This is a genomic window from Pelagicoccus sp. SDUM812002, assembly GCF_031127835.1.
In the GTDB taxonomy this organism is placed as follows: domain Bacteria; phylum Verrucomicrobiota; class Verrucomicrobiia; order Opitutales; family Opitutaceae; genus Pelagicoccus.
Window position 1 is genome coordinate 57672 of the sequence record NZ_JARXHX010000009.1, and the last position, 57015, is coordinate 114686.

Here is a 57015-nt window from a genome sequence, read left to right on the forward strand (position 1 = left end):
CTGGCGGAATCGAGATAACCCATTTCCTGAGAGTAGAGGGTGTCGATAGCGATGCCGATAGCTACAGCTTCTCCATGCGATATGCGGAAGTCGGAGAGTTGCTCGAGTTTGTGGGCAGCCCAGTGTCCGAAATCTAGGGGACGAACGGAACCCATCTCGAAGGGGTCCCCGGAGGTCGCGATGTGGGTGACGTGGTGCTGGGCTGAGCGGTGCACGAGCTCGCGGACTGCGGACGGCTCAAAGGCGTTGAGGGCGTCCGCTTGGCTTTCGATCCAGTCGAAGAAGGTGGCGTCGCGGATGAGGGCGACCTTGATGGCCTCGATGTAGCCGTTTCGCAGGTGCTGCTCGGGTAAGGTTTCGAGGAAAGAGAAATCATTCACGACTGCGTAGGGTGGCGCGAATGTACCGACGAAGTTTTTCTTTCTATGGAAGTTGAAGCCGTTTTTGACGCCTACTCCTGCGTCGCCTTGACCGAGAGTAGTAGTGGGAAAACGGATATGGCGGATTCCGCGGTGAGCGGTTGCGGCGGCGAAGCCGACAGTGTCTAGAAGAGCCCCTCCGCCGATGGCGATGAGATAGGAGTGGCGGCAGATCTTTTGGTCCTCGATCTGGGCGTAGATCTTTTTGAGGTAGTCAGTCTCGTTCTTGATAGGCTCTCCCGCGGGAAGAAGGTGAATGCCGCGCAGGTTGAGGTCTTCGTCGTGGTGCTGGAAGTAGGATTCGATCTGAGGAACTAGGGAAGGATTGGCGGCGGCGACACCTTCGTCGAGATAGAAAATGGCTTTGCGGCGGGATCCAGATTCCTTGGAACAGAGCAGGTTGAATAGGAGCGAATTGTCGATCGCAAAGGCATGCTCGGTGAAGAGGACCCGTAGTTGATACGGTATAGCGATGGAGTGCTCGATGTGTGGAAAGTTAATCATTTGCTTTTGCCCTAGAATGACACGAGTGGGCACGGATTGGGATTTCGAATCTTTGTCAACTTGCTGGAATGAAGCGTTGAGCGGCAGTGGTGATCGCGAAAAGGGTGGCGAAGAGGATGAAGTGAGTCTGGCCTGCTAAGCCAAGGGTGGCGAGGATGAGTACGTCGAGCAAGGGAATGGAGGCGAGGAGAGGGCCGATTGTCTTGCCGATGATGAGTTGGTTGTGGACGCGGGCACGAAGGAAGGAGCGGACGTTCCAAGCAACGAAGAGAGCGAGAGCCGCGGTTTGGTAGGTGTCGAATCCGTGGCGATTATAATAGAATGCGCCGAGAACGGGGGCGGCGATCATAGCTAGGGCGGGGTAGTCTATGGCGTTGGAGGTGGCCTCGGTACGGGCGAGAAAGGTGACTCCCATCACGAAAACGAATACTGTACTGGCGGCGATGAGATGGTTGGTATCGATGCCGTTGGCGAATGCGGAGGCAACCGCGAGGTAAAGCAAGCCGCGACAGGCTCCCATGAAGATGGGGGCTATCGGGTTGCCTTTGTGGTTGTAGTCGTAGAGGAGGATGCTGGTGACGACGCCAGCGGCGAATACGGCGGGGAGCCATTGTGTGGCACCTTCGTCGTTGAGGAGGCCGGTCCAAGCGATGGCAGCGAAGCCGATCGCGATGAATGCGAAGGCTAAGTTACGTACGCAGGCCGCGGATATTTTTCCTGCTGGGATGGGTCGTTCGGCTCGTTGTTCGGCGTCTATCTCACGGTCGCAATAGTCATTCAAATACATGCCTCCGATGTAGAGGAGGCTGGCTCCGACGAGGTAGCTGGCGAGTTGGAGATTGTTGTATCCACCAACGATTATCCACGCGCAGAGGACGTTGGACCAGATGGTGGGAAGATTAGAGATGCGGCCTAAGGTGAGATGAGTGCGCATGGGACCGGTGAGTGGTGAATTAGACGATGAGGCTTCTCTGTTTCAGCTGCGGGAGGAGCCACTTGTATTCTGAGGTGACCTGGTCGACTGCGGATCTGCTGTGTAGTGAACCTGGCATGACAGCCCAAGTGTAAGTCTCCATCTCGAAGTGTTGACAGGTGTTGGGATGAGCAGCGACGTAGTCGAGAGCATCCAAGAGATGATCACTGGTAGAGAGCAGTGGAGATGATGGATCCGTGTGCAAGGGAATGTGGAAATGGATACGCCATTCCGAGGCGTTGTCCTGGCCGGAGCGACGAGCTTCGAGGGCCTCTGGGAGGTCAAGGTAGCGGTAGAGAGGATCGTGCGTACTTTCGGCCAATACTTGGTGTAGGTAGGTGGGTTCGCAGAAGGAGTCGAGTTGCGAGAGGGTTTTGGGGCTAAAGTCGCGAATTTTCAGGGCGGAGGAGAGGTGGAGCTTGGAGATGCGAATACCAGCGCTGGTGAAAGCGTCGAGAGACTTAGCAGCGTCCTCGTATTGGAGAGCGAGGTGGCAGGTGTCGTAGTTGACTCCAATGCGGCGTCGAATGGCGTCGGCGTCGGGTCGTTGATCTAGGAATTGTTCGAAAAATGCGATCGTCTCCGGGGTGGTTTCGAAGAGGCAGAGCGGCTCGGGTTCGAGCCCTAGGTGTAGGTCAGTATCATGTCTCTCGGAGAGACGTTCGATGTGCTGAAAAACCTGATACAGGTTTTCGTGCATGCCAGTGAGCTGTTCGGGAGTGGTATTAAAAGGTTTGAAGGAGCCAGGGACGGTGGATACGGAGCCGGAGACTCCTGAGGGTAGGAGCTGGACTAGCAGATCGAATAGTTGCTGGGTGTAGGCGAGGCGGTCTGGGGAGGTCCAATCGGGCAGGTAGACGTTTTCTTTTACGCGAGTATTGTGGAAGTCCCCGTAGGGAAAGCCGTTAATGGTGAAGACGTAACAATTTTCTTTATCCAGCCAACGCTGGAAGGCGAGGAGCGTTTGGGGCTGCTCGAGGTCGCGTGCAGCTGTTGCGGATAGGCGCAGCCCTATCGCGTATTCGCTGTCTGGACACACCGATCGGCGAACGGAAAGAACTTCGTTTTGGAGAGAATGGAAGGTTTGCTCCCAGTCTTTTCCAGGATGTACGTTGGTGCAGTAGGCGAGGTGAGCTTGGTGCTGAAGGCGCATTTGGATTTTCGGTTCGGGTTGCATAACCGAAGGCGTAGGGGCTCACATTGTCGAGGTAATGCTGAGTATTTTCAGCTCCAGTCCAGGGGCCAAGGGGGGCTGGACTGTAAATTTGGCTGAAAATCGCAATGAGCCTCGCGAACGATCCGAAACGGGTAGGTGCGGTGCGACTAGCCTAGCTTAAACTTGGGGCATTGGCTCAAGAAAGAATGTGGAGTTTTGTAGAAGACTTGGTCGATGGTCTCGTCGTCGTAGCCGCGTCTTCTCATTTCCATGGCGGCATAGGGGACGGCGAGGGGTACTGAGACGCCCCAGTCGCAAGCAGAATTCATCCACAGGCGTTCCGCTCCATAGGTTTCTATCATGTCGATAGCGCGAGGAGATGTGGCTTTGGATTCCGGGTAGAGCGTGATGCCGCCCCACATGCCTGCGTCCATGACGTACTTGACGGTGTGTTCCTCCACGTGGTCTATGAGTACGCGGGACGGGTCGATGCGAGAGTCAGACTTGATGAGGTCGACGATGAGTTGGGTGCCCTTGAGCTTGTCTTCGAGATGAGGGGTATGGACGAGGATGAGCTGTTGGTGCTGGGCGGCGAGGTCCACGTGGCGCTCGAGGATTGTCATCTCGTTGCGGCTGTTTTTGTTGAGGCCGATTTCGCCGATACCGAGGACGTTGGGCTTTTCGAGAAATTCAGGGATGAGGTCGATCACCTCATTGGCGAGAACGAGGTCCTCGGATTCTTTTGGGTTGATGCAGAGCCAGGAAAAGTGGGGCAGGTGAAACTTGGCGGCGCGGGCGGGCTCGTATTCGGTCAATTGGCGGAAATAGTCGAAGAAGCCCTTCGAGGAGCTGCGGTCGAACCCTGCCCAGAAAGCGGGTTCGCATACGGCTTTGCATCCGGCTGTGACCATGGATAGGTAGTCGTCCGTGGTTCTGCTTACCATGTGTGCGTGAGGCTCGATATAGCGCATGCTTCGATTGCTAACCGAGCGAGATGTCTTGGCAAACCGGAAAGCGAGAAGGTGTCGTTTCAACAATTGGCCTGGTCAATGAACTTGGTTGACCAAGCGCATATTTGCCGGGAGCTCTCGGAAAGTTTCGTGGTTTGCGCTGGGTTGGACAGATCGTGACCATCCCCCTTTTTCGCATTTTCTCGAGGCCAAAGCCGTGCTTAACAAACGTTCAACAATTTTGGGAAGAGTAACTTGCAGTATTTGGTTTTTCAGCGTCGGCTCGTTGATCATTAACGCATGAGGTCGCTATAACGCCATGAGGCGTTCTGTCATGTTCAACCTAGTTGTATTCAGCTGCTTGGACGACCTGCCATTGGTATGCTCGAGTTAAAACCCCTTTAATCTCTAAGAGTCTTGCGGGTTTCGCCACAGAACTACGTCGAAGATCATCGATTCTGCTGCAGCAACCCCTTCCTCGCCGTTTTCTGCAGTTCCCGCTGTATAGCCGAGCTTCTTCAGGAATCTGAGAAGAATCTTGGTGTTGGTTGGATTGTCCTCGACCACGATAATGCGAGTGGGAATTCGTCGGCAAAAGCACTGTCGGCGCCACTATCCGGGTTAGCGGGTGTTGCGAGCTCCTCATTCTTTGCCTCTGGAGGTGTCGCAGGAACTTTGTGGTTCGCTCAGCGTTTTCGATACCGACCCATTCTTTCTTGAAGACGCGAGCCGGTTTTGCGGTGGCGGAATTAATCAACCGGTTGAGTTTTCTCAGCGAAATAGGACGCGCGGTCGATTTACAGGTTTCGCTATGGACGAGTTCGCTATCGAGATCCGACGATACGAAGCGAATGATCTGAGGGAGGTTTTCCTGCATCTCCGCCCGGGCATCGATTATTGTGCGAATGGTATCTGGACGGGCTGCGGATGGGGCGACCAAAAGAAGCTCGTAGTTGCCGGAAGCGAGAGTTTTACCGATGGGTACGGGTTTGGAGTTTCTGCAGTCAAGCGAGATTCCCCATTCTCCAAGTTGACGTTGGAGGGCGCTTTGGGCGATTGGCTCGTCTACGAGCAGTAGCGTGTGTAGGCTGGGCTGATTCTCGAAAGGAGGATCCGTTTCGAGCCTCTGAGCCGTCAAGGTAATCGTGAATTCGGACCCTTGTCCCTCCTCACTGGATACGGCTAGGGAACCGTCGAGCAAGCGTAGTAGGTTTCGTGAGATTGCTAGTCCAAGGCCTGTTCCGCCGAATTCACGTGAAGCGGACGACTCGACTTGGTAGAAGGGGACGAATAGCTTGTCCTGCTTCTCTTTGGGGATGCCGATACCGGTATCCATGACAGCGATACTGAGCCTTGACGTATTCCTGTCATAGTCGACGGTCGCGGTGACGCCGCCTTGGTGAGTGAATTTTATAGCGTTGCCGACAACATTTGCGACCACCTGACGGAGTCTATTCGGGTCGTTGACGACACAAACGGGCACATTGTTCGTGACTACGAGGTGAAGTCCGAGCGCCTTCTTTTCGCAGTCTTCTTGGAAAAGCGAAATAGCGTCCTCGATGGTTTTAATCAGATTGGTTGCCGTGGTGGAGACTGTACAACGCTTTCGGAATTTTCATTGCTGCTTGATAGGAAAGTAGCGGCTTTCTTTTGGTTTAGCGAACTGGCGAGTATCTGGGATTCGATTGAGAGGTTGGTTTCGCTGTGGGTAAGCGACTTCAGTTCGGCAATTGCTTGGTCCCTAAATTCAATTGCGATACTCAAGCATCCCGTCGGATAACCCGCGTTAGTGAGGAAGCCGGGAAGGGGGAACAGTATTGTATTCGAAAACCGAATACACAGAAAGCGTTGTGTTGAGCTCTCCCAAAATGGCGGCTTCGGTATTCGGAGCGATCGCTTTCTCGAAGGTAGCAAGTCCGAAACGAGAGCTGCGTCGCACTGAGCTACTTGGACTGCCGTTCATAGGAGTGTACAGCAGAGCCTCCATTCTGCACCGAATTCCTCAAGCGTATCGCGCAGGTAGGCCCGTATGGTGTCGGCGTCGTTTAGCTGGGAAACGGCCTTGAAGCGAGGTTCGTTAACGGCATTCTTGAACTGCTCTTGATGGGACCGCTCGCGAATATCTAGCGAGTTGAGCAACACCGCCTCGGCCGCAGAGAGACGTTCTTGAGCAGCGAGAAGAGTGCGATGCTCGACCTGATCCATCGACTAGGGAGATAGTGATGATCGGGGGGAGCCGCCAGAATGACCAGGACCGGCAGGAGGACCTTGGTATGGAATGGAAGGTGACTGATGCGGGAACTGATCACAGGGGTTAAATCTTAGGGAGATCGGCGAGCCCCATTTCGATGTCTATCTCGAGGTCGCCCTCGGCGGGTACCTCGATATCCATGAATTTGCTGGGGAGACGCTCATCGACCTCGATCGCCTCGTCCCCTGATTCGCGACGGAAGAGTTCGAGGGTGGTGACGAGGTAAGCGTTGCGGTGAATCTGGGCCTCGACGGTGAGACGTGCGTCGTCCACACGAAATTCTTCGTTGGGAAATTCGTTGTTTGCTTCGCCAGTGAAAAAGGCGAACCCAGCCTCGCCAGAAATGATGACACGATCCATCCCGCGGCTGGGGGCAGCAGGGCTTCCGGCGAAGCTCGATTCTTGAAGGTCCGCGATTGCCTCCTCTTGATCGGCTACTTCGGAGGCTTGGGCGTCGAGGCGAGCTTTGAGCTCGGCGATCTGAGCTTGTTGCTGCTGGGCAAGTTTAAGGAGCGTTTCATTTTGTTCGGCCAAGGCCACGAGCCGCTCTTCGAGATCGTCGGCGAGTGGGTTGGGAATCAAGCAAAGAACGAACGCAGCGGAAGCTGCGAGCCTATGTCTGGGCGTAGCGTGGAGATGGAACTGTGCGAGCAATACCCCTCTATTAACGGTTTGGGCCTTCGCTTTTAGGGAAAAGCCAATTCGACCAGACCGATTAGAACTACTTCTAACCCTCGGTTGAGGGTTGGCCGTCTCCTGGCCAAGCGCCGCTGGCCGCTTTTGTGGTGGCCCTGGGGATGAGTTCCTTCGTGGGGTCGCTGAGCGAGAGCAGCACAGAGGTTGCCCGCTCTTCTGTACCGAGTTCCTTGAGCGCTTTTAGGAATGCTTGGTAGCGGAAGTCGTCTGTGGCTGCTTCGCGCTCCACGCGATCCATGAACGCGGCGATGTCGATCAGCTTGGAACGGGCGTCCATGAAGTAAAGATCGACGGGGTTTTGCGGCTTGGCTGGCTTCATAGTGCCGAATCTGCGCAGGTGATCGGCTGTTGCAAGCCGCGGACGACGTCGGCCAGGATTCGAATTCCTTCTTCCATCTTTTCTGGAGAAACGAGGGAGAAATTGATCCGCATACAGCAACCAGCTTGCTTGGACTCCGCGAAGAAAGGAGCCCCTGGCATGAACGCTACTCCACGGGCTAAGGCATCGCTCAAGGCGGCGGAGAGATCGAAGTCATTTTTAAAATTCAGCCAGAAGAACATGCCGCCGCTAGGAATATCCCAGACAGCGATTTCGGAGAATGAGCTTTTCAGGCAATTCTGCATGAGGTCGCGCTTTTTGCGGTAGTGCTCGCAAAGGTGGGCGACGCGTTTGTAATTCGTTTGGGGATCCGCCAACATCTGCGAGGCTATGAATTGGGCAGGGCGGTTACTGTGCAGGTCTGCAGCCTGCTTGAGCTTGAGCAACGGATCGAATAGCTCGGGGCTGCACGTCAGGCTACCGAGGCGAAGACCGGGGATGAGGGTTTTGGAAACGCTGGTGAGGTATATCCAGGGGCATCGCTTCAAGAAACTGGCGATCGGCGGCGCTGGAGGGGCGCCGTAGGCGATGTCGCGGTAAGGATCGTCTTCGAGTAGGATGGTATCGTGACGATCCAGTACGGCGGCTATTTGTTGGCGCCGTTCGAGGCTGTAGCTAGTGCCAGAGGGGTTTTGGAAGGTTGGATTGAGGTAGATGACGGGAGCCTGCGTCTCTTCGAGAAGCTGGTCGAGGGCCTGGGGGCAAATACCTTCGCTGTCGAGAGCGAGGCTGTGCAGTTCCGCTTGGAACAGTTTAAATACCTGAATGGCGGCCAAGTAGGACGGCGCTTCCAGAATGATGGGCGAGCCAGGCTCAAGAATTAGTTTCGCGGCTAGGTCCAGCCCTTGTTGGGAGCCGGATGTTACAAGGGTGGTGTCAGCGGACGCATCCAATCCGAGGGATTGGCTGCGGGCGGCGAGGATACTTCGCAACGATCGCTCACCCTCGGAGGGCCCATATTGATAGGCGGCGGGGGGGACCTCTGGAAGCTTGAGGTCCTGCCAAAGGCTCGCATCAGGCAGCCCGCCAGCGAATGAAATGATGTCTTTGTCTCGGGTGCGGGAAAGGATGTCGCGAGCGACGGAGCCAGTGAGCTTTTCAATTCGCTTGGCAAGCCGTGGTGCAGATCGGTGCTGGGTTTTCATCGCTCCATGATAGCAAAGTTCTTTAAATAACGGAAATATTCACTAAATGATAAATGCATAACGAAAATGTTATGAATATCCCCACCCACAAGCAGGTCGTGTTTTTCTTGGAGTTGTGCCGCGACTTTCATTTTTCGCAGGCGGCGGGGCGTTTGGGCGTGGCTCAGCCTCAGTTGAGCCGTAGTATTCGGGAGCTTGAAGCGATCGTGGGCGAACGTCTTTTTTCCAGAGAGGGACGGCGGGTGGGGCTGACCTCGTCAGGCGAGGTGTTTTTGAAAGAGGTGTATCGTTTGCCGGCTATCTTGAGCCGTGCGATCCAGGGAGCTCGCCGGGCAGCGGCTGGGGAGGAGGCGATTTTGCGACTTGGGTTTTTAGGCGCTTTGATGGGGGAGGATCTGCTGGGCGTGTTCGACCGTTTTCGTAGGGAGCATCCGAATACGCAGTTGTCCTTGGTGGACTTGCCACCTGTGGAGTTGGCGCGGCAGGTGGAAGTGGGCGAGTTGGACGGTGCGTTTCTGGGGGTGCGGCCGAGCACGTTGCCAGCGGGACTTGCGTATCTGGAGTGGAAGGAGGAACCATTGCTGGCCTGCTTGCCGAAGGGGCACGCTCTTGAGGGGCGGAAACGATTGCAGGTGAAGGATCTGAAGGGGGAAACGCTCGTTGTGCTGGCGACGCGGCTTGCGCCATCCTATCGTGAATTTCTCGATGATTTGTTTTCGGCTGCTGGCGAGCGGATCGAAGAAGTGAGGGAGACAAATGGATCCGATGCGATGTTGAGCATGGTGGTGGCGGGCTGTGGGGTCGCTTTGCTGCCGCGATCGGCGCTGCGTGGCGCTGCGGAGCGTTTGTCGGTGGTGCCGTTGCAGGGAAAGGGGACGCGTTTGCGCGAGGTGTTTTTGTATCGTCCTGAGGCGCGGGACGAGGTAAGCGGCTTGCTGAAGCTATTGTCGAGGCGTTCTATTGTTTGAGCGTTGCGCTCGGAGGAGTGGGTTGCGCAGGTTGGGCGCTTCGGTGGTAGTCGGGCATGGGCAAGGTCTTGGTTCTTTACTACTCTGGTTCCGGAAACACGGGTAAGGTCGCGGATTTCGTCGCTGAAGGTGCGGCCGAAGTTCCGGCTACAAAAGTTACGGTTAAGTCAGTATCCGAAGTCTCCGCTGCGGATGTGCTTTGGTGCGATGGCATCGCTCTAGGCGCTCCGACGCACATGGGCTCGATCCCTTGGCAAATGAAGCGATTTTGGGATGTGGAGATGCAACCGCATTGGGGAAAAATCGATGGAAAGATCGGCTGCGCGTTTGCGACTCAGGGTGGCTGGGGCGGTGGGGCCGAGCTGAATTGCCAGGCGTTAATGACCGTGATGATGATTTACGGGTTCTTGGTTTTCGGAGTGACTGACTACGTCGCCCAGCAGTTTACCCTGCACTACGGAACGACCATAGCGGGGGAGCCGCGTAGCGAGCGCGAGATGGATTCGCCTAGGCGACTGGGTAGGCGGTTGTCCGAGTGGGTAGCGACCTATGTCGAAGGTCGAAGGGAGGAGCATCCTCTTGTGAATGGACGAACGCGGTTTCCTTGGAGTTTGGATTAGTTGCTCGCGGAAACCGGGCGGCCTGTTAACATTTGCACGAAGGCTTTCCGTTCTGACTGGGAAATGTCGCGACGTGTCTCGAAAACTGCGTGTCCACTCGCGTTTGTATTAGAAATATCGATACCCCAAAGGGGAGCAATGGAGTTGGGAATAGCCGAGTATCGCAAATCGGTAATGAAACTCGGCTCATCAGGCAGGGCAGCGAGATAGCCTTCTGAAAAGTGTTCGAACCGCTGAAGATCGTCGGCGATTGGCGACGAGGGTTTGACTGAATCGAGAGCCGCTTGTGTATCGAAGGCTGGAAGCTTTGACCCTGGATAGATGAGATTTTCGCCGAAAAAGCCGACTCTGACAGCGTCTACGTAGTAGTGCCCCTCATAGAGATAGAGGCTGCGCCAAAGGACGAGGTTGGCGATAGAGGGTTTGACGGTTAAACGGGTTGCCGGTTCGTGGCCGCGGTTTGCGATGATTGACTCTAGAAACGAGTTTGCTCGTCGGTTTTGGATGACTCCTAGGCTTAGGTATGCAATGGCAAACACGGCCGCGGATTTACCGAAGATTGGTCTGTTCTTAACCACGGCTAGCAGTGCCATAGCGAGAAGGGGGACCGTGAACAGCGGATCTATGATCGAGATGATGCTCCAAGAAATTCGGGCGTTCGAAAACGGCCATAGCAATTGCGTACCATAGCTGGTACAAGAATCGAGAAGGCCAGCTGTTGCGTATCCAATCGTTGAATATAGGTAGATTGCTACAGGCTTGAGTCGCTTTCGCAATAATGGGAGAAAGACGAGGGCTGCGATCAGCCCTCCAATGGGTATGAAGGCTAGCGAGTGGCTGAAGTGGCGATGGTACTCTATATTTAAAAGCGGATCCTCCGAAGAGCGGATCAGGATGTCGAGATCTGCGAGCATGCCTCCAGCACAACCTAAAAGGGCGGCTAAGCGGGAGTGGTTAGGTTTGGCTATTGATAAGGCTGCGACTGCTCCGAGTACACCTTGGCTGACAGGATCCATCCGAGAATAGTGTAGGCTGAAACAAGAAAAGTGAAGGTGGGAGTTTGGATACGCAAAAAGGCAGCCCTCGTGCGAAGGCCGCCCTTTTAAAGATGATGTTGAGAGGTTGTACTCAGGCAGCGGCTTTTCCCATGCGTCGCTTGGTAACGAAGCGGAAACCTATGAGAGCGATGGCTCCCATGAATCCGATATACTGGGTAGTGTCAGGTACCTGCTGGATGGAAATGCGAGCGACTTGGTCACCCGCCATCAAGCTACTCGAGAGATTGCCTCCGGTCGCCAGAGCCGCTCCTTTGAATTCGTTCAAGCCGGATTGTCCGAGCAAGCTTACGGCATCCAGGGTGTCGGTGCTCAAGCCTCCGAGAGGAGAAAACGCGGCACCCATGAAATCGTTCAATTCAGTTCCTGCATCCCAGATACTCGAACCGAAAAGGGCGATTTCTTGGTAGCCCTTGAAGTTCCCGTAGCTGTCGAATAGATCGTACTGCATCGGGTCTGCGTTGCCAAAAAAGGCATCGTTGGACGGAAGCAGCATGGAGGCGAAGCTTAGATAGCGATTGTTCATCGAGTCCAAATCGATGGTGAAATAATTCGACTCTCCCGGAGCGAATAGGACGCCTGGAGGGGCGCCGCTGCTGTCTTGTAAGAGGACGTGGCTTTTGGCTCCAGCGACTCCGGAGATATCGCTGATCAACCCGCTTGCGTCTCCACCTTCGGCGACAGCCTCGATAGAAGCAGAGGCTGTAGCACCAGGATCGAAGGTATCGAAAGAGCCGTCATGGAATCCGAAGAAAACAGGTGTGAACCAGAGTCCGTCGGAGGCGCTGATGTTCTCAACTTTGACTTTTACGGTGATGGCATGGGCGCTGACTGCGGCGAAGCAGGCGGCGGCTGCGATGCCGCGGATAGCGGCACGAGTGAGTATTCGTGAGTTTGTGTACATGTGTGATTCTGAGACGAGTTGTTTCAGATCGATCTTGTAAAAAGGGCTTCATTGCCCGGCGCCGAAGGAAGAGAACGTGTGAAGCGAACTTTATGCCAAAAAAAATACAAAAATGTGCCTTCAAAGTAGCCCTGCGACGGTGTTGGGCTGCGAAGTTCTAGTAGTCAGTAGAGTAAAATCCCGTTCTGCACAGTCTCATTTCTCTCTGAGTGAAGGGCTCGCAAGCGTGCGGGCTACCGAGTCCCGCCCAGCCTTTTCAGGTTGCTTAGCGGAGGGGTGGCACTCCATAAGTGCGACATGAGCGCAAGCCCTGAAATCAAGAACGACAAGTCAGCTTTGCCCGACCAGCGTGGGCGTTTCGGCCAATTTGGCGGCAGCTATGTGCCGGAAACCTTGGTCACGGCTCTCGAAGATCTGACGAAGGAGTATGAGGTTGCTAAAAATGATCCCGAGTTTCAAAAGGAGCTCGCTCATTACCTGAAGGAATTTGCAGGGCGCCCGACAGGGCTCTACTTGGCGGAACGTCTGACGGAAGAACTGGGCGGCGCAAAGATTTACCTCAAACGCGAGGACCTTCTGCATACGGGAGCCCACAAGATCAACAATGCGATAGGCCAAGCCTTGCTCGCCAAGCGCATGGGAAAGAAGCGGGTGATCGCGGAAACCGGAGCAGGCCAGCACGGCGTGGCGACAGCCACTGTTTGCGCCCGATTCGGTCTCGAGTGTGTGGTCTACATGGGAGCGGTCGACATGGAGCGTCAAAAGCTCAACGTCTTTCGCATGCGTCTTTGCGGAGCGGAGGTTCGCGGCGTGGAAAGCGGTCAAAAGACACTAAAGGACGCGGTCAACGAAGCGATGCGCGATTGGGTGACCAATGTGCGCGACACGCACTACATCCTCGGGTCAGCCTTGGGGGCCCACCCTTATCCGATGATGGTGAGGGATTTCCACAAGGTTATCGGCGAGGAAACGCGCAAGGAGATCCTAGAAAAGGAAGGTCGATTGCCGGATGAGCTTGTAGCTTGCGTCGGTGGTGGGAGCAACGCCATCGGCTTGTTCTACGATTTCCTCGATGAGGACGGTATCCGCATGGTAGGTGTCGAAGCGGGTGGCCACGGCATCAAGCTCGGCGAGCACGCGGCGCGGTTCGAAGGCGGCCGTTTGGGCGTGCTGCAAGGATCGAAGACTTATATTTTGCAAAATCCGGATGGGCAGATCGAACTGACTCACTCGATATCCGCAGGTCTCGACTATGCGGCTATCGGTCCTGAGCACGCTTATTACAGAGATACGGGCCGCATCGAATACGCTTTTGCGACCGACGAAGATGTGCTGGAGGCCTTTAAGACGCTAAGCCGCACTGAGGGCATTATTCCGGCTCTCGAGTCGAGCCATGCCATCGCCTATGTGCTCAAGCGCGCTCCCGAGATGCGCAAGGACCAGATCCTCGTGATGAGCCTGAGCGGACGCGGCGATAAGGACGTGAACCAAGTCGCCAAGATGTTCGGAGCGGATGTGTGATTTATTGCCCACGAATTGCGCGAGTGTTTACGACTTTGTTCTGATGGGTTTGTGTCCGAGTTCTTCTGGAAGTCGATTCGAGTGGATTTGTGTGATTAGTGGTAATTGATACTGTACTATGAAGAGCATGACTGGATTTGGCCGCTGCGAAGTGGCGGAGGATGGAGTTGTGGTTTCGCTGCGCGTGAGCTCGGTGAACCGCAAAAACCTCGAGGTCGTGTGCTCGTTGCCGAAGGAGCTGCAGCAGCTCGATCGGAAAGTGCAGGAGCGCGTACGCACGCTGGCCGCCCGCGGGCGCTTTCAATTCTCTCTCGATGTGCGGCAAGATGGCGCGGCGATTGGAGGCTTACCCAGCGACGATCAAATTGACGCCGCAATCGAGCGTCTGAAGGCGATCGCAGAACGGCATGGAGCGGTCTTCAAAGTCGATGGTGAATTGCTGGTACAGGTATCCCGCTTGCTCGAAAAGGAAGATGCTGGATTACCGGAAAAGACCGCGGAGAAACTTTTGTTCCAAGCTGTGGATACGGCACTCGATGAGCTCGTTGCTATGCGTGAGAAGGAAGGAACGGCGCTGAAGGTCGATCTCGAAGACCGTCGCCAAAATCTCGTGACACTTGTCTCTCAGGTTAGGGAACAAGCCCCTGGCATGGTGGCGAAGTATCGGGAGAACCTGCTCGCCCGCTTGGAGCAGGGCGGTTTGGAATTGGACGTGAACGATGATCGCGTCTTGCGCGAGATCGCTTTGTTCGCGGATCGCTGTGACATTTCCGAAGAGATCACGCGGCTCGACAGCCATTTGGATCAATTTGCGGAGCTTATCGAAAAAGATGAACCCGTGGGGCGTCCTCTCGAATTTTTGCTGCAGGAAGTTGGTCGTGAAATCAACACCAGTGGGAGTAAGGCGAGCTCGATAGAAGTATCGCGCCTAGTGCTCGAAATGAAGAACGAGCTTGAGCGGATCCGCGAGCAGGTCGCGAACGTGGAGTAAGAGTCTGCCCTGACGGATGGGGCACTAACGATCTAAGGAGGCGTGGAGATGGCTCAAGTCGAGCCAGCGTGCCTGCCCGAGTGCGGGAGAACGCGAGTCGAGCGTAGTTCGATGGTTGGGTGACCAGTAACCGCCCGGGGCGTTTCCACGGACTATCTCTATTCCGTGAATGGTGTGGATCCAGACGGAGCCGGCGGGACATCAGAAATCGCAGCTGGGGTCGGCACGGGCGAACTGGCCGACGGGCCTTGGAGAGCGCGCTGTGATCAGCGATGGGATCGTCGAGACCGTATCCAAGAAACCACAGGTAGTCGAGTCTCTCGGGCAGGCATCGCAACAACTCCCGCTCGCTTTTGACGTCGTCCCAGAAGAGCAGGAACATCAGTTTGAGGACGATCTAGGGATCGAGCCCCACGTTTCCGTTGCGGCCGTATTTGCCTTTGACAAGTTCGCGAGCTGAGCTGAAGTCGCACTTGTCGAGAACCTTCCTCAATGGATGGTCCTGGCGGACTCTTTGGTCGAGATTTACCTAATAGCTGAACAGGCTGCTTAGCTACATGGGTTTCCATCATAATTCCTACGATGTCAGGAAACTTGGGTATCCAAGTTCTAGTACGCAGATGAGCGTAGTTTTTCGATTTGGGCAACAGCCTGTAAAATTTTGATATCTTACTTTGATTCAACACCTGGATACGCAGATTTCATTCAATTCCGGCACAGTGGCAGATGCTCCTCCGGAGTCGTGGAGCCATTAGCCTCATGCCAGCCGCGGGCGCTCGTCATCTTAGTGCTTTGCCTCAGCGAAACAGCTTAGCAGAGTACCAGGCGGGTCATTTACGTCACGTTTAAACTCCAACGTTGGAGTTTAAACGTGACGGGTAAGGGGGGGATTGGATGGGGCGGGGGTGAGGAGGGGCGTTTCGTTGGTCTTGCCTCCAGTTGTCAAGGTTAGGGCACTGCCTAACCTTTGGTGCTATCGTCTTTGGTTTCAGGCTTTTGGGGCTTTGCGGACCGGAAGGAGAGGATGATGTAGAGAGTCACGCCGACGGTGATTCCAGAGTCGGCGATGTTGAAGCTTGGGAAGTGGTAGTCGCCGAATTGGAAGTCTAGGAAATCTATGACTTTTTGGATACGGATGCGATCGATCATGTTACCGATGATGCCGCCTATCATGAGGCCGTAGCCAAGTTGGATCTTCTTCTGGTCGAGCTCGAGCGCTTTACGGAAATAGAAGAGACAGGCGAGGACAACGAAGCCGACTGCGGTGAGTGGCCAAGTATGGCCGGAGAACATTGACCATGCCGCCCCGGTGTTCGTGACATGCACGATGTGGAAGAAGCCGGGTATGACTTCTATGTTCTGAGGAGGAAAGAAGGAGCCCTCAGGTAGCGTCTCCACTACCCAGAGCTTTGTGGCTTGATCGAGAAACAAAACGGCTGCTGCCAATAAGAGCAGCAGCCTGTATTTTGAAACCTTTGACACGCGAGGCGCTTAGTTGTCGTCGTCGTCTGAGCCGTAGTTGAGCGAGTCCTCGGACGATGCGTCGGCAAAGACCCCCCCGGCTTGGTTGCGTACGCGGAAGGTGTTCTTTTCGATCTGCTCCTGCGTTTTCATGGAGTAGCGAGTGAAGGGAACCGCCATCAGGCGTTCATCACGTATGCGCTTTCCGGTCATTTCGCAGATGCCGTAGGTGCCGTCGAAGATGCGGTCAATAGCGGATTCGATTTCCTGCAGGGCGTCTTGTTCGGAAGAAACCATTGAGAGGGCAAAATCGCGGTCAAAAGTGTCGGTGCCTGCGTCGGCCATGTGCTGGCTGTAGCCGGAGAGATCGCCCGAGTCGTCCTTGCTGGAGCGCTTTAGGGTCTCTTCCGCATGGGTGGTGAGGCCGTGCTTGACGTGGTCGCGCAGCTCGATGAGCAGGTCGTAGAATTTCTTGAGGTCAGCTGGGACCTTGCTGGCGTCGCGCTTTTTGGTTTCTTGCTTGGGCGCGGCAGGGTTGTATCCGAGGATGTCTGCGAGAGATGCGGCTCCGAAGCTTTGCTTTTGCTTCTTTGCTTCAGCCTCTTCGAGAGCCTTGCGAGCCTTCTCCTTCGCTGCGATGTCCGCCTTGCTCTGAGATTCTTCTTCGCCGCGAGTGCTGGCAACCGCGAGTGCGTCGTCCAGAGAGAATCCGCCCGCTACTGCTGCTGATTTCTTTTTGGCTGCTTTCTTGGTTGTAGTTTTGGCGGCTGCCTTCTTGGCAGCTTTCTTGGCAGGGGTCTTCTTTTCAGGCATGTGTTGTCAGGCTTTTTTTAAGGCTTGGTCGCAGCGTGAGCATGTGTGCTCGTTGTCGGTTCCGTTGTTAAGTTGGGGTTCCCATCTCCAGCAGCGAGGGCATCGGCCGCCGCTTGCTTTTTCTGCTGAAACCGAAAGCTCGGAGCCGGATTTGGCTGCGAGTTCGACTTGAGAGACGATGAGGAGTTCCTCGAGAAAATGTTGATATCGACCGAGTCGGGAGAATTCTTCCGACGAGGGATCGCCGGAAATGGTCACGAACGCGTCAAGGGACCTTCCGATTTCACCCGCGGCGCGAAGGGTCTCAAGTTTTTCATTTACCTGGTCGCGGAAGGCGAAGAGTTCGACGAAGTCGTCGGCTAGGTTCACGTCTTGCCATTCCTTGGCTTCGGAGGGCCAGTCTTGCAGCACGAGGGCGTTTTCGGAGAAATCCTCGCCCTCGGTGAAGTAGGACCACGCTTCGTCTGTAGTGAAGGGGATGACGGGCCCCATCAAGCGGACCAGCGTCTTGAAGATGTGGTAGATCGCAGTCTGCGAGGAGCGACGCAGGGGAGCGTCAGCAGCGAGCGTGTAAAGGCGATCCTTGAGGATGTCGTGGTACAGCGACGACAGGGTGACAGAAGCGAACTGGTTGCAAAGCTGGAAAACCTTGTGGAACTCGTAGTTGTCATAGGCTTTTTCAACAGCTTCGGCGAGCTCGCCGGTTTTGTGCACGGCCCAGCGGTCGAGCTCGTGGAGTTCGTCAACCTTGAGAGCATCCTTTTCGTAGTCGAAGTCGTATAGATTCGATAGCTGAAAGCGGAAGGTGTTGCGGAACAAACGGTAAGCGTCTCCAACGCCACCCAGGATTTGCTCGGAGATACCGATATCCGCTCTGAAGTCTGTGGAAGCGACCCAAAGGCGAACCACATCGGAGCCAAACTTGTCCATGTAGTGCATCAGGGTCATCGCACCGTCGCTCTTTGAGAGCTTGGATCCGTCCTGATTTACGAGGAATCCGTGGGTGAGGATGCTTTTGTAGGGGGCTCCACCTGCACGGATGACGCCGGTCCAGAGGGAAGATTGGAACCAACCACGGTGCTGGTCGCTGCCTTCGAGATAGAGATCGCACGGCCAGTCGAAGTCATCGCGTCCTTTGAGGACTGAAAAGTGGCTGGAGCCGGAGTCGATCCAGACGTCGAGCGTATCGGTGCCGGCTTTCAGGGTCTTGCCCAACCACGATTCTGGGAGAACGATGCCTTCGAGGAGTTCCTGAACGGTAGAGGTGTACCAGAGGTTGGTGCCGGAAGTGGCGACCTTGTCGGCGATCGCTTTGATGACGTCGGCGTCCATGTAGGCTTCGCCGTCTTCATCGTAAAATGCGGGAATTGGCACTCCCCATGAGCGTTGGCGGCTGATGCACCAGTCCGGGCGGGCTTCGACGTTAGCGGTGATGCGTTTCTGGCCCCAGTCTGGAATCCACTTCACCTTCTCGATCGCCGAGATTGCTTTTTTACGGGTGTCGTTCTTGTCGATGGCCACGAACCACTGGTCGACGGCTCTAAAAATGACAGGTGTCTTCGAACGCCAGCAATGCGGGTAGCTGTGGTTGATTTTCTTCTTCTTGAGAAGGGCTCCAGCTTCGTCGAGTGCTTTGAGGACCTTGCCGTTGGCGGGAACCCAGCCTTTTTCTTCGAGAACGGATTCACCTACGAGAAAATCGGGGATTTGGCCGTCGTCTGCGTACTTGCCCTCGTCGTTAACGGGGCAATAGATATCCAGACCGTACTTGAGGCCGGTCATATAGTCCTCCTGACCGTGACCAGGAGCGGTGTGTACACAGCCAGTACCAGAATCGGTGGTGACGTATTCGGCGAGTACGATCGGACTTGGGCGATCGATAAACGGGTGGTGCGGCTGGACGTGCTCGAGCTCTTGGCCCTTCACCTCGTGCACGATTTTCCAATCCTCGAGGCCGAGGTCGGTGGCGAATTGCTCGGCAAGGTCCTTGGCGACGATGTGTACTTTATCGCCCGTATCCACGAATGCGTAGGTGAGGCGAGGGTGGACTGCTACGGCGAGATTGGCAGGGATCGTCCATGGAGTCGTTGTCCAGATAACGATGGAAAGTGGTTTTTCGATGCCGAACCTCGCTTTGTCGGCAATATCGAAGGCAACCCAGATAGAGGGGCTTGAGTGGTCCTTGTACTCGATTTCTGCCTCGGCGAGTGCCGTGGCGCAGGGGATCGACCAGTAGACTGGTTTCTTGCTGCGGTAGACGAGGTCTTGCTCGACGAAGGAAGCGAGGGTACGGAGGATTTCCGCTTCGTAGGCAGGGTTCTTGGTTTTGTATTCGTTTTCCCAATCACCGAGGACTCCGAGTCGCTTGAACTGGGAGCGCTGTACGTCGATCCAGTGCTCTGAAAACGCGTCGCACTTGTCTCGAAGCTCTGCGGTGGGTAGCTCTATCCCCTCTGCTTGCAGTTCCTTGGTGACCTTGTGTTCGATGGGAAGACCGTGGCAATCCCAGCCGGGGATATAGGGCGTTCGAAAGCCTTGGGCGGCTTTGTAGCGGAGTACGATTTCCTTGAGAGTCTTGTTCAGGGCATGTCCTAGATGGAGCTCGCCGTTGGTGAAAGGCGGTCCGTCGTGGAGGAGGAAGGCAGGTTTACCAGCGTTTTTGTCCTGCAGTTTTTGATACAACCCAATCTTGTCCCAGTGCTCGACTCTGGCTGGCTCGCGCTTGCCAAGATTTGCCCTCATGGGGAAGGCGGTTTTGGGAAGATTCAGGGTATCTTTAAAGTTATCTGACATGCCCGTTTTTAGGAATGCGCGGATACTGGCTAAGGGGGGAGGCGTGTCAAGGATGGAGGGAAAGGGATTTTCCCATACGGCAAGACGAGGCAAATTCGCCACGTGGTCCGATTAAACCCCGACGGCGCTACGGATGCTCTGGAAGAGTAGGTGAGTGTTTTCGGGGACGATGCGGTCGACCACGATGGAGGGCGAGTATTGGTGCTCGATGTCGATGTGGAGGCCATCTTCGGCTCCTGGTCGGACGAAATCGGAAATGAAGTCCATCCCGCCCCTTGGTCGTAGCCAATGGTAATAGAGGTCAACATTCTCACTCTCTATAAGTATATCGCTTTCCAGCCTCAGGGAGCAAATGAGGGTCAGGTCCCTGAAAGATGCGAACCAGGTTGGAGGATTGAGGAGTTCGTCTCTTATGATAATGGTCATGGCGCGGCGCGTTTTGCCCAGTGCTTCTGCGTTGCGGTAAACTAGCCTCAACCGCGCCAAGTTTTACAACGGCCGTCTTCCGCCAGTGTTTGATAGGATTTTCAAGCAAAGGAGAATGGGTTTGCTTTCTGAGGGGGGAATTGCCCAATGTGCTGCCCTTTTTTCCAAGGCTATGAAACGAACACATCATTGCGGCCAACTTCGCTCCAGCGACGTTGGAAAATCGGTAGCGCTGATCGGCTGGGTGGACTCCATCCGCGATCACGGCGGCATTCTCTTTATCGATCTAAGAGATCGCGAGGGCCTTACCCAGGTGAAGGCCAATCCGAATAGCGACGATGCCGCCTTCAACGCGGCGATCAACCGTCTCAAGCCGGAGTCGGTCGTGGAGTTTCACGGCGAAGTGGAAACGCGTGCGGAAGGTACCACCAATGCTAAGATGGCTACAGGTGAGATTGAAGTGCAGGTCAACGAAGTGGTGATCCACAACATTTCCGAGACGCCACCGTTTCCGATCGACGACGAAAAGGGCGACAAGGTGAACGAGGATATGCGTCTTCGCTACCGCTATCTCGATTTGCGTCGTAACAAGATGAACAAGGTCGTTCGCATGCGTCACGCGACTACGCGAGCCATCCGGGACTACATGGACGGTAATGGTTTTGTAGACGTGGAAACGCCGATTCTTTTCAAGAGCACACCGGAAGGCGCCCGCGAGTACCTCGTGCCCAGCCGCATCAACCCCGGCGAGTTTTACGCGTTGCCGCAGTCACCGCAGCAGTTCAAGCAAATGCTTATGGTCGCAGGCGTGGAGCGCTATTATCAAATCGCCCGCTGTTTCCGCGACGAAGACCTTCGTGCCGACCGCCAAATGGAGTTTACTCAGCTTGATATCGAGCTGTCGTTCATCGACCGCGAGGACATGTACGAGCTGATGGAAGGTTTGATGAAGCAGATCTGGAAAGAGGTGCTGGATGTCGATCTTCCTACCCCGTTCCCGCGCATGTCTTTCGAAGATGCGATGAACCGTTTCGGCGTGGACAAACCGGATACCCGCTTCGGTCTTGAGATTCAGGACTTCTCGGAAACGTTCGCGAATTCCTCCTTCAAGGTTTTCCAGGCAACGGTCGCCAAGGGTGGCGTAGTCAAGGCCTTCAAAGCCCCGACTCTTGCGGACGTAACCCAAGGGGAGATGAAGCATCTGGAAGAGACGGCCAAGTCTCTTGGCGCCAAGGGGCTGGCTTTCATCAAGGTCGCCGAGGGCGGCGAGTGGAAATCTCCGATCGTGAAATTCTTTTCCGAAGAGGAGAAGTCCGCTCTTAGCGAGCGTCTATCTCTAGAAGAAGGTGACATCGTCTTCTTTGCCGCTTCCGAGTGGGAGCAAGCGTGCGCGATTCTCGGCCGCACGCGCCTCGAAAGCGCCGAACTGCTCAAGAAGCGTGGACGTCTCGAAATCCCTGCAGACCAGTTCAATTTCCTTTGGGTAATCGAATTCCCGCTAATGTCTTTCGATGAGGAGCGCGGCGGTTTCGCAGCGACGCACCATCCATTTACGGCTCCAGTCCCTGAGGATGTGCAGTACCTCGATAGCGACCCGAAAAAGGTTCGCGGTCAGCACTACGATCTAGTCCTTAACGGCGTTGAGCTGGGCGGCGGTTCGATCCGTATTCACCAGACGGCGGTGCAGAAGAAGGTTTTCGAGGATGTGCTCAAGATTCCACAGGATGTGGTGCAAGAGCGTTTCGGTTACATGTTAGAGGCCTTCAAGTACGGAGCTCCTCCGCATGGCGGTATCGCTTTTGGCCTTGATCGTTTGGTCATGATCCTCGCTGGACTACATAGCATCCGTGACGTAATCGCTTTCCCGAAAACGCAGAAGGGGCAGTGCTTGATGACCGACAGTCCGACACCTGTCACCGCGAAGCAGCTCAAGGATTTGCACATCGACACGACCGTTCTCGCTGACGAGGACGACTCATGATTTGAGTCTTGCCCAAGCTCTCCGGGGCTTGATTGCGAAAAACCTGTTAAGGACCGCTCAAATTCGAGCGGTTCTTTTTTTTGCTCGGTTACATTTGAGCGCATCGAGGAGGCTATTTCATTAGATCTACCCACATCACTGCCAAGTAGTAATTATATTCATGGATCTCTAGGCGGTAACTCGCGAATTTTTTGGGAGAAGTGGGTGCTGGCATGCCAGTTGCTGAAAGCCGGACGTTGTTGATCTGCACGAGGCAGCGTCAATTCCTGAATAACAACTGATAGATCCACATGAAAAACCTCCTTAGAAATGTATCTGTATTGGCCCTGGCGGGAGTGGCCGCTGCATCGGCCTATGCAGCTGACTACGAGAGCTACGAAGCCTTCGCCGAATCCGACGGCTTCGCCCTGTTCACCGTTAATAACCTTTGGCTGCTCATCTCTGCGGCTTTGGTTTTCACCATGCACCTTGGGTTCTCCACACTTGAGGTCGGCCTAACTCAGCAAAAGAACACCGTTAATATTCTTTTTAAGAATGTGTTCATCCTCTCTGCGGGTGTGCTCACCTACGCCTTCTGGGGCTTTAACGCGATGTATCCAGGTTTTGCGGACGATTCGGCTGGTATCTTCGCGATGGGCAGCTGGTTCGGGGCTGATAACGGTGACCTCTCGCTCATGACCGACAATTACGCCGCCTACACCTGGTGGACGGATTTCATTTTCCAGGCGATGTTCGCGGCAACTGCTGCAACCATCGTATCTGGAGCGGTTGCCGAGCGTATTAAGCTCACCTCATTCATGATTTTCGCAGTAATCCTCGTTGGATTCGCATACCCACTCGCCGGTTCTTGGAAGTGGGGCGGAGGCTGGCTCGACGCAATGGGCTTCTACGACTTCGCTGGTTCTTCAATCGTTCACGCATTCGGTGGCTTCGCCGCACTCGCTTGTGTTCTCATCCTCGGCCCTCGCAAGGGCAAGTACACCAAGGATGGCAAAATCAAGCCAATCCTCGGCCACAGCATGCCACTCGCAACCATCGGTGTCTTCCTTCTCTTCCTCGGTTGGTTCGGATTCAACGGCGGTTCGGTCCTCTCTGCTGACCCACTACTCGTCTCTTACGTTTTCGTAACGACTGCTCTCGCAGCTTGTGCCGGGGCAATAGCCTCCATGGCCACCAGTGCCATCGTGCTCAAGAAGCCTGACCTTTCCATGGCTCTTAACGGTATCCTTGCAGGTCTCGTTGGTATCACTGCTGGCGCTGACTCGGTTGGCGTTTTCAGCTCCATCATCATCGGTGCGGTTGCAGGTGTGCTTGTTGTATTCGCCATCCTTTTCTTCGACAAGATCAAGGTCGACGACCCGGTTGGTGCGATCTCCGTCCACGGTATCTGCGGCATGTGGGGAACAATAGCAGTCGGCATTTTCGGCGACTTCAGCGTCATGACGCAGATCATTGGAACGCTAACCTACGCAATTTTCGCTTTCGTCTTCTCGATTATCGTCTTCGGTGCGATCAAGGCAGTCATGGGAGTTCGGGTCTCGGAAGAGGAAGAATTCGAAGGCCTCGACATCGGCGAACACGGTCAGGAAGCCTATCCAGACTTCTCCATCACTTCCCGCTAGGGAATGCCTGTAAGGTTAAGAAGGACATTTACTTGCATAAAGTAACTCAATCCGTACTAAACAATCTAACCCTCAAAGTTATTTCCCTATGAAATTAGTTGTAGCCATTATCAAACCCTTCAAGTTGGAAGAGGTTAAAGAAGCGCTCTCAGAAATCGGCATCGAAGGTATGACCGTGACCGAGGTAAAAGGCTTCGGACGCCAAAAGGGTCACACAGAAATCTACCGCGGCAGCGAGTACACTGTGGACTTCCTTCCAAAGGTTAAGATCGAGATCGCCGTTCCGGACGATATCGTCTCTAAGGCTGCGGAGGCTATCGTGAAGTCTGCCAAAACTGGCAAGATCGGCGACGGCAAGGTATTCGTACTTCCTCTCGAGGAAGCGATCCGTATCCGTACAGACGAAGCCGGCGACTCCGCTCTCTAAGCTTAGCCCACAAGGTTAATTCCTTTCTGGCCGACCTTCCTAGCGGGAGGGTCGGTCTTTTTTTGTTGGGCTCCAGCGGTTGCGGGTGTGGGCAATATTGGAGGAGCCGGCGTAACATTGACGGCAAATTTGACTAACGGACGACTTGGAAGTCGAACCTCCAAGCTAGGACCGTTAACCGTGGGATCCGCTTTGCTGGAGTATATCGCAGAATCGTGATCTGCTTTATGAGGACGGGCACCCTTCTATTATAAATTGTCCCGGCATGCGTCGGTTCGCTTACAGATCAGCGTGACCTTCTCTACGGCCGATTTGGATGGATATTTATCGGCCCTCTACCCAATGGCGCGGCTAGGGGCACTGTTTTCGACGTGTGCTGTTATGGCTACTCAGTCCTTGAGTAAGCTGTTATCGTGGCGATACGAGTGCTTGGGACCCGAGGATGAGGGGGCTTGCGTCCCCTAGGCTGCAATGCCTTTGATCTTGTTGCGAAGGACCCTCACGTCTCTAGGAATCTCGAGACCGGCGTTGGCTTCAAGCGCCTCAAGTAGGAAAATGTTAGCACGCAGGCGCTCGCATTCGTGGCTTTGGTCGGCGATACGTGTTCTACGAATCGCTTCACCCGCACGCACTGCGAGGTTGAGCGCTATTTGCTGCTCGCGAGTCAAGGGAGAGGCGCTTACGACGAGCTCTTCGGCCTCGGCTACAAGGCTCTTGTAGAGAGTCCCCAGGTGTTCGATCAGTTCCTCGCCGCCCAGTTTATCTTGTTCAGGAGAGTAATAGGCGATCGCTTTTTTGAAAGTGTTGGGATGGATCGCTGAGACGTATTGCACAGTATTAACGTGCTGGATGAAGCGGAAGATCCTTAGTGAGTTGGGCAGCTCGGCCAGCATTAGGACCATGTACAGCAGGTAAAACACAGTGAGCATCAGCTTGGCGCCGATGAGGGCGGATACGGCCAGTAGGACCATGTTCAGGAACAGCCCAGTGAAAAGAACGATGATCGCCAGTACGCAGCGGTCGAATTGGCGGGCGAATGGTACGGGGAAGGGCTTGAGGATCTTCAGGTCGTAATAGCGAGCTGGGACGTCCCCGTATACGATCCCCAGCAAGTAGAGGATAAGCGGAATGAAGAGCATTGGCCACAGCCAACCACCTGCTTCGTTGATGCCGCCTCGGTAGTACTCGAAGAGAGTTCCGCCGAAGAGCAGCGCAACCGCGAGTAGCATCGCCTTTTTCCAAGGCGTTATGGGGATCGGGTCCGGTTTTAATTCGGCGTCAGCAGGCATGATAAGGAGGCGAATACCCCATTTGCATGGTCGAACCGGTCCCGTGTTTCAAGTAGAACTTAGAAGAAGTATCGTCTCGTCTTACAACACGATTGCCAGAGGCGATTTTCGTTTTTCGCTTGGCGAAAAATGGTGGACGGGAAGGGACTCGAACCCCCGACCTACTGGGTGTAAACCAGTTGCTCTAACCAACTGAGCTACCCGTCCAATGGGAAAGGCCGCAAATAAGAATCTGCCAAAGCACCTTGGCAAGGCAAAATTTAAGAAAATCGAGTTCAGGGAAACATGCTCCTTGCATGACCCGAACCCCTCGGCTAAGAAGTCGCCCTTTTTTAAACCTGATCTCTCATGCGACACACCATTTCCGTCCTCGTAGAAAACAAATTCGGCGTACTCGCGCGTATCGCTGGCCTCTTCAGCGGCCGCGGATTTAACATCGACACTCTCAACGTGGCACCGACCCACGATTCCGAGTTGTCGCGCGTGACCGCTGTAGTCCGAGGCGACGATGCGGTGCTCGACCAAATCACAAAGCAGCTTAAGAAGCTTATCAATGTTGTAGAGGTGCACGACTTCAAGACAGGACAAGCTGTTTCCCGTGAACTCGTCATGGTCAAGATCAAGACCTCTTCGGGCAATCGCGCAGAGATCATTCAGATTTGCGATCTCTTCCGCGCCAAGATCATCAGTGTGACGCATTCCGATGTGGTCGCAGAAATCACGGGTGATGAGGGCAAGATCGAAGCGTTTCTCAACCTCATAGAGTCATTTGGCATCATCGAGCTTGGCCGTACTGGCAATCTCGCGATGGAGCGCTAGATTCCGAATCTGCTTTCCGAGATGATCAAACCCGCCAGGGAATTCGTCATCGCCACGCGCAAGAGCCCGTTGGCCATGGCCCAAACGCATCTAGCGAAAGAGCTCTTTGAGCGTGGAATGCCAGAAGCGATCTTCCGTATCGAAAAAATGGTGACGACTGGCGACAAGCGTCAAGAGTGGTCCCTCGAGAAAGCAGGGGGGAAGGGACTCTTTACCAAGGAACTGGAAGACGCTCTGCTAGAGGGGCGTGCGGATTTCGCTGTTCATAGCGCGAAAGATCTGCCTTCCGAAATGCCAGGTGGTCTCTCCCTTGCCGGTTTCTTGCCTCGTCAAACCTGCGAGGATGTTTTGATTCTGCGTGAGGGTGTCGAGATTCCTCGATTGATTGCTACAGGAAGTCCTCGGCGCCGCATTCAACTTCGATACCTTTTCCCGAAGGCTGAATTTACGGAAATTCGGGGCAACGTCGACACACGACTCAACAAAATCGCTCGAGGAGATGCTGATGCCACGGTGCTTGCGTCGGCTGGTTTGAATCGCCTCGGAATCGAATCATGGGAGGGTGTAACATTCCGTAAGCTGACCCTCGACGAGTGTGTTCCAGCGGTTGGTCAGGCAGCAGTGGCGATCCAATGTCGTGCCGAAGACGTGGATACTTTTGCGTCGTATTTGGATTTGGAGACGGCAATTGCGGTCAACCTAGAAAGAGCGTTTCTCCGAGAGCTGGGAGGAGGGTGCCAAGTCGCATTTGCGGTTAACTATGTTGCCGGAAAGCTCCGTATTTATCATAAGCAGTGTGGCAAGGAACTACGCGACCTGCCTGAGGAGTATGTGGCAACTCATTACCATAAGATCGCTACGAAGCTGATAGAGCAGCTCGAACTCAAAGATGCCTAACGGAATCGTGTACCTCGTCGGAGCGGGACCCGGTAATCCGGAGCTCCTCACCGTGCGAGCCAAGCAATTGATCGAGACTGCTGAAGTCTTGGTCTATGATTACCTTGTTCATCCCGCGTTCACTTACTTGCTACCCGAGGGTTGTGAGCAGATTTGCGTCGGAAAGCGCAAAGGGTTCCACTCTAAAAAACAGGAGGAGATTCAGGAAATCTTGCTTGCGAAAGCGGGAGAAGGAAAGCGGGTTGTTCGTCTCAAGGGTGGAGATCCGTTTGTGTTTGGCAGAGGCGGTGAAGAAGCGATGGCTCTGGCTGAAGCGGGTATTCCATTCGAAGTGGTGCCGGGCATCACCTCCGCGATGGGTGCCTCCGCATTCAGCGGAATCCCGCTTACCAATCGCAACACAAATGCGACTCTGGTCTTCGTGACGGGCCACGAAGATCCTGAAAAAATGGATACGACGGTCGATTGGGAAAGCCTGCCTAAGAAGAACGCGACGATTTGTATCTATATGGGAGTTGCCAATATCCAGCGGATATCCGATCGCCTGGTGGCGGGCGGTTTTTCCGAAGACACCGCAGTTGCCTGCGTAGAGTGGGCGACCATGGGACACCAGCGTATTTGTCGCGGGAAGCTGAGTACTATTTCAGAGACGGTCAAGGCGTTTGGCCTGAAGGCTCCGGCCATAATTATTGTAGGAGAAACTGCTGCTATGAGTGAAGATTTGTCATGGTTTGAAAAGAAACCGCTGCAAGGGCGAAAGCTTGTGGTAACGCGTAGCCAAGGGCAAGCCAGCGAGCTGAGTTCGATGCTAGAGAAGCTAGGCGCGGAAGTGATCGGCCTACCGTTGATAACGATCTCGGGCAACGTGAATCCTCAGGCCGCAGAGGACGTGTTTTCCGAAATTGCTTCTTACGACTGGCTGGTCTTCTCCAGCCCCAATGGGGTTCGCTACTTCTTCCAGGCGTTCTTTAAGAAGTTCGAAGACATTCGTTCACTCGGATTCTTACGCATCGCGGCGGTCGGGAAGTCGACCGCCAAGGAGATAAAAAAGTACTTTGTCTCCACAGATCTGATACCTGAGCAAGCGAATGCGGAAAGCCTCGCGGACGCGTTGGTGGCGACCGATAGCCTCGACAGCGCGAAAGTGTTGGTGGCGGCGGGGAACCTCGGTCGCGACGTTCTGCTCGACAAGCTGGAAGAGGCGCGAGCCATCGTTGATCGATTTGAGGTTTATAAAACCGAGCAGACGGACCTTAGGGAAAACCCAGCGGTAAAGATGTTCCGCGAACAGGGTGCCGACGGTATTCTTTTCACAAGCTCTTCCGGCGTCCGCTCCTTTATCGATCAAGCGAAGCACCTGCAGCTAAGCGGCGACGCCCTGCGTCCCAAGACGATCAGCATTGGCCCGATCACTTCAGCAACCATGAAACAAATCGGCATGCCGGTGGATCTAGAGGCGAAGGAGGCGAGCTTAGAGAGTCTGGTCGAAGCGGTGGTCAAGCGTTTTGGCAAATAGTGTAGCGTGATGCCGTTTTCTAAGAGAATAAATTTATTGTAATGAAGGTTCCTTTTATCGATCTGAAGCGTGCCCACGAGCCGCTCAAAGAAGAGTTGCTCGCCGCGTTTGCGAATACGTTAAATCACGGTGGGTTTTGCCTTGGTCCCGACGTTGATACCTTTGAGCAGGGGTTCGCGGAGGTTCAGGGCGTGGCAGGTTGCGTTGGAGTCGGTAGTGGAACGGAAGCGCTGCACTTGATCGCCCTCGCTATGGGGATTGGCCCAGGAGACGAGGTCATCGTTCCGGCTTTCACTTTTATTGCCTCCGCTTGGTTTGCCCAATACGTGGGCGCGAAGGTCGTCTTTGCAGATATCGACCCAAAGACCTTCACGATCGACCCCAATGGTATCGAGGATTTGATTACCGAAAAGACGAAGGCGATCGTAGTGACTCACTTGTTTGGGCAGGCGGCTGACATGGAGCCAATCGTCTCCATCGCCTCCGAGCATGGCATCAAGGTCGTGGAAGACGCGGCCCAAGCCCACCTCGCCCAGTACCGCGGCCGCACGGTGGGTGACATCGGCGATGCCGGTGCGTTTTCTTTCTATCCGACCAAAAATCTAGGTGCCTTGGGCGAAGGGGGAGCAGTGACCTCGCGTGACGCGGACTTGCTTGAGAAGATCAAGGTCCTGCGAGCCCATGGTTCGAAAGAACGCTATCTCAACCACTTTGTTGGATACAACAATCGACTGGAGGGATTGCAGGCTGCCTCCTTGAACGTGAAGTTGCCGCACCTTCGTGGAAAGACCGTACGTCGCCAAAAGATCGCTCGCTGCTACCTCGGCGGAATAGACAACCCGTCCATCTCCCTCCCCGTCCCAGCTCGCTATGGCGAATCGGTGTACCACATGTTCACCATCCAGCATGCTGAACGGGATCGATTGAAGGCGTATTTGGCGGATGAAGGAATCGGCAGCGACATCGTTTATCCTTACCCTCTACACCTGCAGCCCTGCTTCAATTTCCTTGGCTACAAGGAGGGGGATTTCCCGGTGGCTGAAACCTTGGCGAAGAATTGCTTAAGTCTTCCAATCGTCCCTGAGCTGACGGACGAGGAGGTGAATTACGTTATCGAAAAGCTGAACGCTTTCGAGTAAAGTGAGCGGATGATTAATGGAATCCAGTTCAAGGTGTGCGGGCTAACTCGAGCCCGGGACGCCCAGGCCGCTGCTGAGGCGGGTGCGGACTACCTAGGGTTCATCTTCTATCCTAAATCTCCCCGCCGTATTCGCCTCCAACGTTACCGAGACATTTTGCCTCGCCTTCCAGATGTGCCCAAGGTAGCGGTCACGGTAGCTCCAGATTTGTACACTTTGGCCCAATTGGAGGGAGCAGGTTTCGACTATTTCCAGATTCACTTTCCGATCGGTTTGGCGGAGGAAGTACCGGCCTGGTCGAAATTGGTGGGAAAGGACCGGCTCTGGTTAGCTCCGAAGATCCCGCCCGGCGTCTCTCTCGACGCGGAACTGATGGGCCACGCGAACGGTTTTCTTTGGGATGCTTTCAAAAAAGATGGGAGCACCTACGGCGGCACGGGATCGCAGAGCGATTGGCAGGCGTTCAAGGAAACGAGGGAACGCTATCCGGAGAAACAGTGGATTTTGGCAGGTGGAATTTCTCCCGAAAACGCAGGCGAAGCCTTGTCTGCGACCGGCGCGAACTGCCTAGATTTCAACAGCTCCCTCGAAATAGAGCCCGGGTTGAAGGATCTTGAACGAATTTCTCAGGTCAGAGTCTCTCTAAAGGAAGCAACAGAGTGCCGCTCCTAGTTTTTTATTGGAGTTTTTACCCTTAGGCTTCTTATATAGACACACTAATCTCTGCCCCAGACGTCTCATGCCTAAAACATTGCGCCTCAATTCCATATTTTTCGCCTCACTCGTTTCATCCGTATCTTTGTTCGCCCAAGATGCAGAGGAGGTATCACCGCTTGTTGAATCGGAAACCAAGGCTGAACCAGAGGCTCCCCCTGCGGAAACGGCCTCCGTCGGTACGAAGTCCTTCGATGCCGATACTGTGAATGAACTTTTTCAAACCTATAAGGCTGAGAACCAGAAGGTTGCAGAAGAGTTAGCTCCTCACATGAACTTCGACAACCTTGAGGTTATCGAGCTGGGTCCCGTTAATGCTCAAGCCTATGAAGTTCGTAACCTCGACCTTCTCATCGACCGGCTCGACCCTCAACCGCGTCGCAAATTGGCTCGGCTTGCGGAGCTTGATCCTGTTGCTGCGGCGAACATTCAAGTTACTGCCCGTTCAGAGGCACGTTTTTTCGCGGGTGAAAATGACCACGTTGGAGATATGAACGCTGGATCGACCGCGAACGTCGACTTCCGAAAAGTTGGGTCGGCCTTGAGCGATGCTCTCAAGAAGGCGAAGGATTCCATGCGAGAGAAGAAAGCGACCGACGACCAAGCCGAGCTCCCGACTGGCGAGTGAGTGGAAGCGGCTCGAGTATCAAATTTCAGAAAGGGCGACTTCCTAACGGGATCGCCCTTTTTTGCTGTCGTGGCGCAGTGCCTGAGAAGCCGTGCTACCGTTTGAGGGTACCCCTGTGGACTAGAATTTCAAGTTGTCGAGGTTAGGCATATTGCCTCCTCCACCCATTCCGCCTGGCATTCCTCCCATTTGGTTGGGGTCCATGCCTGAGGCTTTCATTTGCTTCATCATCTTCTTCATGTTGCCAGCCTTCTTTCCGCCGCCCTGCATCTTCTTCATCATCTTTTTCATCTGCATGTGCTGCTTGATGAGCTGGTTGACTTCGGCGAGTTTGACGCCGGATCCACGGGCGATACGTGTCCGTCGGCTGGAGTTGAGGAGCTGGGGCTTTTGACGCTCGAACTTGGTCATGGAGAGGATTATCGCCTCGCTGCGCTTCATCTGCTTTTCCGCCTTGTCGTCCATGCCCATGTTTCCGGCCATTTTTCCCATTCCGGGAAGCATGCCCATGATGGATGACATGGAACCGAGCTTCTTGATTTGGCGAAACTGCTTGAGCATATCCTCGAAATTGAAATCGCCCGACATCATGCGCTCGGCCATGTTGGCGGCGTCTTTTTCGTCGATCGTTTCCTGAGCTTTCTCGACGAGCGATACGACGTCACCCATACCGAGAATACGGCTAGCCATGCGGTCTGGGTGGAACACGTCGAAGTCATCGAGCTTCTCGCCGGTACCAGCGAACTTGATCGGCACTTCGGTGATCTCCTTCATGGAGAGCGCCGCGCCGCCGCGGGCGTCGCCGTCGAGCTTGGTCATGACGATACCCGTCAGTTGAACGGCTTCGTTGAAGGTCTTGGCGACGTTGACGGCCTCCTGACCGATCGCTCCGTCTACCACGAGCAGAACTTCGTCCGGATTGATGCGTCGTTTGAGCTCCTTGATCTCCTCGATCAACTGATCGTCTATCTGAAGCCGGCCGGCGGTGTCGAAAATGATTAAATCGTCGCCGGAAGCGGTTGCGACCTTAAGTCCCTCTTCACCGATGGCGGGCACGTCCGGAGAGCCGCGCTTCGAGAAACAGGGGACGTCGATCTGGCGGGCCACGGTTTCTAGCTGGTCGATCGCGGCAGGGCGGTAAACGTCACAAGCGACGAGGTGAGGCTTGTAGCCGTCTTTCTTGAGGGCCTTGGCAAGCTTGGCGGAGGTTGTGGTCTTACCACCGCCCTGTAGGCCGACCATCATGATTTTGAGCGGCTTTTTCTTGGAGAGCTCCGTCGAGCCTTCGCCAAGCAAAGCGGTGAGCTCGTCGTTGATGATCTTGATGATCTGCTGACCGGGGGTAACGGTCTTGAGCACGTCTTGGCCGACGCACTTCTCTTTGACGCGTTCAATGAAGGCACGGGCGACCTTGAAATGCACGTCGGCGGAGAGCAGGGCGGCGCGCACTTCCTTGAGCGCTTCGGCCATGTTCTCCTCGGAAAGCTTGGCGGTGCCGCGCAGGTGGCGCATGGCGTTAGTGAGCTTGTCTGTCAGGCTTTCGAACATAAGGGGTGAGGTTGGCGCGAGAGGCTCAGCGGGTAAAGCCTGCTTCGCACGAAAAATGCCTCCCGAATTTCGGGAGGCATTTGAGAGTTTGATGAAAGCCGCTGCTTATCTAAGGACGGCGTCCTTGAGAGGGGGAGCCGGGATCGTTTCGGTGGTGAGCTCTGGAGGCGTAGTGGCGCTTGGGTCCATGCTAACCACTGAGATTTCCGTGCCCGATAATGAGAAGAGCGTGGGCTCGCCTTCGAAGTCTTCGATCCAAAGGTTGTCGCTGAGTCGGGTTTTCTTTAGGATCCGCGGTTCACCTCCTAGGACGTCGAGTCTTTCAAGGAAGGGCACTCGGGATTGACGGTTACCAACGATGGCTTGGCCATTGCGGTAGCCCCAAACTCCAGCTGGACCGGCGGTAAGAGCTACGAAGCGCTGGTCACGTTCTTGGTGGATAAGAACCTCGTAGTCGGTGCCGTCCCGCTTCAAACGGTAGACTGTGCCCAGCCGGTTTTTTCCGCCGCCTCGAGTGATGCCGTAGAGCCAGTCTCCGTGGAAAATAGGCGCTTCGCCGACGGCGTCTCCATCGAGAGGGGAGCCCTTGAATTCGTGGATAGGAGTGGGGGCGTTTCCATCAAGTTGGAATCGATATAGAGTCCGTTGGTCGTAGCCGTAGTAGTAGCCGTCTTGTCCGTCTTCGAAAGGAACGAGTGTTTTAAACACCGGCTGTCCGTCTTCTGGGTAGTAGCTGGCTCGGTAGATCACTGAAATCTCGCCGGTTTGGCGGTCGATCTTCAATAGGCCGTCTGTGCCGCTGTTGCCTGGATTGGGAACCGGGCCGCGGGCGAGCAGGGAACCGTCGGGAGCGAGCCCTTCGAGAATGGGGCTCGAGCGGAACTTGTTGGAGTATTCGTAGAATTTTACGATTTCGTAGCCGTTCCCGTCCGTACGGATACGGAAAAGGGCTCCGGCGACTTGGGGTCGCTTCATGAAGAACGAGTTTTGACCGGTCATGCCGTATAGGTAGCCGTCGTCGCCAAGTACGATTGAGGAAGGTAGCTGGGCGTGTTCTCCGCCGCCGAGGAATGTGTGTAGAACCTGGAAGTCCGTTCCGTCGGAGTTCACTCGGTAGAGGGCGCCCGCACCGTATTCGCCGCCTTGAGCGACGCCGTAAATTACGTTTCCATCACGTACTGTCGTGGTGCCGATCGAGGTAAGTTTGAGCTCGGGGTCGACAGTGAATATGGTGGTGCCTCCGCTCTTTTGCGCAGCGGCTAGTCGCTCTTTTCCAAATTCAGCGGCTGCATCGAGATCGATGGACACGCGGCGGATCTGGCGATCGTAGATGCAGTAGAAGCTGAAGCGGCCGTCTTCCCGGAAATGAGGGGCTCGTGCGTCTCTGGAGGTATCGTAGAACAGAGGGCCTAGCTCATAGCCATCGACAAGCACGGTGCCTGCTTGGCGGTTTTGAATCTCGGTCTGCTCCAGAGTGTTGGCGAAGGTGATGAAGTGTTTGTTGTTTGGTGAAAATCCTTTCCAGGCTTGGCCGTCGACTCGGATGTTTTCGTCGATCGTCAATAGGGGTTCGCCATCGATTAGGTATTGCGACCCTGGTTGACCGGGGCCGGTGGAGAATTCGCCGCTGATGGCAAATCGAGATCCGTCGGGGCTGAAGGTAGGGAAGCTTGTTTGTCGTGAGTTAGCTGAATATTTCTCGTCTCCGATGTGCAGGAAAGGTCCTTCTGGTTCGCCGGCCAGAGCGATGTAATCTTCAGTGCCAGGTTTGAAGGTGAGCGGGAATTGCGAAACGCTGGTGTCGACGAAGGTGGCGGGAGAGCCATTGAGATAGATTGTACCGCCGGTATCGGTGTTGGCGTGCCAAGCGATAGTTTGTCCTGAGTCACTGGATACGAGGTAGTTTATTCGGTTGAAGGGGCCGTACTCTGCTCCATCGATGACGACGAACCCGCTGCGTCCGTTGCGGGCTACGAAGTAGTGGCGTTGGCTGCCCGGAGTGAAATTCGATCGCTCTATCATTGAGTACTCGGGACCACGCAGCCCGTCGACGAGCATGAATTTCGCGGTCCCGTTGCCGCCTTGTATAGTGCGTTCGATGGCCCAGCGCGAGCCGTCCGGACTGAGGCGGAAGGAGTAGCCAAGGCTGCGGACTTCGTTTGGCTCCGCATCGATAGTGAAGGACTCCTCGCCGTTGATGAAGACTTTGATGGGTACTGGTGTCGGGGCGGTGTTGTGGCTGATTCGCGGGTTGGCGTTGGCCACGGGGCCTTGCAGCCAGGCCACGGCGGTTTTTGCGGGGTTCATCCTCACGGAGCTGACGTCGACCCCCATCTCGGATTGATAGGTTGTCCCGTCGAGGTATTGGAAGACTACGCGCTCGCCACTTTCCTGGCTTTTTCTAACGAGATAAAAGACGGCGAGCTTCCCGTCGATCTCGACGAAGCTAAGTGGCATCTGACGTACGTTGATGGTCTGGAATTCTGGGCCAGGAATGCCGTCGACGTAGACTTGGAAGAACTGGCTCATTCTGCCTTCCACTGTCCGGTTGTTGCGTCCGACATAGGCGAAATGGGCTGGGCCGTTCTCGGGTTCGTGGAAAGCGTGTTCGGTGGGTTGGGCGCCGATGTATGGAGTTCCGGGCATTTGTTTTCCGTCTACGATCATGTGGGTCACGTACTCACGCCCCACGCGCTCTTGAAAAAGAGCATAGGCGAAGACGCCGCCTGGCGAGATGGCCGCGAGTTGAAGTTGTCCCAGCGAAGGCCATTCCTCGTGTACTCCTTCTTTGGCGACGACCACGTGAGCGTTTCCCTGCTTTTGACCGACATAGACCGCTTCGGCACCGCCTCGTTTGAAGGCGATGTTCATTCGATTGGGGATATAGCTCGGGGGGCGTTCTGGAGTGTTCGGGTCGTTGCGGTAGCTGAATTGGCTGATTTGTTGGGTGGCGGCTTGGGTGTAAACGGGGCCTGCAAATCCGTCGACGACCACTTGTTGGCGGCTGCCTTCTCCGCTTGGATAGGCGTAGTGTTTTCCGTCCTCCGTTGCGAATAAAGCTCTCGTGTCCGAAGGACTCATTGAGGGAGGTGCCGGGCCTAGCTCCTCGATTGTGAGGATTGGGTTAGCTTGAGCGGGTAAAAGTAAGGTGAGGCAAACAGCAAGACAGGTAGCTGGTTGAGTATACCGATATCGGTTCGGGCGGATTCTGCGGAGCGAGCGATGCATATTCATAGGATACAAGTTGTTGGGATGGAGGGCAGGGAGATTAAAAGCTGAGGGCTTTTTTGGAGAAATGGTTGAGAGATTCGTCTGTCGCAGATTTCCACGATTCCGACTGCCGCCGTATTCAATTTCATTACAAAAGATCGTGCGGATTGCTCAGAATGGTTTAGTCAGTGGATTTTCCTGCGCTTCGCAGTCCGACTATCATGATTTCGAGTGGCGTTTTTAGGGAAAGTTGGGTCGAGACTTGCGAAGTTGGGGGGGGAACTTGTCTTTCAGGCGTACGGATCACATGTCCGGGACCTTAGTGCTGTGGGGGAATAGGTAAAGCCCGCACCTAAGAAAATAGACCTTCCGTTCTGCAAGCTCGAATAGATGGATCGGTTAGCGGTGTTGGTTTCGTCTCCTCTAGGTAACCTTGACCGTTCTGTGATCGGGCGGTCCTCTCTGGAAATTGGTAGTTTCTACGTTATTCGTTGCCTTCGCTTTGGCTATCTCTACAAATTCGGTTTCCTTCTTTTCGAGGCCTTTCCAACTTCGTCTCGACCTCCTGCTAAACTAACCGATTTGCCTAGCTATGCGACTTCCCACTTGGATGTTTGGGGTTATAGCATGTTCTTTTGCTCTACCCAGTATTGCCGACGATCCGCGGATCGCTGTTGTTGATTTTTCCTCTGAGAGCACGACCGGCTTGTCATACGGGCTGCCTGATCAGATTGCAGAAGACCTCGTGAATACGGGGAAGTATGAGGTATATGAACGCTCCAAGCTCAATACATTGTTGCAGGAGCAAGACTTCCAAGAGTCGGGATTCGCGAATCCCGACAGTGCGATCGCTTTCGGAAAACTCTCTGGAGTTGACTATATTATTACCGGACAGATCGCGGATTTCGGTCAGGAGACGCGAAACTTCTCGGGATACGGTGTCAGTTCAAGGACCACCTTTTACCGCTTGAAGGCAGGCCTGAAGGTTGTGGATGCGACTACAGGGCGAATCGTTTTTTCCCGTAGCGCTACGGCTGAGGAGTCGGTGGTTGAGGGGAGGAGCAGCCGGGTGAGTGACTCGACGGTCGATGTTCGCCTGGTGGAGATTCTCTCGGCCGAATTGGTGGCCGCCCTGCAGGAGAAGGATCCCTTCAAATCGAAAAGGAAGGACGGCCTCGTATCCTTGGAGGTTCTCTCGGAACCCGCCAATGCGGACGTCGAGGTGGACGGTGTTTTCTACGGCAACGCTGGCAGCGCCTTTGAGGTATCGGAAGGGCTGCATACAATTAAAGTGAGCCTCCCAGGCTTCGAAGTCTGGGAGAAGAAGGTGATGGTCCGGGAGGGGATGACTTTCAAAGCCACTCTCAGCAGAAAAGTGGACGCGCGTATCGAAGTCGATGTCGACAAGTCATAGCTCTGACTGACCTCCACCAATTTCTTTAATCGTCTACACCTTCAATTTCGAACGCCTCAACCTCTACCAACTATGAAATATCGATTCCATCTACGCCTCATACTTTCGGCACTAGCTGCATTGTTCATCCTCAACGCTTCAAACGCCCAACTGGGCGGGTTGATGAAAAAGAAGAAGACAGACCCTAAGAACGAGTCCGTGGAAATGCGGGAAGAAATGGGCGAATACAATGGCGTAAAGCACGCCATCAGGGTAGTCGGATTCGAAAACGATATTGGCTGGCGGGGTCAGTGGGACCTTGGAAACAACCTTGCCGACATGCTGGAGTCCGCTCTTTTCGACACGCAGCGCTTCGTGCTGGTGGAGAGGGAGGAGCTGGGCAATGTGATCATGGAGCAGGATCTCCAGGCAAGCGGCCGTGCCGCCGAATCCTCCAGTGTGGCTCAAACTGGCTTGATTCGCAGCGCTCGCTACATTGCCACCGGCTCTATCACCCGAGTGGACCATCAGACAGGTGGAGATAGCGGAGGAATCGCTATTAAGGGGCTCCGACTAGGGGGCGGCAGCAATAAGGCGGAAATCGAGCTCGTGGTGAAGTTGGTTGACAGCACCAGCGGAGAAGTCGTGGCCAGTGAACGGATCTCCGGGACCGCGGGTGGGCGTAAGCTGCGCGTTGGATTTTACAAAAACGGCGTGTCCGGAAACATGGAGGGCTTTGCCAAGAGCTCACTGGGTGAGGCGGCTCAGGACTGCATTTCCCAGGCAGCAGAATTCATTGCTCGAGAAATGGAAGATTTCGACATCACGGCAAACATCGTGATGGCCTCGAGCGATACTCGAATCGTCATTAATCGGGGAGAAAACTATGGCGTGAATCCAGGGGCAGTTTTCGCTGTACGCGAAATGGGTGAAGTGCTCACCGATCCCGAAACGGGCGAGATTTTGGACGTGTTTGAGGGACAAGTCACCAGCCGGATCGAAGTGACGCGGGCGAGTGAGAAGGTTGCCTATTGTAAGCTGATCGAAGGTTCGCTGCCGAATCGGGGCGATTCAGTGGTGCTTGAGTGAGCAATGGACCAACCTGCGTTTTAAACTAGGTTCGTCAGCCGCCTTGGTTTAGAAGCGCGTAGCGCTCTGTTGCAAAAAATGGGGACACCAAGGCCATTACGTCACGCCCCAGCCTGCGTGGTAAAGCTCAGTGTCAGCGCTAGAGCTACTCGCTAAATGGCAGTCGAAGTTACCAAGCCTTTGAAAGCTCAAGTCAGGGGCGTAGACTCGAAACCTCTCTGCCTTCATCCGCTTCCGAATTTCCTTCTGGATCTTCGGGGGGAAACGCGCAATGTGACGCCCCATTATGAACGAGGTATTCAAGCTGCTAGCAGAGGGCGAGCGACTCAACGAGAGCCAGATGGCCGAAATCCTGGGCTTGTCCGTGGAAGAGGTTGAGGCACAACTTGCTGTGTTGAAGGAAAAGGAACTTCTCCTCGGCTGGATTCCGGTGCTTAATCCTGAAAAGGACGACTCCTTGGCAGTTCGCGCCGCGATCGAAGTGAAGATAACTCCCGAACGCGACGGAGGCTTCAACCGCTTGGCCCAGCGAATCAGCCGTTTCGACGAGGTTGAGTCCTGTTACCTGATGTCCGGCGGCTACGATTTGCTCGTCGTCGTAAAGGGCTCGTCCTTGCACAAGGTTGCGAGTTTCGTTTCCGAACGCCTCTCAACTATCGAAGGCGTGCTCTCGACCGCGACGCACTTTATGCTTCGTGCCTACAAGGAGCAAGGCTACTTGATCGAGCAACCAGCAGAAGAAAAGGCGCGTCTTGACGTGACGCCGTAGCGGGGAACGAAACACATTTCGAATCCTTTCGAGCGGCCGCGACTTTTGTCACGCCGCTCTTCCAGTTTTTATACGTAACCAATTTATCACTACAACGCTGTCGAAGGGCAGCATTTTCACCAAAACCAATACTACAATGTCTCAAGCTCAAAACCGTTTTATCGCCGATCACGTTATCGGGCTCCCGCGTTCGGGAATCCGCGACTTCTTCGAGCTGGTGGCGGCGATGAAGGACGTCATTTCGCTGGGAATCGGCGAGCCGGACTTCACCACCCCCTGGCACATCCGCGAGGCGGCGATCTACGCATTGGAGAAGGGGCGTACGCATTACACTTCAAATCTCGGTTTGATCGAATTACGCCGCGAGATCTCTGCTTACGTGGGGCGAAACTTTGGCTTGGACTACAACCCGCACAACGAAGTGCTGGTAACGGTTGGCGTATCGGAGGCGATGGATGTCGCCCTGCGAGCGGTCTTGAATCCCGGAGACAAGGTGCTCTACCAAGATCCGTGTTTCGTTTCTTATCATCCGACGGTGCTTTTGGCTCACGGTGTTGGCGTTGCGATCAAGACGGAAGCCTCCTCCGGTTTCACCTTGAAGGCTGACGAAGTGAAGAAGTCTTGGGAGCCCGGCTGCAAGGTATTGCTCATCAATCTCCCCTGTAACCCGACCGGTGGTGTCGCCGAGCGGGACGAGCTTGAGGAAATTGCCAAATTCGCGGTCGAGAAGGATATGTTGGTCATCAGCGACGAGATCTACGCGGAGATGACTTTCGAGGGCGAGCACGTGAGCATCGGAACCTTTCCGGGCATGCGCGAGCGTACGATCTTTTTGCATGGATTCTCCAAGGGCTGGGCCATGACAGGCTGGCGTTTGGGTTACGCTTGTGCCCCTGCCTACCTGACGGAAGCCATGATGAAGGTACATCAATACTCGATGATGTGCGCCTCGATCGTAGCCCAGGACGCTGGCATCGAAGCGCTTCGCAATGGGGATGACGCGGTGAAGAAAATGCGTCAGGCCTACCAGCGTCGACGCGACCTGGTGGTGCGTCGATTCAATGAAATCGGCCTGCCTTGCCACAAGCCGAACGCGACCTTCTACGCTTTTCCGAATATCACTTCAACGGGGCTCGATTCGCCGACCTTCTCCAAGCGCTTGCTTGAAGAAGAGCGAGTGGCTATGGTGCCTGGTACTGCTTTCGGCAAATTTGGCGAAGGCTTTGTGCGCTGTAGTTTCGCTACCGGTTACGATCAGATCGTCGAGGCCTGCAATCGAATCGAACGTTTCGTTAACAATCTCAAGTAAAGCGACAAAGCTCGCGTAACAACTTTCTGGATATGAACTTCAATGTGGCAATCGTAGGCCGACCTAACGTCGGCAAGAGCCGCCTTTTTAACAGATTGGCGGGCAAGCGCATTTCTATCGTTCACGATATGCCGGGGGTAACGCGCGATGTTATCACGCGTGATTTGGATGATGGATACACGCTCATGGATACGGGGGGCATGGGCCTTGTGGAAGGCATGAGTGACACTCCGGGCAAGATCGTATCCGCGGTAGAGGGTCAAATCGAATTCTCTATCGATGCGGCAGATTTGGTCCTTTTTGTGGTAGACGGTCGCGAGGGATTGATGGCGCTCGACAAGCAAATGGCCGAGCGCCTGCGTCGCAGCGAGAAGCGCGTTTTTCTCATCGTCAATAAGGTCGATACCGAAACGACGGCGATCAACGACAAGGAGTTCTACCGCTACGGTTTTGGAGAGCCACATCTCGTATCCGCAGAGCACGGACGTGGGATGAGCGCATTGCGTCGCGAGATTCTGAAGCTTCGCGACGAAGTGGCAGGTCCGCCTATTCCGGAAGAGGACGATGGCAAGAAAGTCCTGAAGGTTTGCTTCATTGGTCGTCCGAATGTCGGAAAGTCGTCCTTGAGCAACTGTCTGGTACAGTCAGATCGTTTTATTGTAAGCGACGTTCCGGGTACGACACGCGATTCCATCGAAATGCCTTTCGTTTGGAAATCTAAGCGCGGGGAGGACTGGCATTTTATGCTCACCGATACGGCAGGAATCCGTAAGCAGACCAAGCTGAATTCTTCGGTTGAGTACTTCTCTCGAGTTCGTTCGTTGGATGCGATTCGCGATGTGGATGTTGTCTTCATGGTGATCGATGCCAAGGAAGGGCCGACGAACCAGGACAAGGCGATCGCGGGCGAGGCTACCAAGGCGAACAAGCCAGTGGTGATTGTTGTCAACAAATGGGATCTTGCCTTGCAGGCTTGGGAAAAGGAGGAAATCGACGGTTTCGAAACCGAGAAGCAATTCCGCGAGGCGTTCGAAAAGGGTATCCAACGTGAGCTCTTCTTTGTACCCGGTTCTCCGATACGTTTCGTCTCTGCGAAGGAAGGGATCGACGTGGAAAAGATTCTCTTATCGGCGCGCCAGCTCAACAAGCGTCAAAGCCGCCGTATTCCAACGGGTCGCCTTAACAACAGGCTCTACAAGATGTCCGAACGTTTGCCCGCTCCGAAACGGGACGGCAAGCGCTTCCGCATCTACTATGCGGTACACACCGGAAATTATCCGTATCGCTTCAAGATCTTCTGCAACCAAGCTAAGAAATTGGACGATTCCTACAGGCGGTTCCTCCTGAAGGGATTGGTGCAGGAGTTCGAGCTCGATGGTTGCCCGATGGTTTTCGACTTGGTCAACAAGACGAACCCGTACGTGCGAGACGAGGATTAGGGTGGCTTAGCTCGGTTGCTTTCGCCCGTGTCTGCATTGCAGATCTATTCTTCATGGACGCGGGCTAAAGCTCCGCGCTACGTTTTTGCTTATGGCGTTTCGAATGATATTTATGGGTTCCGACCCGATCGCGTTACCGGGGCTCGAATCGGTCGTGTCGGGCAAGTGCGGCAATATTGAAGTGGTCGCTGTCTACACTCAGCCAGATCGTCCCCGCGGACGCGGGAAAAAAGTCATTCCGAACGAAATAAAGACATGGTCTCTCGAGCACGGGTTTCCCGTTTTTCAACCGGAAAAGATGGGGAAGGCGGAGCGGCTCGAAATCGAAGCTATGCAGGTCGACTCGATTTTGGTGATGGCTTACGGGCATATGCTTTCGCAGAAGCTCATCGAGACGCCGCGGCTGGGTATCTGGAATCTGCATACGTCGCTCCTGCCCAAGTATCGGGGTGCCTCGCCGATTCAGTGTGCGGTGGCCAGTGGCGATTCTGAGACGGGTGTATCGCTGATGAAACTTGTTCGCGAAATGGATGCCGGACCGGTTTTGGATGTTGAACGAGTGCGTATCGGTGAAGAGGATACGGCTTTGGATATTGAAGAGCGTTTAGCGGAAGCGTGCGCACCCTTGCTCGAGCGTGGATTACCGGCAGTGCATTCGGAATCTGTCACCTTGAGCGAGCAAGACGCGTCTCGAGCGAGCTTTGTTCGCAAGCTGGGAAAAGAGGATGGCGAACTCGATTTTGACGTGCCAGCCAATGCATTGGCTCGTCGCATCAATGGACTCTACCCTTGGCCGGCGGCGCGAGCGTGCTTGGGCGATGTTGCAATAAAGGTCGGGCTAGCGGTTGCGGAGGGAGCTTCTTTTTCGAAGGTACCAGGTTCGGTGATCGGTATCGAGGGAGAAGGGCTTCGCGTGGCCTGTGGCGAAGGTTCGGTCTTGCTAAAGAAGCTTCAGCGTCCCGGCGGAAAGATGTTGGATGCAGCTGATTTTGCCCGTGGATTTGATTTACCTGAAAATGCGGTCTTCGAATCCCGGGCGATGTCAGAACTTGTTACATCCGAGCATGTCAGGAGTTAGGTCAACTGCGGATTTCTCGAATTGTTCGGTGAGCAAGCTCGCTACCATGTGTCTAAACGCTTGTTTTCGAAAAGAGATTTACCCAGCATTTGCTTTACCATGATACGTCCTTTCCGTTTTATCGCCACCCTCGTCATAGCAACTGTCGTTCTTATGTGCCAAGCGAATGCTCAGTCGACGAACCTACAGTACCAAGTGGCGAATATGGTGGAGGATCAGCGCTTGATGATGGAGCAGATGCGCGGACTGCTCGCTGAGATGGACGAGATGCGGCGCGAGAACGCCAGGCTTCGAAATCTGGTAGAAGAGTTTGAGGCGAAAGCTGCTCGCCAGTCAGGCAACTACGCGACGGTGTCACAGGTAAATGAACTGGTGCGGAAGACCGCTGCGGACCTTTCGGCTCGCGATGAGGTGGTGCAAAGAGAATTGACTGCCATGGTGAATAGCGAGCTGAAGAAGTTTGCTAAGAACGTGCAAGAAGCGGTGAGCTCGGTGCCTTCGGTAGCGAAGCCAGATCCGAACGTGAAAACTCATTTTCCTCAGAATTATCCGACTACGGGGGTTCCCTACGTGGTCGAACCAGGTGACAACCTCGCAAGTATAGCTAAGAAGTTTAATTCTCGTATCGACTGGATTCAAAACGCTAACAAGATCTCGGATCCTCGACTCCTCCAGGTCGGGCAGAGTATTTTTGTTCCTCAAGCATCCGAATAGATCCCCACACGACACATGGCGAAAGCGAAACCCAGATTGGGTAAAGGGCTAGCCGGCCTCATCTCCGGCAACACCGCAAACAAGTCAACTTCACCAGCTGCCAAGGCTGCGACGCCCGCGAAAGCGCCTGCCAAGAAAGCATCGACCTCCGCTGGCAAGGCCAAGAAGTCCTCTGTGCCCGCGTCTTCTCTTGCGGCAGAACCTGTGGTTAGCCCCGATTTCATGGAACTTGCTGTTTCCAAGGTTGAGCCAAACCCGCACCAACCGCGTCGTGAGTTCGAGGAAAGCCAGCTCACGGACCTTGCGGAGAGTATTCGAAGCGAAGGTCTGATCCAACCCATCGTTGTGCGCGAGGTAAATGGGCGTTTTCAGCTCATTGCAGGCGAGCGCCGCTTGCGCGCTTTCAAGATGTTAAAGCTCGGCAAGATCCCAGCCCGCATCATCAAAGCGGGCGACTCTTCCTCGGCTTCCATGGCGCTGATTGAGAATCTGCAGCGCGAGAACCTGAATCCAATCGAAGAGTCGATGGGCTACGCGAGCTTACTGCGGGATTTTGACCTAACTCAGGAGCAAGTTGCGGAGAGAGTCGGGAAAGGCCGGGCGACGATCGCGAATGCGTTGCGACTTCTGACGCTTCCGGACGAGGTTCGCGGTTATCTATCGACGGGACTGCTTTCGACAGGACATGCAAAGGTCTTGCTCGGCCTCGAGGCCAAGCAAGAGCAGACTCTGATCGCTCGCCGTATCATCGAAGAAGGCGTGAGCGTTCGCGGAGCGGAAACTTTGATCGACTCGATGAAGCGATCCGGCAAGGGCAAGCAAACGGGTACGCGCAGTGTTTCTCCTGCGGAAGCTGCTGCTATTGAGGATATTGAGAAGCGAATGGTTTCCTATCTGAATGCCAAGGTGGCCCTTAAGCATGCCGCGAAAAAAGGCAAGATCGTGATCGAGTACACGGGCAACGACGACCTGCAGCGCATCCTCGATAAGATAGGCTTAGAAGAGCGATAGGCGAAGCTCGGCTGAGTCGCCCATCTTTTTAGCTACATTATATAGCAACGTTGGAAAACCCTGCCGGTTTCGGTACTTGACAAGGCAATTTCCTTTTTCGACTGTCTCCGGCTCAAATTATGGATTTTCTCAACGGTTTTCTCACAGTAGTTCTGGTCCTTGTTTCCATCTTCATGATCTTATTGGTGCTCATGCAGCGTGGTAATGCAAACGGAGGCCTGGGCGCTGCCATGGGTGGCGGAATGGCTGAGTCAGCCTTGGGCGCCGAGACGTCCAGCGTGCTTTCCAAGTGGACCAAGAACACGGCCATTGTTTTCTTCGTTCTGGGTTTTGGCCTCTATCTCTCCAAGTTGCACCAGCACGAGCTCGCCAAGGTCGAGCAGGACGGAGCTCTACCCACGATCGAATCCGCTGAGCCTAGCCCAGCCTCCGATGCCTTCCGCGAGCTCGTATCTCAAGCCGAAGAAGCTGCAGAGGGATCGGAAGAAGCGGCGGACGCTGCCGCGATAGAAGCCGAGTCTGCAGTTGAAGAAGCTGCTGAAGAGCTTCCCGCCACTGGTGAATAATCGCTAGCAGGAAACTTTTTCAAATGGCCGGGTCTACCCTTCGCATGGGAATACGCCCGGCCTTTTTTGTGTCTATTGTGAAGCCGTTTTTGTTAACGGCAGTTTTGTTCGCTTTCATTGCGGGTGACGCGTCTGCCCAGCGTCGCCACGGCTCCAGTCCGTTGGACACCCTCGGTGAAGAAGTAAGCCAAGCGGAGGGCTTAGAGATTTTGAACGCCTTTAGGCGGCTCGGAATCGCGGGCGACTATCGCTTGAGCTTCACGTTGGAGATTCGGCCGCGTAAGGAGAAGACGACAACGGTATCCGGTCTGCTGCTGGGAACTCAGTCAACCTACGGTCCTCTCTCCCGCATCGACATTGCGCTGGAGCCGGCCGACGTGACGGAACTTGGAAAGCTGGTTCCTGCCAAGGTGAAGCGCTTGCTTCTCCAGAATGGAATTTTCGCCAATGCGTTGGAGGTGAATAGCTGGGAGGGGGGTGAAGCAGGAGGTGCCCGGCTGATCGAGTCGGCGGCGTTTTTCGAGAAAATCGCGGGAAGTGACTTTACGGTCTTCGATCTCTTGATGCCGTTCTCCTTTTGGCAGGAGTTCAAATACGAAGGGCGCACTACTATGCGGAGCCGTCCGACGCACGTTTTCAGTTTGTATCCGCCAAGTGAGGACGAAGAGCTGGGGAAGCGGATTTCACAGGTGCGGATCTATTTGGACGAGGAGTTCAACGCTTTGAACCGAGTGGAAATTTTCGATGCAAGCGAGGAGCTCGTAAAGACGATCTCGGTTGTCGCCTTTAAAATCGTAGATGGACAAGGCGTGCTCAGCCAAGTCGACGTGCGCAACGAGGAAACGCGTGACAAGACCCGTTTTCGTGTACTCGACGCGGCGATCGGAGTGGAAGTGCCCGACTGGGTTTTCGAGCCAGAAGGGCTCGGAAAAAACATCTACGGGACGGAGCTGGCGCACCTGCAGGCGCCGGAAAGCTCTGATGCCGACGTGGACCAGTAGATCTCCTCGGCTGCCACATCGTGCCCTAGGAGGTTTAGAACGCCAATCGTTGGACGATTTGGTCAAGTCCGTTGCTCAGCGGGCGTAGAAGGCGAAAAGCGTGGTCGAGTTGGCGGTCGTTGTCTAAGACTCCAAACTTGAGGACTCCGGAAGTGATTACCGCTGTCCCGACGATGCCGAAGCAGCAAAGGCAGATCTTCAGGAAGCGTAGGGACGCATTTTGATGGAAGGACTTCAGCGGTTTCATGCCAGCCCTATTTGCAGGGAAAGCGCCACTACCGTTCGAGTTTTCGCTAAGCTGCTTATAGACAAGTACATGGAGGTCTGTTAGACGACAGGTTTAGCTCTTGTGTAAAGGAAAATGACAATGATTGACTGTGTCTGCTGTACAAATAGTGTACGCAGATGCCTCAGAAGATCTTTACCCGAGAGCACTGGCCGCTCGCTCAGAAGCTGGCTGACATCGTTTATAGCAATCCCTTCGAGGACTCTCGTTGGGATTTGGAGCGGGAGTGCTTGGGTAAGGATTACCAGGAGCGTGAGAGCTACGTGAGGCCGGGCGAGGCGGAGGAATTGTTGGCTCCGAATCTGAAGCGCTTGATCGGACTCGCTCTCTCGTTGATGGAACCAGCGCGTGCGAAGCTGGCAAAGGCCAAGGAGGTCGAGGAGGCCGAGCGGCTGGCCTATGAGAACCTCGTCCACTTCGTCGTCTACCATGAGTTCATGGAAAAGTATGACAAGCTGATCGAGTATTCACTCGCGGGGAAACCGCAGCCAGGGGGCGTGTCGTTTTTTTATGAATACAGGGATAGGCAGCGTTACTTTTTGTCGGTCAATGCAGCGACGCGTTTCTCGCCGGACCAGGAAGGATTGTACTTCGCTCTCTATTTTCAGCTGCGTCGTGCGTGGTTGAATATTTATCGCTACCTCGTCGGAGGCTCGGCGGCGATTAGCTCTCTGCGCAGCCGGATTTGGAGCAGCTGCTTTACGCATGACATGCGTCGGTATCAGAGGTCTCTATACAACCGTATGAGTGATATCGTCACCTTAATCACTGGTCCCTCCGGTACGGGTAAGGAATTGGTGGCGCGAGCGGTGGGAATGTCTCGCTTCGTTCCCTTTGACCTGCAGTCGGGAAAGTTCGCCGTGGATTTCGGGGGAGCTTTCTATCCGCTCAACCTGTCGGCCCTATCGCCGACGTTGATTGAGTCCGAGTTGTTCGGGCATCGCAAGGGAGCGTTTACAGGGGCTTTGCAAGATCGGGAGGGGTATTTCGAAGAGTGCGGCAGGTACGGGACGGTGTTTCTCGACGAGATCGGCGAGACGGACGCCTCGATCCAGGTGAAGTTGTTGCGCGTTTTGCAGACACGGCAGTTTCAGCGCCTGGGCGATACAGCTCTGCGTCCTTTTGTGGGGAAAGTGATGGCGGCGACCAACCGCGACCTCCCGGATGAAATCACAAGCGGAAACTTTAGGGAAGATTTCTATTTTCGACTCTGCGCTGACCGGATACGCACTCCTAGTTTGCGTGAGATCCTGGCTGATCGAGGAAGTGAGCTGGAAGTTCTGGTGCAGCATATCGCCTTCAAGGTAGCAGGGCCGAATGATGGCGAGTCGCTAGCGGACGAGGCAACGAGCTGGATTACCAAGAAGCTTGGGCAGGCCTATCGCTGGCCGGGGAATTTCCGAGAGCTCGAGCAATGCGTGCGCAATATCTTGATACACGGAAGCTACGAGGCAGAGGATCTAAGTGTGAGTCGCGATGATGCGGAGCGGGTCCAGGAAGGTGCAGAAAGCGCGTTGACCGCCAACCAGTTGCTCAGTCGATACGCACAGGAGGTATATCGCCGTGTCGGCAGCTATGAGGAAACAGCGCGCATCCTACGGATTGATCGCCGCACGGCAAAGCGCTATGTGGTCGGAGTTGGTTGATGGAACCTGAAGTCCGCTGCGATTGTAAGGTTTACAATTGTTGTCCATATTGATTGTACAAAATATGTCGCAAGGCCATGTTTTGAATTCTCGGAAGTAATCTAAGTAATTGGTAGGCAATGAGCTCTCTGCCGTTGGCGCGAGCTGAGCGAAAGGGAGGGCATGAGCATACATGCACCTCTTAGTTCTTCTTATCGCTTGATCGTGACCCAAGGCTTGAACGCCTTCGGAGATCATGCGGCGAAAATCACTGCCTCCGCCCTTGTGGCCGCAACCTTTGCTGAGCGTCAAGCTGCGGTATGGGTGGGCGTCGTTTCGGCTCTTTATGTTCTGCCTTATATATTCTTAGCGCCTTTGGCGGGAACGTTGACCAATCGCTATTCGAAGGTGGCGGTCGTACGTGGGAGCCTGCTCCTGCAAACAACAGCCATGACAGCGTTATCGGTAAGCGCCTTGTTGCAATCGTTTGCGGGAGTTCTGGTTTCACTGGCCGCCGTGGCCTGTCAATCGAGCTTCTTGGCTCCGTCGCGAAACGCTTTGCTGAAAGATCTATGCGGTTCGGCTCGAATCGGCCAAATGATGGGTTTGCTTGGTTTAGCGGGCGTGAGCGCGACCTTGGCTGGCTTGGCCTTGGGAGGATGGTCTTTCGATAAATTCTGGGGTGTCCTTGGATCTCCCTGGTCGGCAGCGGCTGTAGTGGGATTGGTCTCGGCTGCGATCTCTGCGCTGGCTTATGTCGTGGTTTCTGGGATACGCCCCAGCTCGGAGGGCAAGCGGGAAGCTGGCGAACGTTTCTTGGCTGTGGCTAAGGAGGTTTTGTCTCGTCCGGTTCTCCGCTGGTCGTCGCTCGGCTTGGCTTGGTTTTATGCGGTGGGTGCTTTGTTGGTTATGGTGCTCCTGCAGGATAGCCGGTGGGACCATGGGCAGGAAATCGGCTCAGCTAGCCAAGGAGGACTTATGGCGGCACTGCTCGGGTTAGGTGTTGCGATAGGCAGCGGTTTTGCGGCGTATCTGTGCCGCAAGCACATCGAGGTGGGGCTATCGTTTGTGGGAGCCTTGATGCTGGCCGTGCTGGTTCCTGCAACGGCGCTGCTTTGGCAGTTCGGTCCTTGGGCGACAGCTTGCATTTTTCTGCTCGGTGTTAGCGGTGGCTTGTTTTCAGCTCCATTGAACGCTCTTTTCGTGGCTTCGGCTCGCGACGAGGTGCGAGTGGGTTCAATCGCTGCGAACAACCTTTTCATCAACTTGATGTCGGGCGCGTTCGTGGGCTTAGGCTCTCTGATGGGATACCTAGCGTGGAGCCCTGAGGCTCAGCTCTGGGTTGTCGCAGTGACGGCGGTGTTAGTCGTCGGATTCATGGCTGTCCTGATTCCGGAGAGCCTAGTTCGTGTAACGCTTCTTGGAATCGCTAAAGTGTTTTATCCGATGCGGCTCAAGGGACTGGAGAACATGCCGCAATCCGGCGGTGTGTTGGTCGTGTCGAATCACGTGAGCTATGCCGATGCTCTGTTGATCTTTTTGGCCTCGCCACGTCCGGTTCGCTTCATGGGCACAGACGAGATGCTTCGATTCCCCTTGATGCGTTGGGCGTATCGGAAATTCAATGTCATAGCCGTGTCGCCCAAGTCCGCTAAGGAAGCGGTGGCCAAATCGGTAAAAGCCCTAGATGCGGGCGATGTTGTCTGTATCTTTCCGGAAGGCGCGTTGACTCGTACAGGCATGATTATGCCCTTTAAGAAAGGGGCGGAGCTAATGGCGCGCTTGTCGGGTGCGGCGGTCTTGCCTGCTTCGATCGATGGCATGTGGGGGTCTGTACTCAGTTTTTCGGACAAACCGTTTCGCTATAGCCGAGGAATGCCTATGCGACGTCCAGTGAGTGTCTCTTTTGGCGAGGCGTTGAGTGGTGATGCGGCAACGGCACCCGCAATGCAGGATGCTGTAGAGGCGCTCGAACATGAGGCGTTTTCTGCTCGGTTTGAATTGAACGAAAATCTCGGGGCGTTGGTTTTGAAGAAGCTCAAGAAGAATCCGTTTGCCTTGGGGCTAGTGGATCGTGGACTTGGAGCCTTGAAAGTGCGTAACTTTACTTTGCTTGGTCTTGGCCTAGGTTTTGCCCGATTGATCGGGAAAACGGATACGGCGCGAAGAGTGGGGATATTACTGCCGCCGGGCTTGCCTGGTTTCGCTGCTAATCTCGGTGCCTTGTGGTCTGGCAAGTCCAGCGTGAACCTAAATCCGACCGTCAGTTCCGATGCGTTTGGAACGATGATTGAAGAGTCGGGCGTTAGGACCGTACTCACTTCGAGAAAAGCTTTGGTGCGTTTCAAGGACTTGGGTTTTTCGAGCGTCAAGCTTGTCTTCGTCGAGGATGTGATGCCCTTGATGCGTGGAGTGCGATTGCTGCTGGATGCGTTGATTTGGACGGTATTCCCGTACAGAGCGCTTCGCAGATTATATTCGATTCGGTATAGCGGTGGGGATCGGGAAGCGGCGTTGCTTTTCTCCAGCGGCAGCTCCGCTGCTCCGAAAGGGATTCCGTTGTCACACCGAAACCTTGTCGCGAATGCGACGCAGTTGTCGGAGTGTTATCTTATGCGTTTCACAGATCGACTGTTGGCGAACCTGCCTTTGTATCACAGCTTCGGCCTGACCGGTGGGATGTGGCTGCCGCTTTTGAAAGGGATGAGGATTGTCGCTACACCGTCGCCATTGCAGCCGAAGGAAAATGTGGCGGCGATTCGGGAAGAGTCGGTTAGCGTTATGTTGGGAACGCCAACGTTTTTGCGAGCTTACCTCAAGCGGGCGACCGCCGTGGACTTGGCAAGCTTGCGGGTGACGTTTGCGGGCGCGGAGAAGTTGCCTGCAGATTTGGCGTTGGAGTGGGAGTCGCGTTTTGTGGGTCCGATATTGGAAGGCTACGGCTTGACCGAATGCTCGCCGGTACTCTCCGCAAACTGTTTGCAGAGTCGCGAGATGTTGGGGCGCTACGCTCTGAGCCAAGTTGGATACAAGGCTGGGACGGCGGGTCGTCCGCTTCCAGGTGTATGGATACGCATTGTTAGCGAGAATGACGTGAGCAAACAAAAGGGGCGAGGTGAGTCAGGGCTGATATTGGCGAAGGGGCCGAATATCTTTCGAGGATATCTCGACCCACATGAGGAGTCGTGTTTCGTGCAAGATGGTTGGTTCGATACGGGCGATATCGGTCGCTTGGACGAGGACGGGTGCTTAGTTATCGAAGGTCGCCTTTCCCGATTTTCGAAAATTGCCGGGGAGATGGTCTCGCATGCAAAAGTTGAGTCGGAAATTGCGGCCCTGTATCCAGATTTGCAGTGCTTTGTGGGTGCCCGTGAGTGCGCGCGAAAGGGTGAGTCGCTGATCCTGTTGGCGACAGGGGTGGCAAAGCTGGGCGATCTGGCTAAGCGACTCCGCGAACGCGGGATGCCGAATTTGTGGATACCGCAAGAGGTTGTGGAGATACCTGTCCTGCCGCAGTTGGGCACTGGCAAGCTAGATTTGAAACGCTGCAAGCAGCTCTGTCTAGGGTCTGCAGCCCGTGCGGTTGCGGGTTGCGTCTCCAGCTAGGTTGCGAGCGAAAGGTTTTCCTCCGTTTCGGGGTCGAAGAGATGAGCTCGGTCGGGGTCGAACCAGACAGTTATGGTCTTGTTGACCTCTGTGCGAACGTCGCTCCGCACGCGGCCGATTAAGCTTTGGTCACCGCTGGAAAGGTAGAGAATGGTCTCGTTGCCCATCGGCTCGGCGACATCGATGGTCACATGTGCGGTGTGTTCCGGCTCAAAGTCCTTGAGGGTGTTCGTTTCCTGGATGTTTTCCGGCCGCACCCCGAAGATGATGCTCCGGCCAACGTAATCGGCCGCTGCATCGGCCAGCCGGTTGCTCAGCTTCAAGAGAATTTCGGCTCCGTCGGCTTTGAAGTATAGGGCCTGGCTTTGCCGCTGTATGCTTCCCAGCATGAGATTCATGGGAGGGCTGCCGATGAAACTAGCGACGAAGGTGTTCGCGGGGTGGTTGTAGATTTGCAGAGGTTCGTCCACTTGCATGATGTCGCCCCCGTTCATGACGCAGATGCGGTCGCCCATGGTCATGGCTTCGACTTGGTCGTGCGTGACGTAGATCATTGTCGATGCGAGCCGAGCGTGCAGCTTCGAGATTTCCGCTCGAGTGGATACGCGCATCTTGGCGTCCAAATTTGATAGCGGCTCGTCGAAGAGGAACACCTTTGGTTTGCGGACGATGGCTCGACCGACCGCGACGCGTTGGCGCTGGCCGCCGGATAGGGCGGCGGGCTTGCGTTGCAATAGTTCCTCGATCCCAAGGATTTCTGCTGCATCTTTTACGCGTCGATCGATTTCGTCCTTTTTGTATTTCCGAAGTTTTAGCCCGAAAGCCATGTTTTCGTATACGCTCATGTGCGGATACAAGGCGTAGTTTTGGAAGACCATCGCGATGTCCCGATCTTTTGGTTGGACGTCATTGATTATTTTTCCGTCGATCAGGATTTCTCCGTCGGTGATATCCTCGAGCCCGGCAATCATGCGCAAGGAGGTAGATTTGCCGCAGCCAGATGGTCCGACCAGCACCATGAATTCGCGATCCCGGATGGACAGGTCGATATGGTTGACGGCTTTCACGTCTTCTCCTTTTCGGTTGGGGTAGATTTTAAGGAGATTCTTGAGTTCGACGGTAGCCATAGAAGGACGGGCGAATTGGTTCGGAATTATGGATTGATGAGCGGCTGGCAAGCGTAGGTTCGTGTTTGTGTTGGTAAGCTGTCAACCCCATTGTCTGAGGCTAGGTTTGAACGCGCAAGGGGAAGGATTCCGGTATTTTCAAAAAGCCAGACTAGGATGCGTTTCGCATTTTGCAGGGGTTCGAGATTTTGGATACGCTTTCGGTGTATTGGTGATTCAGGTACCTCCATTCGGCTGTTTTAAGGCGTCTCGGATGTGGGAAGTATTACCCACGTATCCGGTTTTATGATCTGGATACGCTTCAACCGGTTCTGGCGTCAAATGATGCCGAAAATCTGAATACGGGTCAAAATGCACGCAATTTTTTGTAAAAACAGGCTGTACCCAAAAAATACTAACAGGATTATGATTGAAAAACTAAGGTTTTTCGGTAATTGAACGCTTTCTTAGGTTTAATAATTCCCACCGAATAAACCGTTAATCCAAACCATACAAAAGTTATGGCCGCAAAAAAAGGCGCTGAGAGTTCTCCTCTCACATTCGATCTGAAGGCAGACTTAATCGCTGTCCTCGACAAATATCAAAAGCAGCTTGGTGTATCCAAAAGCGAAATTATTCGCCACGCGATCGCCGGCTTTGACTACGCTGGATTTGCTCCAGCAGCAGAAGACCACCGTCAAATCTCGGTACGTCTTCCGCTCGACCAAAAGCAAGACCTCGTAAAGCTCGCAAAGGGCAAGAAGGTAAGCATCGGCGAGTTGCTCCGCGCAGCTCTCGAGAAGCTTCCGACTGTTCCTGCGAAGTCTGGAATCGAAAAGGCGGCTCCAAAGCCAAAGCCAGCTAAGAAGGCTGCCAAAAAGGCTGCTAAGAAAGCGGCAGCTAAGAAGGCTGCCAAAAAAGCTGCTAAGAAGGCAGTGAAAAAGGCTGCAGTGAAGAAGGCCGCCAAAAAAGCAGCTCCAAAGAAAGCTGCAGTAAAGAAGGCCGCCAAGAAGGCTGCACCGAAAAAGGCTGCAGTAAAAAAGGCAGCTCCAAAGAAAGCCGCTAAAAAGGCTGCACCAAAGAAGGCTGCAAAGAAGGTCGCTGCCAAGAAGGCTGCTCCCAAGAAGGCCGCCAAAAAGGCTGCTAAGAAAAAGAAGAAGTAATCGCTTCAATCCTTTTCAAAACGAAAGCCGGGGCTCGAAAGCCTCGGCTTTTTTTTATGCCTCGCTCAAGCTCGAGTGACTTTTGCGACGCATTGGATGCGAGGAGCTGTATTGAACTTCCGAGAACGGACAGGAGTGGAACAGTCCTCTCCCGTTGTTAAAGGGGCGCTTTGCGAGATTGCTTGATGGCTTTCTTGAGTGCGCGGATGACTGTATCTAAAACCTCAATGCGAGCGCGCATTTTACAAGTAGCAGGTACGATGTGCCATGGAGCGTAAGACGTATTCGTTTTCTCGATCATCTCGTTGATCGACTCTTCGTAACGTTCCCACTTCTCTCGGTTGCGCCAGTCTTCTTCCGTGATCTTCCAGCTCTTGAGGGGATCAACCTGCCTCGCTTCGAAACGTTCGAGCTGTGTATCCTTGTCTATGTGCAACCAGAACTTGACGATGGTGGTACCGAAGTTGGCGAGGTGTTGCTCCATTTCGTTGATTTCCTGGTAAGCTGCTTTCCACTCCATGTTTGTGCAGAGCGCTTCTACCCGTTCGACGAGTACGCGACCGTACCATGACCGGTCGAAGATGGCGATTTTGCCGCGGGGTGGCATCTCTTTCCAGAACCGCCAGAGGTAGTGATGGCTGAGTTCGATTTTTGTGGGAGCGGCGACAGGGGTGACGTCGTAGCCGCGGGGGTCGATGCTTTGGACCAGCCGCTTTATGCAGCCACCTTTTCCGGCTGCGTCCCAGCCGCAGAATGCCAAGACGACGGGGAGCTGGTGAGTATGGATTTCGTGGACCAATTCGTGGATTTTTGCCTGTCTCCGTTTAAGGGTCGTCTTGTATTTCTGGCGATCCATAGGTTCTTCGAACTTGGTATCGTCGAGGAAATTGTGACCTTTGTAGGGTATCCAGGCGTTGGTGACGCTTTTTTCGAGAGGCGTTTTTAGTGCCTTCTTTTTACGGGCGATGGCGTCTTCGAGGTGGTCGATGATCCGGTTGTAGATTTCGACGAGAGCTCCCTTGAAGTTCTCAGTATCGATAGTGTGCCACTTGGCGTAGTCGCGGTCGGTCGTCTCGATCGCTTCCATCGCAGTGTCGCGGTAGCTGCGGTATTGTCGGTGCCGCCGCCAGTCCTTGGGAGTTACCCGCCAGGCAGTCTTCGTATTTTCCTGCAACTTGCGAAAACGCTTAGCTTGTGTCTTTTTGGACACATCGAGAAAGAGTTTTATGATTTCTACTCCGCTGTCATGTAGCTGCCGCTCGAAATTGATGATGTCATCCCAGTAATGGGAGAGTTCGTCTTCGTGCAGCTTGCCCTCTGCCCAAGCGTCTAGCACCAAGTAGTAGGGCCCGCGGTCGTAGAACTGGATTCTTCCTTCGCTGGGTGTATTGTTCCAGAAGCGGTGCAGTAGGGGGTAGTTGCGTGGCTCCGTGTGCGAAGCGTGGGTAGAATAGACCTTAAAGGAGCGGCTATCGATCTCGAGCAGGATCTGATTGATCAGCTTTCCCTTGCTGGAGGCATCGAGGCCTTCGATGACGACGAGGGTCGGGATGCCCAGCTTACCCGCCTCCCGCTGCACGACGCCGAGCTTTTGAGCAAGGAGTTTGAGGGGAGGCTTGGAGGGATTGGAGCTGGATTTATCTGTAGCGTCTTTCATGGTGTTGGCTTTGGTGGGTCTGAGGTACGTTGCCCGCGATCAGTTGGTGTATCCAAAAAGCTGTTTAGATTTGATGAACTCGATGGCGGCTGGCGGTACCATCTTTTCCCAGACTGGATCGTTTTCGGCGATGGCGGTGAGGATGTCGCGGGAAAAGATCTCCAGCAATTCTTCGTTGATGCCTCGGATGTGCTCTATGTATCCATTCTCAAGGAGATGTAGGTAGAGATTGGTGAGTTGGGGCGTAACGCGGAGATTGTTACAAGTAATAAGGAGATCGTCGGTGATGCCGCCCTTGGTCTCCGTCGCAGCGGGGGAGGTGACTTTCTCGCCAGTGGTTTCCGCCAGTTTTATTTCCAGGTAGCGACGGTAGGCCTTTTGCTTCATCGGGTAAATATAGAGGCGAACGGAGTTTTTGAGGAGTCGGCCGAAGGATTCGAGAATGCCGCCGGCGAGGTGGGCGTAGTACTTCTCGTTGAAGACTTCGAGGAGGTTGTTGATCCCCATGCAGACGCCGATCATCTCACCGGTGTATCGACGAAAGTAGGAAGTGAGCCGATAGAATTCGAAATAGTTGGAAATGAGGACGTAGTTGCCAGTGACACCGATGGTGTCGATGCGGGCGAGGTAGTCCTCGTAATCGAGCTTTCCGGAAGCGAGCAGGTTGTTCATGGTGATCTCCGCTAGGACGATTACATCCTTTCCTTGTACGGAAGGTTCTTGGATGAACTGGGCACCCGAGCATTTGAGCATGTCTATATTGACTCGGGTGACTGGGCGAAAGCTGCCTCGTTCGACGAGGATAGCTTTTTTGTAGAGCGCCTCTGAGGGCTGGGTGATTTCGCCTTGGGGGGAGAAGAGAACGGCATTGGTCAACCCACGTCTTACAAGGTGCAGGTTCGCAATACGGTCGTCGACGCCCTGAAAAGCGGGGCCGCGGAATTTGATGAAGTCGACTTCGATGCGTTCGTTGCCAAGATTGTCGACGAGGGACTCGATGAAAGCCTCCACGTTTTCGTGAAGGTAGAAGGCGCCGTAGATCAGATTAGTCCCGAGGATACCGACTGCGTGCTGCTGCTGGACGTTTTCTTGATCCCACATACGACAATGAAGATAGATCTCGCTCGGCTCGCCACCAGGGTCGCTCTGGAAGCGGAGCCCCATCCAGCCGTGGGTATCGTCGCCTCCTTTGTAGCTTTTTGCCTTCATGGTGTTGGCGTAGGCGAAGAAGGTCTTTTCGTTTCCGATCTCTTCCTTCAGTCGCTCTTCGAGGAGCGCGTACTCGTGGTCTATCATCTTGACGACCCGTTCGATTGAAACGTAGCGGCCGACCTTTCCGTAGATCGAGTCGCTGAAGGTCATGTCATAGGCGGAGATGGTCTTGGCAA

The 57015-nt window shown here is 54.6% G+C and carries 50 protein-coding genes and 1 tRNA gene (2 of these 51 running past the window's edge); 26 read left to right on the top strand and 25 right to left on the bottom strand.

The window, feature by feature from the left end:
- The 10 genes from QEH53_RS13975 to QEH53_RS14020 all read right to left on the bottom strand — a co-directional run.
- A protein-coding gene (locus tag QEH53_RS13975) for a 3-dehydroquinate synthase (protein ID WP_309023827.1) crosses the window boundary here: on the bottom strand, nt 1-923 show its 5' portion. 235 nt of this gene lie to the left of the window's left edge; only the first 923 of its 1158 coding nucleotides appear in the window; the start codon lies at nt 921-923; its stop codon lies beyond the left edge, outside the window.
- 55 nt (nt 924-978) lie between these two features.
- On the bottom strand, nt 979-1857 hold the full coding sequence (locus tag QEH53_RS13980; RefSeq protein WP_309023828.1) for a UbiA family prenyltransferase: 879 nt from the start codon (nt 1855-1857) through the stop codon (nt 979-981).
- Nucleotides 1858-1876: 19 nt separating this feature from the next.
- On the bottom strand, nt 1877-3049 hold the full coding sequence (gene eboE / locus QEH53_RS13985; RefSeq protein ID WP_309023829.1) for a metabolite traffic protein EboE: 1173 nt from the start codon (nt 3047-3049) through the stop codon (nt 1877-1879).
- Between the two features lie 170 nt (nt 3050-3219).
- Entirely contained in the window at nt 3220-3996 is a 777-nt protein-coding gene (locus QEH53_RS13990; protein WP_309023830.1) for a TatD family hydrolase, read from the bottom strand.
- 349 nt (nt 3997-4345) lie between these two features.
- The gene (locus QEH53_RS13995) at nt 4346-5485 is read right to left on the bottom strand and encodes an ATP-binding protein (protein ID WP_309023831.1); all 1140 of its coding nucleotides are present in this window, start codon (nt 5483-5485) and stop codon (nt 4346-4348) included.
- A 303-nt stretch (nt 5486-5788) separates the two neighbouring features.
- On the bottom strand, nt 5789-5965 hold the full coding sequence (locus QEH53_RS14000; protein WP_309023832.1) for a hypothetical protein: 177 nt from the start codon (nt 5963-5965) through the stop codon (nt 5789-5791).
- Nucleotides 5962-6207 (bottom strand): hypothetical protein, encoded by a 246-nt coding sequence (locus tag QEH53_RS14005; protein ID WP_309023833.1) that lies wholly within the window; start codon nt 6205-6207, stop codon nt 5962-5964. Before QEH53_RS14005 ends, QEH53_RS14000 begins: the two co-directional genes overlap by 4 nt.
- A gap of 109 nt (nt 6208-6316) precedes the next feature.
- A complete protein-coding gene (locus QEH53_RS14010; protein WP_309023834.1) occupies nt 6317-6835 on the bottom strand; it encodes a hypothetical protein in 519 nt (172 codons plus the stop codon).
- Between the two features lie 145 nt (nt 6836-6980).
- Complete coding sequence (locus tag QEH53_RS14015) at nt 6981-7268, bottom strand: hypothetical protein (RefSeq protein WP_309023835.1); 288 nt, start codon at nt 7266-7268, stop codon at nt 6981-6983.
- Complete coding sequence (locus QEH53_RS14020; protein WP_309023836.1) at nt 7265-8473, bottom strand: PLP-dependent aminotransferase family protein; 1209 nt, start codon at nt 8471-8473, stop codon at nt 7265-7267. Before QEH53_RS14020 ends, QEH53_RS14015 begins: the two co-directional genes overlap by 4 nt.
- Before the next feature lie 71 nt (nt 8474-8544).
- On the opposite strand from QEH53_RS14020, the gene QEH53_RS14025 reads away from it, so the two are divergent.
- The gene (locus QEH53_RS14025; protein WP_309023837.1) at nt 8545-9441 is read left to right on the top strand and encodes a LysR family transcriptional regulator; all 897 of its coding nucleotides are present in this window, start codon (nt 8545-8547) and stop codon (nt 9439-9441) included.
- Between the two features lie 56 nt (nt 9442-9497).
- Nucleotides 9498-10061 (top strand): flavodoxin family protein, encoded by a 564-nt coding sequence (locus tag QEH53_RS14030; RefSeq protein ID WP_309023838.1) that lies wholly within the window; start codon nt 9498-9500, stop codon nt 10059-10061.
- Here the strand turns inward: QEH53_RS14030 and QEH53_RS14035 are convergent.
- Nucleotides 10058-11077, bottom strand: a complete 1020-nt coding sequence (locus tag QEH53_RS14035) for a metal-dependent hydrolase (RefSeq protein ID WP_309023839.1) — start codon at nt 11075-11077, stop codon at nt 10058-10060. The genes QEH53_RS14030 and QEH53_RS14035 overlap by 4 nt on opposite strands.
- Before the next feature lie 112 nt (nt 11078-11189).
- The gene (locus tag QEH53_RS14040) at nt 11190-12020 is read right to left on the bottom strand and encodes a spondin domain-containing protein (protein WP_309023840.1); all 831 of its coding nucleotides are present in this window, start codon (nt 12018-12020) and stop codon (nt 11190-11192) included.
- Between the two features lie 297 nt (nt 12021-12317).
- Here QEH53_RS14040 and trpB point away from each other — a divergent pair, with 297 nt between their 5' ends.
- Both trpB and QEH53_RS14050 read left to right on the top strand, forming a co-directional pair.
- Complete coding sequence (trpB, locus tag QEH53_RS14045) at nt 12318-13541, top strand: tryptophan synthase subunit beta (RefSeq protein ID WP_309023841.1); 1224 nt, start codon at nt 12318-12320, stop codon at nt 13539-13541.
- Nucleotides 13542-13659: 118 nt separating this feature from the next.
- Nucleotides 13660-14532 carry a YicC/YloC family endoribonuclease gene (locus QEH53_RS14050; protein WP_309023842.1) on the top strand — a complete coding sequence of 291 codons (873 nt, stop codon included), beginning with the start codon at nt 13660-13662 and terminating at the stop codon, nt 14530-14532.
- Here QEH53_RS14050 and QEH53_RS24460 read toward each other — a convergent pair.
- From QEH53_RS24460 to QEH53_RS14075, 5 genes are all read right to left on the bottom strand, one after another.
- Nucleotides 14426-14914, bottom strand: a complete 489-nt coding sequence (locus tag QEH53_RS24460) for a transposase (protein WP_369426446.1) — start codon at nt 14912-14914, stop codon at nt 14426-14428. The genes QEH53_RS14050 and QEH53_RS24460 overlap by 107 nt on opposite strands.
- 578 nt (nt 14915-15492) lie before the next feature.
- Nucleotides 15493-16014 (bottom strand): signal peptidase II, encoded by a 522-nt coding sequence (lspA, locus tag QEH53_RS14060; protein ID WP_309023844.1) that lies wholly within the window; start codon nt 16012-16014, stop codon nt 15493-15495.
- Nucleotides 16015-16023: 9 nt separating this feature from the next.
- Nucleotides 16024-16806: a TraR/DksA C4-type zinc finger protein gene (locus QEH53_RS14065; protein ID WP_309023845.1), complete on the bottom strand. Its 783-nt coding sequence runs from the start codon at nt 16804-16806 to the stop codon at nt 16024-16026.
- A gap of 6 nt (nt 16807-16812) precedes the next feature.
- On the bottom strand, nt 16813-19599 hold the full coding sequence (gene ileS, locus QEH53_RS14070) for an isoleucine--tRNA ligase (protein ID WP_309023846.1): 2787 nt from the start codon (nt 19597-19599) through the stop codon (nt 16813-16815).
- 111 nt (nt 19600-19710) lie between these two features.
- A complete protein-coding gene (locus QEH53_RS14075) occupies nt 19711-20025 on the bottom strand; it encodes a hypothetical protein (protein ID WP_309023847.1) in 315 nt (104 codons plus the stop codon).
- 172 nt (nt 20026-20197) lie between these two features.
- On the opposite strand from QEH53_RS14075, the gene aspS reads away from it, so the two are divergent.
- From aspS to QEH53_RS14090, 3 genes are all read left to right on the top strand, one after another.
- On the top strand, nt 20198-22006 hold the full coding sequence (aspS, locus tag QEH53_RS14080; protein ID WP_309023848.1) for an aspartate--tRNA ligase: 1809 nt from the start codon (nt 20198-20200) through the stop codon (nt 22004-22006).
- Nucleotides 22007-22296: 290 nt separating this feature from the next.
- On the top strand, nt 22297-23628 hold the full coding sequence (locus QEH53_RS14085) for an ammonium transporter (protein ID WP_309023849.1): 1332 nt from the start codon (nt 22297-22299) through the stop codon (nt 23626-23628).
- Nucleotides 23629-23716: 88 nt separating this feature from the next.
- On the top strand, nt 23717-24055 hold the full coding sequence (locus QEH53_RS14090; protein ID WP_309023850.1) for a P-II family nitrogen regulator: 339 nt from the start codon (nt 23717-23719) through the stop codon (nt 24053-24055).
- Nucleotides 24056-24516: 461 nt separating this feature from the next.
- On the opposite strand, the gene QEH53_RS14095 is transcribed toward QEH53_RS14090, so the two are convergent.
- Together QEH53_RS14095 and QEH53_RS14100 are read right to left on the bottom strand one after the other, a co-directional pair.
- Entirely contained in the window at nt 24517-25344 is an 828-nt protein-coding gene (locus tag QEH53_RS14095; protein WP_309023851.1) for a hypothetical protein, read from the bottom strand.
- Nucleotides 25345-25474: 130 nt separating this feature from the next.
- A tRNA-Val gene (locus QEH53_RS14100) sits at nt 25475-25551 on the bottom strand.
- A gap of 141 nt (nt 25552-25692) precedes the next feature.
- On the opposite strand from QEH53_RS14100, the gene ilvN reads away from it, so the two are divergent.
- From ilvN to QEH53_RS14130, 6 genes are all read left to right on the top strand, one after another.
- The gene (gene ilvN, locus QEH53_RS14105; RefSeq protein ID WP_309023852.1) at nt 25693-26163 is read left to right on the top strand and encodes an acetolactate synthase small subunit; all 471 of its coding nucleotides are present in this window, start codon (nt 25693-25695) and stop codon (nt 26161-26163) included.
- Between the two features lie 21 nt (nt 26164-26184).
- The gene (gene hemC, locus QEH53_RS14110) at nt 26185-27060 is read left to right on the top strand and encodes a hydroxymethylbilane synthase (RefSeq protein ID WP_309023853.1); all 876 of its coding nucleotides are present in this window, start codon (nt 26185-26187) and stop codon (nt 27058-27060) included.
- Nucleotides 27053-28576, top strand: coding sequence for a uroporphyrinogen-III C-methyltransferase (cobA, locus tag QEH53_RS14115; RefSeq protein WP_309023854.1), 1524 nt, complete (start codon nt 27053-27055; stop codon nt 28574-28576). The genes hemC and cobA overlap by 8 nt, the downstream gene beginning before the upstream one ends.
- A 41-nt stretch (nt 28577-28617) precedes the next feature.
- Entirely contained in the window at nt 28618-29715 is a 1098-nt protein-coding gene (locus QEH53_RS14120; RefSeq protein ID WP_309023855.1) for a DegT/DnrJ/EryC1/StrS family aminotransferase, read from the top strand.
- Between the two features lie 9 nt (nt 29716-29724).
- Entirely contained in the window at nt 29725-30387 is a 663-nt protein-coding gene (locus tag QEH53_RS14125) for a hypothetical protein (protein ID WP_309023856.1), read from the top strand.
- A 67-nt stretch (nt 30388-30454) separates the two neighbouring features.
- Nucleotides 30455-31057 carry a hypothetical protein gene (locus QEH53_RS14130; protein WP_309023857.1) on the top strand — a complete coding sequence of 201 codons (603 nt, stop codon included), beginning with the start codon at nt 30455-30457 and terminating at the stop codon, nt 31055-31057.
- A gap of 120 nt (nt 31058-31177) precedes the next feature.
- Here the strand turns inward: QEH53_RS14130 and ffh are convergent, their stop codons facing one another.
- Entirely contained in the window at nt 31178-32605 is a 1428-nt protein-coding gene (ffh, locus tag QEH53_RS14135; protein WP_309023858.1) for a signal recognition particle protein, read from the bottom strand.
- A 105-nt stretch (nt 32606-32710) separates the two neighbouring features.
- Complete coding sequence (locus QEH53_RS14140; protein WP_309023859.1) at nt 32711-35686, bottom strand: choice-of-anchor tandem repeat GloVer-containing protein; 2976 nt, start codon at nt 35684-35686, stop codon at nt 32711-32713.
- Nucleotides 35687-36407: 721 nt separating this feature from the next.
- On the opposite strand from QEH53_RS14140, the gene QEH53_RS14145 reads away from it, so the two are divergent.
- The 10 genes from QEH53_RS14145 to QEH53_RS14190 all read left to right on the top strand — a co-directional run bounded on the left by QEH53_RS14145 (nt 36408) and on the right by QEH53_RS14190 (nt 46184).
- Nucleotides 36408-37229 (top strand): CsgG/HfaB family protein, encoded by an 822-nt coding sequence (locus tag QEH53_RS14145; protein WP_309023860.1) that lies wholly within the window; start codon nt 36408-36410, stop codon nt 37227-37229.
- 72 nt (nt 37230-37301) lie between these two features.
- A complete protein-coding gene (locus tag QEH53_RS14150) occupies nt 37302-38297 on the top strand; it encodes a CsgG/HfaB family protein (protein ID WP_309023861.1) in 996 nt (331 codons plus the stop codon).
- A gap of 286 nt (nt 38298-38583) precedes the next feature.
- Complete coding sequence (locus QEH53_RS14155; RefSeq protein ID WP_309023862.1) at nt 38584-39066, top strand: Lrp/AsnC family transcriptional regulator; 483 nt, start codon at nt 38584-38586, stop codon at nt 39064-39066.
- Between the two features lie 136 nt (nt 39067-39202).
- Nucleotides 39203-40375, top strand: a complete 1173-nt coding sequence (locus tag QEH53_RS14160) for an aminotransferase class I/II-fold pyridoxal phosphate-dependent enzyme (protein WP_309023863.1) — start codon at nt 39203-39205, stop codon at nt 40373-40375.
- A gap of 32 nt (nt 40376-40407) precedes the next feature.
- Nucleotides 40408-41814 carry a ribosome biogenesis GTPase Der gene (gene der / locus QEH53_RS14165; RefSeq protein ID WP_309023864.1) on the top strand — a complete coding sequence of 469 codons (1407 nt, stop codon included), beginning with the start codon at nt 40408-40410 and terminating at the stop codon, nt 41812-41814.
- A 112-nt stretch (nt 41815-41926) separates the two neighbouring features.
- On the top strand, nt 41927-42892 hold the full coding sequence (gene fmt, locus QEH53_RS14170; protein WP_309023865.1) for a methionyl-tRNA formyltransferase: 966 nt from the start codon (nt 41927-41929) through the stop codon (nt 42890-42892).
- A 99-nt stretch (nt 42893-42991) separates the two neighbouring features.
- On the top strand, nt 42992-43606 hold the full coding sequence (locus QEH53_RS14175; protein ID WP_309023866.1) for a LysM peptidoglycan-binding domain-containing protein: 615 nt from the start codon (nt 42992-42994) through the stop codon (nt 43604-43606).
- Nucleotides 43607-43621: 15 nt separating this feature from the next.
- Nucleotides 43622-44617 (top strand): ParB/RepB/Spo0J family partition protein, encoded by a 996-nt coding sequence (locus QEH53_RS14180; RefSeq protein WP_309023867.1) that lies wholly within the window; start codon nt 43622-43624, stop codon nt 44615-44617.
- 119 nt (nt 44618-44736) lie between these two features.
- Nucleotides 44737-45183, top strand: coding sequence for a preprotein translocase subunit SecG (gene secG / locus QEH53_RS14185; protein WP_309023868.1), 447 nt, complete (start codon nt 44737-44739; stop codon nt 45181-45183).
- 23 nt (nt 45184-45206) lie between these two features.
- Nucleotides 45207-46184: an outer membrane lipoprotein-sorting protein gene (locus QEH53_RS14190; RefSeq protein WP_309023869.1), complete on the top strand. Its 978-nt coding sequence runs from the start codon at nt 45207-45209 to the stop codon at nt 46182-46184.
- A 34-nt stretch (nt 46185-46218) separates the two neighbouring features.
- Here the strand turns inward: QEH53_RS14190 and QEH53_RS14195 are convergent, their stop codons facing one another.
- Nucleotides 46219-46431, bottom strand: a complete 213-nt coding sequence (locus tag QEH53_RS14195) for a hypothetical protein (RefSeq protein WP_309023870.1) — start codon at nt 46429-46431, stop codon at nt 46219-46221.
- A 158-nt stretch (nt 46432-46589) separates the two neighbouring features.
- On the opposite strand from QEH53_RS14195, the gene QEH53_RS14200 reads away from it, so the two are divergent.
- Complete coding sequence (locus tag QEH53_RS14200) at nt 46590-48116, top strand: sigma 54-interacting transcriptional regulator (RefSeq protein WP_309023871.1); 1527 nt, start codon at nt 46590-46592, stop codon at nt 48114-48116.
- A gap of 162 nt (nt 48117-48278) precedes the next feature.
- Nucleotides 48279-51701 (top strand): MFS transporter, encoded by a 3423-nt coding sequence (locus QEH53_RS14205; protein WP_309023872.1) that lies wholly within the window; start codon nt 48279-48281, stop codon nt 51699-51701.
- Here QEH53_RS14205 and QEH53_RS14210 read toward each other — a convergent pair.
- On the bottom strand, nt 51698-52828 hold the full coding sequence (locus tag QEH53_RS14210; RefSeq protein ID WP_309023873.1) for a sn-glycerol-3-phosphate ABC transporter ATP-binding protein UgpC: 1131 nt from the start codon (nt 52826-52828) through the stop codon (nt 51698-51700). The two genes, QEH53_RS14205 and QEH53_RS14210, sit on opposite strands and share 4 nt — an antisense overlap.
- Nucleotides 52829-53328: 500 nt before the next feature.
- On the opposite strand from QEH53_RS14210, the gene QEH53_RS14215 reads away from it, so the two are divergent.
- Nucleotides 53329-53970 (top strand): CopG family transcriptional regulator, encoded by a 642-nt coding sequence (locus tag QEH53_RS14215; RefSeq protein WP_309023874.1) that lies wholly within the window; start codon nt 53329-53331, stop codon nt 53968-53970.
- A 157-nt stretch (nt 53971-54127) separates the two neighbouring features.
- On the opposite strand, the gene QEH53_RS14220 is transcribed toward QEH53_RS14215, so the two are convergent.
- Nucleotides 54128-55627: a hypothetical protein gene (locus tag QEH53_RS14220; protein WP_309023875.1), complete on the bottom strand. Its 1500-nt coding sequence runs from the start codon at nt 55625-55627 to the stop codon at nt 54128-54130.
- A gap of 39 nt (nt 55628-55666) precedes the next feature.
- Nucleotides 55667-57015: the 3' portion of a TonB-dependent receptor gene (locus tag QEH53_RS14225; protein ID WP_309023876.1), read on the bottom strand. 157 nt of this gene lie beyond the right edge of the window; only the last 1349 of its 1506 coding nucleotides appear in the window; its start codon lies beyond the right edge, outside the window — the gene reads right to left on this strand; the stop codon is at nt 55667-55669.

Excerpts from the sequence above, each read along its gene's own strand:
- QEH53_RS13980 (WP_309023828.1), bottom strand. The coding sequence starts at position 1,857 with ATGCGCACTCATCTCACCTTAGGCCGCATCTCTAATCTTCCCACCATC.
- eboE (WP_309023829.1), bottom strand. The coding sequence starts at position 3,049 with ATGCGCCTTCAGCACCAAGCTCACCTCGCCTACTGCACCAACGTACAT.
- QEH53_RS13990 (WP_309023830.1), bottom strand. The coding sequence starts at position 3,996 with ATGGTAAGCAGAACCACGGACGACTACCTATCCATGGTCACAGCCGGA.
- QEH53_RS14000 (WP_309023832.1), bottom strand. The coding sequence starts at position 5,965 with ATGAACGGCAGTCCAAGTAGCTCAGTGCGACGCAGCTCTCGTTTCGGA.
- QEH53_RS14005 (WP_309023833.1), bottom strand. The coding sequence starts at position 6,207 with ATGGATCAGGTCGAGCATCGCACTCTTCTCGCTGCTCAAGAACGTCTC.
- QEH53_RS14015 (WP_309023835.1), bottom strand. The coding sequence starts at position 7,268 with ATGAAGCCAGCCAAGCCGCAAAACCCCGTCGATCTTTACTTCATGGAC.
- QEH53_RS14020 (WP_309023836.1), bottom strand. The coding sequence starts at position 8,473 with ATGAAAACCCAGCACCGATCTGCACCACGGCTTGCCAAGCGAATTGAA.
- QEH53_RS14025 (WP_309023837.1), top strand. The coding sequence starts at position 8,545 with ATGAATATCCCCACCCACAAGCAGGTCGTGTTTTTCTTGGAGTTGTGC.
- QEH53_RS14030 (WP_309023838.1), top strand. The coding sequence starts at position 9,498 with ATGGGCAAGGTCTTGGTTCTTTACTACTCTGGTTCCGGAAACACGGGT.
- QEH53_RS14035 (WP_309023839.1), bottom strand. The coding sequence starts at position 11,077 with ATGGATCCTGTCAGCCAAGGTGTACTCGGAGCAGTCGCAGCCTTATCA.
- QEH53_RS14040 (WP_309023840.1), bottom strand. The coding sequence starts at position 12,020 with ATGTACACAAACTCACGAATACTCACTCGTGCCGCTATCCGCGGCATC.
- trpB (WP_309023841.1), top strand. The coding sequence starts at position 12,318 with ATGAGCGCAAGCCCTGAAATCAAGAACGACAAGTCAGCTTTGCCCGAC.
- QEH53_RS14050 (WP_309023842.1), top strand. The coding sequence starts at position 13,660 with ATGAAGAGCATGACTGGATTTGGCCGCTGCGAAGTGGCGGAGGATGGA.
- QEH53_RS24460 (WP_369426446.1), bottom strand. The coding sequence starts at position 14,914 with ATGTTCCTGCTCTTCTGGGACGACGTCAAAAGCGAGCGGGAGTTGTTG.
- QEH53_RS14065 (WP_309023845.1), bottom strand. The coding sequence starts at position 16,806 with ATGCCTGAAAAGAAGACCCCTGCCAAGAAAGCTGCCAAGAAGGCAGCC.
- ileS (WP_309023846.1), bottom strand. The coding sequence starts at position 19,599 with ATGTCAGATAACTTTAAAGATACCCTGAATCTTCCCAAAACCGCCTTC.
- QEH53_RS14075 (WP_309023847.1), bottom strand. The coding sequence starts at position 20,025 with ATGACCATTATCATAAGAGACGAACTCCTCAATCCTCCAACCTGGTTC.
- aspS (WP_309023848.1), top strand. The coding sequence starts at position 20,198 with ATGAAACGAACACATCATTGCGGCCAACTTCGCTCCAGCGACGTTGGA.
- QEH53_RS14085 (WP_309023849.1), top strand. The coding sequence starts at position 22,297 with ATGAAAAACCTCCTTAGAAATGTATCTGTATTGGCCCTGGCGGGAGTG.
- QEH53_RS14090 (WP_309023850.1), top strand. The coding sequence starts at position 23,717 with ATGAAATTAGTTGTAGCCATTATCAAACCCTTCAAGTTGGAAGAGGTT.
- QEH53_RS14095 (WP_309023851.1), bottom strand. The coding sequence starts at position 25,344 with ATGCCTGCTGACGCCGAATTAAAACCGGACCCGATCCCCATAACGCCT.
- ilvN (WP_309023852.1), top strand. The coding sequence starts at position 25,693 with ATGCGACACACCATTTCCGTCCTCGTAGAAAACAAATTCGGCGTACTC.
- hemC (WP_309023853.1), top strand. The coding sequence starts at position 26,185 with ATGATCAAACCCGCCAGGGAATTCGTCATCGCCACGCGCAAGAGCCCG.
- cobA (WP_309023854.1), top strand. The coding sequence starts at position 27,053 with ATGCCTAACGGAATCGTGTACCTCGTCGGAGCGGGACCCGGTAATCCG.
- QEH53_RS14120 (WP_309023855.1), top strand. The coding sequence starts at position 28,618 with ATGAAGGTTCCTTTTATCGATCTGAAGCGTGCCCACGAGCCGCTCAAA.
- QEH53_RS14125 (WP_309023856.1), top strand. The coding sequence starts at position 29,725 with ATGATTAATGGAATCCAGTTCAAGGTGTGCGGGCTAACTCGAGCCCGG.
- QEH53_RS14130 (WP_309023857.1), top strand. The coding sequence starts at position 30,455 with ATGCCTAAAACATTGCGCCTCAATTCCATATTTTTCGCCTCACTCGTT.
- ffh (WP_309023858.1), bottom strand. The coding sequence starts at position 32,605 with ATGTTCGAAAGCCTGACAGACAAGCTCACTAACGCCATGCGCCACCTG.
- QEH53_RS14140 (WP_309023859.1), bottom strand. The coding sequence starts at position 35,686 with ATGAGTCCTTCGGACACGAGAGCTTTATTCGCAACGGAGGACGGAAAA.
- QEH53_RS14145 (WP_309023860.1), top strand. The coding sequence starts at position 36,408 with ATGCGACTTCCCACTTGGATGTTTGGGGTTATAGCATGTTCTTTTGCT.
- QEH53_RS14150 (WP_309023861.1), top strand. The coding sequence starts at position 37,302 with ATGAAATATCGATTCCATCTACGCCTCATACTTTCGGCACTAGCTGCA.
- QEH53_RS14155 (WP_309023862.1), top strand. The coding sequence starts at position 38,584 with ATGAACGAGGTATTCAAGCTGCTAGCAGAGGGCGAGCGACTCAACGAG.
- QEH53_RS14160 (WP_309023863.1), top strand. The coding sequence starts at position 39,203 with ATGTCTCAAGCTCAAAACCGTTTTATCGCCGATCACGTTATCGGGCTC.
- der (WP_309023864.1), top strand. The coding sequence starts at position 40,408 with ATGAACTTCAATGTGGCAATCGTAGGCCGACCTAACGTCGGCAAGAGC.
- fmt (WP_309023865.1), top strand. The coding sequence starts at position 41,927 with ATGGGTTCCGACCCGATCGCGTTACCGGGGCTCGAATCGGTCGTGTCG.
- QEH53_RS14175 (WP_309023866.1), top strand. The coding sequence starts at position 42,992 with ATGATACGTCCTTTCCGTTTTATCGCCACCCTCGTCATAGCAACTGTC.
- QEH53_RS14180 (WP_309023867.1), top strand. The coding sequence starts at position 43,622 with ATGGCGAAAGCGAAACCCAGATTGGGTAAAGGGCTAGCCGGCCTCATC.
- secG (WP_309023868.1), top strand. The coding sequence starts at position 44,737 with ATGGATTTTCTCAACGGTTTTCTCACAGTAGTTCTGGTCCTTGTTTCC.
- QEH53_RS14190 (WP_309023869.1), top strand. The coding sequence starts at position 45,207 with ATGGCCGGGTCTACCCTTCGCATGGGAATACGCCCGGCCTTTTTTGTG.
- QEH53_RS14195 (WP_309023870.1), bottom strand. The coding sequence starts at position 46,431 with ATGAAACCGCTGAAGTCCTTCCATCAAAATGCGTCCCTACGCTTCCTG.
- QEH53_RS14200 (WP_309023871.1), top strand. The coding sequence starts at position 46,590 with ATGCCTCAGAAGATCTTTACCCGAGAGCACTGGCCGCTCGCTCAGAAG.
- QEH53_RS14205 (WP_309023872.1), top strand. The coding sequence starts at position 48,279 with ATGAGCATACATGCACCTCTTAGTTCTTCTTATCGCTTGATCGTGACC.
- QEH53_RS14210 (WP_309023873.1), bottom strand. The coding sequence starts at position 52,828 with ATGGCTACCGTCGAACTCAAGAATCTCCTTAAAATCTACCCCAACCGA.
- QEH53_RS14215 (WP_309023874.1), top strand. The coding sequence starts at position 53,329 with ATGGCCGCAAAAAAAGGCGCTGAGAGTTCTCCTCTCACATTCGATCTG.
- QEH53_RS14220 (WP_309023875.1), bottom strand. The coding sequence starts at position 55,627 with ATGAAAGACGCTACAGATAAATCCAGCTCCAATCCCTCCAAGCCTCCC.